Annotated in this window: 56 protein-coding genes (2 of these 56 only partly in view); 28 read left to right on the forward strand and 28 right to left on the reverse strand. The window is 54.6% G+C overall.

Annotation, left to right across the window (positions count from 1 at the left end; all coding sequences use genetic code 11):
* From pgi to dksA, 11 genes are all read right to left on the reverse strand, one after another.
* A protein-coding gene (gene pgi / locus MT343_RS03530; protein WP_145469849.1) for a glucose-6-phosphate isomerase crosses the window boundary here: on the reverse strand, window positions 1–1028 show its 5' portion. Its footprint begins 631 nt before the window's first position; 1028 of the gene's 1659 nt are visible here — the first part of the coding sequence; its start codon is at window positions 1026–1028; the stop codon falls past the left edge of the window.
* A 164-nt stretch (window positions 1029–1192) separates the two neighbouring features.
* Window positions 1193–1573, reverse strand: coding sequence for an aspartate 1-decarboxylase (panD, locus tag MT343_RS03535; protein WP_145469848.1), 381 nt, complete (start codon window positions 1571–1573; stop codon window positions 1193–1195).
* 110 nt (window positions 1574–1683) lie between these two features.
* The gene (panC, locus tag MT343_RS03540) at window positions 1684–2544 is read right to left on the reverse strand and encodes a pantoate--beta-alanine ligase (protein ID WP_145469847.1); all 861 of its coding nucleotides are present in this window, start codon (window positions 2542–2544) and stop codon (window positions 1684–1686) included.
* Window positions 2541–3350: a 3-methyl-2-oxobutanoate hydroxymethyltransferase gene (gene panB, locus MT343_RS03545; RefSeq protein WP_145469846.1), complete on the reverse strand. Its 810-nt coding sequence runs from the start codon at window positions 3348–3350 to the stop codon at window positions 2541–2543. The genes panC and panB overlap by 4 nt, the downstream gene beginning before the upstream one ends.
* Before the next feature lie 88 nt (window positions 3351–3438).
* A complete protein-coding gene (folK, locus tag MT343_RS03550) occupies window positions 3439–3933 on the reverse strand; it encodes a 2-amino-4-hydroxy-6-hydroxymethyldihydropteridine diphosphokinase (protein ID WP_145469845.1) in 495 nt (164 codons plus the stop codon).
* 18 nt (window positions 3934–3951) lie between these two features.
* Complete coding sequence (gene pcnB, locus MT343_RS03555; protein ID WP_243989497.1) at window positions 3952–5325, reverse strand: polynucleotide adenylyltransferase PcnB; 1374 nt, start codon at window positions 5323–5325, stop codon at window positions 3952–3954.
* Window positions 5326–6497: 1172 nt separating this feature from the next.
* Window positions 6498–7895, reverse strand: coding sequence for a sigma-54-dependent transcriptional regulator (locus tag MT343_RS03560; protein ID WP_145469843.1), 1398 nt, complete (start codon window positions 7893–7895; stop codon window positions 6498–6500).
* Window positions 7892–10822 carry a sensor histidine kinase gene (locus MT343_RS03565; protein WP_145469842.1) on the reverse strand — a complete coding sequence of 977 codons (2931 nt, stop codon included), beginning with the start codon at window positions 10820–10822 and terminating at the stop codon, window positions 7892–7894. The genes MT343_RS03560 and MT343_RS03565 overlap by 4 nt, the downstream gene beginning before the upstream one ends.
* Window positions 10812–10988 carry a hypothetical protein gene (locus tag MT343_RS03570; protein WP_186435975.1) on the reverse strand — a complete coding sequence of 59 codons (177 nt, stop codon included), beginning with the start codon at window positions 10986–10988 and terminating at the stop codon, window positions 10812–10814. Before MT343_RS03570 ends, MT343_RS03565 begins: the two co-directional genes overlap by 11 nt.
* 45 nt (window positions 10989–11033) lie before the next feature.
* Complete coding sequence (gene gluQRS, locus MT343_RS03575; protein ID WP_145469841.1) at window positions 11034–11942, reverse strand: tRNA glutamyl-Q(34) synthetase GluQRS; 909 nt, start codon at window positions 11940–11942, stop codon at window positions 11034–11036.
* A gap of 84 nt (window positions 11943–12026) precedes the next feature.
* A complete protein-coding gene (dksA, locus tag MT343_RS03580) occupies window positions 12027–12461 on the reverse strand; it encodes an RNA polymerase-binding protein DksA (protein ID WP_145469840.1) in 435 nt (144 codons plus the stop codon).
* A gap of 254 nt (window positions 12462–12715) precedes the next feature.
* On the opposite strand from dksA, the gene MT343_RS03585 reads away from it, so the two are divergent.
* The 3 genes from MT343_RS03585 to MT343_RS03595 are packed head-to-tail and all read left to right on the forward strand — an operon-like array spanning window position 12716 to window position 14928.
* Window positions 12716–13924: a pyridoxal phosphate-dependent aminotransferase gene (locus MT343_RS03585; RefSeq protein ID WP_145469839.1), complete on the forward strand. Its 1209-nt coding sequence runs from the start codon at window positions 12716–12718 to the stop codon at window positions 13922–13924.
* Entirely contained in the window at window positions 13924–14682 is a 759-nt protein-coding gene (gene sfsA, locus MT343_RS03590; RefSeq protein ID WP_145469838.1) for a DNA/RNA nuclease SfsA, read from the forward strand. The genes MT343_RS03585 and sfsA overlap by 1 nt, the downstream gene beginning before the upstream one ends.
* A gap of 45 nt (window positions 14683–14727) precedes the next feature.
* A complete protein-coding gene (locus tag MT343_RS03595; RefSeq protein ID WP_145469837.1) occupies window positions 14728–14928 on the forward strand; it encodes a hypothetical protein in 201 nt (66 codons plus the stop codon).
* A gap of 15 nt (window positions 14929–14943) precedes the next feature.
* Here the strand turns inward: MT343_RS03595 and MT343_RS03600 are convergent, their stop codons facing one another.
* Window positions 14944–15261, reverse strand: coding sequence for a Rieske (2Fe-2S) protein (locus MT343_RS03600; RefSeq protein WP_145469836.1), 318 nt, complete (start codon window positions 15259–15261; stop codon window positions 14944–14946).
* A 32-nt stretch (window positions 15262–15293) separates the two neighbouring features.
* Between MT343_RS03600 and MT343_RS03605 the strand changes: the two genes are divergently transcribed.
* Window positions 15294–16289 (forward strand): FecCD family ABC transporter permease, encoded by a 996-nt coding sequence (locus tag MT343_RS03605; protein ID WP_186435974.1) that lies wholly within the window; start codon window positions 15294–15296, stop codon window positions 16287–16289.
* Complete coding sequence (locus MT343_RS03610; RefSeq protein WP_145469834.1) at window positions 16283–17047, forward strand: heme ABC transporter ATP-binding protein; 765 nt, start codon at window positions 16283–16285, stop codon at window positions 17045–17047. The genes MT343_RS03605 and MT343_RS03610 overlap by 7 nt, the downstream gene beginning before the upstream one ends.
* A 289-nt stretch (window positions 17048–17336) precedes the next feature.
* Here MT343_RS03610 and MT343_RS03615 read toward each other — a convergent pair whose 3' ends face one another.
* Window positions 17337–18131, reverse strand: a complete 795-nt coding sequence (locus MT343_RS03615) for a Crp/Fnr family transcriptional regulator (protein WP_145469833.1) — start codon at window positions 18129–18131, stop codon at window positions 17337–17339.
* Between the two features lie 162 nt (window positions 18132–18293).
* The gene (locus tag MT343_RS03620) at window positions 18294–18638 is read right to left on the reverse strand and encodes a pentapeptide repeat-containing protein (protein WP_145469832.1); all 345 of its coding nucleotides are present in this window, start codon (window positions 18636–18638) and stop codon (window positions 18294–18296) included.
* A 52-nt stretch (window positions 18639–18690) separates the two neighbouring features.
* Between MT343_RS03620 and MT343_RS03625 the strand changes: the two genes are divergently transcribed.
* Together MT343_RS03625 and MT343_RS03630 are read left to right on the forward strand one after the other, a co-directional pair.
* Window positions 18691–21132: a DNA polymerase II gene (locus MT343_RS03625; RefSeq protein WP_145469831.1), complete on the forward strand. Its 2442-nt coding sequence runs from the start codon at window positions 18691–18693 to the stop codon at window positions 21130–21132.
* A gap of 95 nt (window positions 21133–21227) precedes the next feature.
* On the forward strand, window positions 21228–22193 hold the full coding sequence (locus tag MT343_RS03630; RefSeq protein WP_145469830.1) for a magnesium transporter CorA family protein: 966 nt from the start codon (window positions 21228–21230) through the stop codon (window positions 22191–22193).
* Window positions 22194–22303: 110 nt separating this feature from the next.
* On the opposite strand, the gene MT343_RS03635 is transcribed toward MT343_RS03630, so the two are convergent.
* The 5 genes from MT343_RS03635 to MT343_RS03655 are packed head-to-tail and all read right to left on the reverse strand — an operon-like array spanning window position 22304 to window position 28855.
* The gene (locus MT343_RS03635) at window positions 22304–23482 is read right to left on the reverse strand and encodes a porin (protein ID WP_145469829.1); all 1179 of its coding nucleotides are present in this window, start codon (window positions 23480–23482) and stop codon (window positions 22304–22306) included.
* 32 nt (window positions 23483–23514) lie between these two features.
* Entirely contained in the window at window positions 23515–24597 is a 1083-nt protein-coding gene (locus MT343_RS03640) for an imelysin family protein (protein WP_145469828.1), read from the reverse strand.
* Window positions 24598–24604: 7 nt separating this feature from the next.
* Complete coding sequence (locus tag MT343_RS03645; protein WP_186435972.1) at window positions 24605–25819, reverse strand: DUF1513 domain-containing protein; 1215 nt, start codon at window positions 25817–25819, stop codon at window positions 24605–24607.
* A gap of 11 nt (window positions 25820–25830) precedes the next feature.
* Window positions 25831–27381, reverse strand: a complete 1551-nt coding sequence (locus MT343_RS03650) for a di-heme oxidoreductase family protein (RefSeq protein WP_222428583.1) — start codon at window positions 27379–27381, stop codon at window positions 25831–25833.
* Window positions 27371–28855, reverse strand: coding sequence for an imelysin family protein (locus tag MT343_RS03655; RefSeq protein WP_145469826.1), 1485 nt, complete (start codon window positions 28853–28855; stop codon window positions 27371–27373). The genes MT343_RS03650 and MT343_RS03655 overlap by 11 nt, the downstream gene beginning before the upstream one ends.
* Window positions 28856–29082: 227 nt before the next feature.
* Between MT343_RS03655 and MT343_RS03660 the strand changes: the two genes are divergently transcribed.
* From MT343_RS03660 to MT343_RS03670, 3 genes are all read left to right on the forward strand, one after another.
* Window positions 29083–30330 (forward strand): cytochrome-c peroxidase, encoded by a 1248-nt coding sequence (locus MT343_RS03660; RefSeq protein WP_145469825.1) that lies wholly within the window; start codon window positions 29083–29085, stop codon window positions 30328–30330.
* Window positions 30331–30462: 132 nt separating this feature from the next.
* Complete coding sequence (locus tag MT343_RS03665; RefSeq protein WP_145469824.1) at window positions 30463–31242, forward strand: TIGR01458 family HAD-type hydrolase; 780 nt, start codon at window positions 30463–30465, stop codon at window positions 31240–31242.
* 73 nt (window positions 31243–31315) lie between these two features.
* Window positions 31316–32047 (forward strand): tRNA-uridine aminocarboxypropyltransferase, encoded by a 732-nt coding sequence (locus MT343_RS03670; protein WP_145469823.1) that lies wholly within the window; start codon window positions 31316–31318, stop codon window positions 32045–32047.
* Window positions 32048–32063: 16 nt separating this feature from the next.
* Here the strand turns inward: MT343_RS03670 and MT343_RS03675 are convergent, their stop codons facing one another.
* From MT343_RS03675 to gpmI, 7 genes are all read right to left on the reverse strand, one after another.
* Complete coding sequence (locus tag MT343_RS03675) at window positions 32064–32777, reverse strand: substrate-binding periplasmic protein (RefSeq protein WP_186435971.1); 714 nt, start codon at window positions 32775–32777, stop codon at window positions 32064–32066.
* Between the two features lie 332 nt (window positions 32778–33109).
* Window positions 33110–34531, reverse strand: coding sequence for a D-arabinono-1,4-lactone oxidase (locus MT343_RS03680; protein WP_186435970.1), 1422 nt, complete (start codon window positions 34529–34531; stop codon window positions 33110–33112).
* Window positions 34532–34533: 2 nt separating this feature from the next.
* A complete protein-coding gene (locus MT343_RS03685) occupies window positions 34534–34830 on the reverse strand; it encodes a c-type cytochrome (protein WP_145469820.1) in 297 nt (98 codons plus the stop codon).
* Between the two features lie 125 nt (window positions 34831–34955).
* A complete protein-coding gene (locus tag MT343_RS03690; protein WP_225692150.1) occupies window positions 34956–35792 on the reverse strand; it encodes a divergent polysaccharide deacetylase family protein in 837 nt (278 codons plus the stop codon).
* Window positions 35793–37172 (reverse strand): S41 family peptidase, encoded by a 1380-nt coding sequence (locus MT343_RS03695; RefSeq protein WP_145469819.1) that lies wholly within the window; start codon window positions 37170–37172, stop codon window positions 35793–35795.
* A gap of 81 nt (window positions 37173–37253) precedes the next feature.
* Window positions 37254–38378: a murein hydrolase activator EnvC family protein gene (locus tag MT343_RS03700; protein ID WP_186435969.1), complete on the reverse strand. Its 1125-nt coding sequence runs from the start codon at window positions 38376–38378 to the stop codon at window positions 37254–37256.
* A 1-nt stretch (window position 38379) separates the two neighbouring features.
* A complete protein-coding gene (gene gpmI, locus MT343_RS03705) occupies window positions 38380–39924 on the reverse strand; it encodes a 2,3-bisphosphoglycerate-independent phosphoglycerate mutase (RefSeq protein WP_145469818.1) in 1545 nt (514 codons plus the stop codon).
* A gap of 356 nt (window positions 39925–40280) precedes the next feature.
* On the opposite strand from gpmI, the gene MT343_RS03710 reads away from it, so the two are divergent.
* A complete protein-coding gene (locus tag MT343_RS03710; protein WP_145469817.1) occupies window positions 40281–40694 on the forward strand; it encodes a rhodanese-like domain-containing protein in 414 nt (137 codons plus the stop codon).
* A 39-nt stretch (window positions 40695–40733) separates the two neighbouring features.
* Window positions 40734–41207, forward strand: coding sequence for a protein-export chaperone SecB (gene secB, locus MT343_RS03715; protein WP_145469816.1), 474 nt, complete (start codon window positions 40734–40736; stop codon window positions 41205–41207).
* A 108-nt stretch (window positions 41208–41315) separates the two neighbouring features.
* On the opposite strand, the gene MT343_RS03720 is transcribed toward secB, so the two are convergent.
* Together MT343_RS03720 and trmL are read right to left on the reverse strand one after the other, a co-directional pair.
* Window positions 41316–42404, reverse strand: a complete 1089-nt coding sequence (locus tag MT343_RS03720) for a PQQ-dependent sugar dehydrogenase (protein ID WP_145469815.1) — start codon at window positions 42402–42404, stop codon at window positions 41316–41318.
* Between the two features lie 15 nt (window positions 42405–42419).
* Entirely contained in the window at window positions 42420–42884 is a 465-nt protein-coding gene (gene trmL / locus MT343_RS03725) for a tRNA (uridine(34)/cytosine(34)/5-carboxymethylaminomethyluridine(34)-2'-O)-methyltransferase TrmL (RefSeq protein WP_145469814.1), read from the reverse strand.
* Between the two features lie 129 nt (window positions 42885–43013).
* Here trmL and MT343_RS03730 point away from each other — a divergent pair, with 129 nt between their 5' ends.
* From MT343_RS03730 to MT343_RS03805, 16 genes are all read left to right on the forward strand, one after another.
* Window positions 43014–43979, forward strand: coding sequence for a hypothetical protein (locus MT343_RS03730; protein WP_145469813.1), 966 nt, complete (start codon window positions 43014–43016; stop codon window positions 43977–43979).
* Window positions 43979–44665 (forward strand): hypothetical protein, encoded by a 687-nt coding sequence (locus tag MT343_RS03735; RefSeq protein ID WP_145469812.1) that lies wholly within the window; start codon window positions 43979–43981, stop codon window positions 44663–44665. The genes MT343_RS03730 and MT343_RS03735 overlap by 1 nt, the downstream gene beginning before the upstream one ends.
* Complete coding sequence (gspM, locus tag MT343_RS03740; RefSeq protein ID WP_145469811.1) at window positions 44662–45339, forward strand: type II secretion system protein GspM; 678 nt, start codon at window positions 44662–44664, stop codon at window positions 45337–45339. The genes MT343_RS03735 and gspM overlap by 4 nt, the downstream gene beginning before the upstream one ends.
* Window positions 45332–45676, forward strand: coding sequence for a hypothetical protein (locus MT343_RS03745; protein ID WP_145469810.1), 345 nt, complete (start codon window positions 45332–45334; stop codon window positions 45674–45676). Before gspM ends, MT343_RS03745 begins: the two co-directional genes overlap by 8 nt.
* 9 nt (window positions 45677–45685) lie before the next feature.
* Window positions 45686–47308, forward strand: coding sequence for a pilus (MSHA type) biogenesis protein MshL (gene mshL, locus MT343_RS03750; RefSeq protein ID WP_145469809.1), 1623 nt, complete (start codon window positions 45686–45688; stop codon window positions 47306–47308).
* 2 nt (window positions 47309–47310) lie between these two features.
* Entirely contained in the window at window positions 47311–48219 is a 909-nt protein-coding gene (locus tag MT343_RS03755) for an ExeA family protein (RefSeq protein ID WP_243989459.1), read from the forward strand.
* The gene (locus MT343_RS03760) at window positions 48216–49172 is read left to right on the forward strand and encodes a tetratricopeptide repeat protein (RefSeq protein ID WP_186435968.1); all 957 of its coding nucleotides are present in this window, start codon (window positions 48216–48218) and stop codon (window positions 49170–49172) included. Before MT343_RS03755 ends, MT343_RS03760 begins: the two co-directional genes overlap by 4 nt.
* Window positions 49173–49175: 3 nt before the next feature.
* Entirely contained in the window at window positions 49176–50897 is a 1722-nt protein-coding gene (locus MT343_RS03765) for a GspE/PulE family protein (RefSeq protein ID WP_145469807.1), read from the forward strand.
* Entirely contained in the window at window positions 50890–52116 is a 1227-nt protein-coding gene (locus MT343_RS03770; protein WP_145469806.1) for a type II secretion system F family protein, read from the forward strand. The genes MT343_RS03765 and MT343_RS03770 overlap by 8 nt, the downstream gene beginning before the upstream one ends.
* A 108-nt stretch (window positions 52117–52224) precedes the next feature.
* Window positions 52225–52839 carry a hypothetical protein gene (locus MT343_RS03775; protein WP_145469805.1) on the forward strand — a complete coding sequence of 205 codons (615 nt, stop codon included), beginning with the start codon at window positions 52225–52227 and terminating at the stop codon, window positions 52837–52839.
* 18 nt (window positions 52840–52857) lie between these two features.
* Window positions 52858–53352, forward strand: a complete 495-nt coding sequence (locus tag MT343_RS03780; protein ID WP_145469804.1) for a type II secretion system protein — start codon at window positions 52858–52860, stop codon at window positions 53350–53352.
* Window positions 53353–53364: 12 nt separating this feature from the next.
* Complete coding sequence (locus tag MT343_RS03785) at window positions 53365–53871, forward strand: prepilin-type N-terminal cleavage/methylation domain-containing protein (protein WP_145469803.1); 507 nt, start codon at window positions 53365–53367, stop codon at window positions 53869–53871.
* An 18-nt stretch (window positions 53872–53889) separates the two neighbouring features.
* Window positions 53890–54375, forward strand: a complete 486-nt coding sequence (locus MT343_RS03790; protein ID WP_145469802.1) for a type IV pilus modification PilV family protein — start codon at window positions 53890–53892, stop codon at window positions 54373–54375.
* Window positions 54375–55187 (forward strand): type II secretion system protein, encoded by an 813-nt coding sequence (locus tag MT343_RS03795; protein ID WP_145469801.1) that lies wholly within the window; start codon window positions 54375–54377, stop codon window positions 55185–55187. The genes MT343_RS03790 and MT343_RS03795 overlap by 1 nt, the downstream gene beginning before the upstream one ends.
* Window positions 55188–55239: 52 nt before the next feature.
* On the forward strand, window positions 55240–55617 hold the full coding sequence (locus MT343_RS03800) for a hypothetical protein (RefSeq protein WP_222428582.1): 378 nt from the start codon (window positions 55240–55242) through the stop codon (window positions 55615–55617).
* Window positions 55617–57261: the beginning of a DUF6701 domain-containing protein gene (locus MT343_RS03805; RefSeq protein ID WP_145469799.1), read on the forward strand. The gene runs 2198 nt beyond the window's last position; 1645 of the gene's 3843 nt are visible here — the first part of the coding sequence; its start codon is at window positions 55617–55619; its stop codon lies beyond the right edge, outside the window. Before MT343_RS03800 ends, MT343_RS03805 begins: the two co-directional genes overlap by 1 nt.

Here is a 57261-nt window from a genome sequence, read left to right on the forward strand (position 1 = left end):
AGATAGTGGTCGTACGGCAGAATGGCGTGGGAATTTACCCCGAAGAAGTTCACATACCAGATTCCCAGTAATGCCATGATCACCGGCATATTCTGCTCCAGCGGCGCGGTGCGGAAGTGCTCGTCCATTTCAAAGGCGCCGCGCAACAGGTCGCGGAAGTTGTCGATACCAATCGCCAGTGCCAGCGGTAAACCAATGGCTGACCAGAGCGAATAACGGCCGCCCACCCAGTCCCACATCGGGAAAATATTCTCTTCGGCAATGCCAAACTCAACCGCTTTCTCAATATTGGAAGACACCGCGGTGAAGTGCTTGGCCAGGTCACTTTCGTTACCACCGTTATCCAGGAACCACTGGCGGCAGGCCATGGCATTCTTCAGGGTTTCCTGAGTACTGAATGACTTCGACTGGATGATAAACAGCGTGGTGGCCGGGTCGAGGCGCTTCAGGATCTCGGTGATATGAGAGCCATCGATATTGGCCAGATAGTGAATGGTCAGGCGGCTGTCCCAGTAGGGTTTTAACGCACCGGATGCCAGCTTGGGGCCCAGAAAAGAACCGCCGATGCCGATGGAGACCACATCAGTAAAGGCTTTGTTGGTATAACCGCGCCATTGGTTGCGGCGGATTTTCCAGCAGAACTCTTCCATGCGGCGTACGGTGTCTTTGATTTCCGGCATGATGTCCTGGCCGTTAACCAGCACCGGGCGATCGCTGAAGTTACGCAGGGCGGTGTGCAGGGCAGGACGCTTTTCACTGCGGTTAATGGCTTCTCCGCTGAACATGCTGTCGATATGCAGAGGCAGTTCCCGCTCATTGGCGAGCTGCAGCAGCAGGCGCATGGTTTCTTCGGTGATACGGTTTTTGGAGTAATCCAGGCTCAGACCAGCGGCCTGAATATGGAAGCGCTCAAAGCGGTAAGGGTCTGCTGCAAACCAGTCACGCATATGCTGGTCTTTGATTCCGGCATGATGCTGTTGTAACGATTTCCAGATTTCAGACTGGGTCAGGCTTCCTGTTACGGCCATGAACTTTCCTTAAATACGGTCGGATGACAACGACAAGTCAGATGCGGCGAGTATACGGAAGGCGGCAACAACGGGCAAAAAACTTGCGCTGAGGGCTGGGTTGGCAATGGCCATAAAAAAACGCCGCATAAAGCGGCGTTTATTGGTCTGGCAGTGAGCTGGGCTCAGGCCACCTGGACCGGAATATCGAAGCTGGTATGGCTGACGCTGTTATCGGCGTTCAGGTACACCATCTTAGGCTTGAACGTGGCCAGCTCTTTTTCGTCATAGTTAGCGTAAGCACAGATAATAATGCGGTCGCCCACATCAGCCATATGCGCTGCAGCACCATTTACGGAAATGATACCTGAACCATCTTCGCCACGAATAATATAGGTGGTGAAGCGTTTGCCATTATTGATGTTATAGATCTGGATCTGTTCAAACTCACGCATACCCGCGAGATCCAGCAATTTGCCGTCAATGGCACAAGAGCCTTCATAGTTCAGCACCGAGTGCGTAACCCGAGCCTGATGAAGCTTGGCTTTGAGCATGATGGATTGCATGGTAAACCCTTTCTTTACTATTCGGACGATTCTTCACTGTGGGAGCAGGTCCTGCAGCGCCGGAATTGTTCACTTATCACCCATATGGGCGCAAGGCGGCGAAGTATGCCTCAATCATTCGCCTGATTCAATGTCACCTGAAGATTATCAATTAAGCGTGCTGAGCCAAGGAAAGCCGCGCCTAAAACGACTACAGAGTGGTCATTGAGTGTTGCCGGAGCCAGGTCTGAAGTACGGCGGATTTCCAGATAATCGGTACGGAAACCACGTTGATTCAGGCGTTCTTCTGCATTTTTCAGGCTATCGGAAAGGTCTTTTCCGGCTTTGAAGTCGTCAGCGATCTCGCTCAGGGTCTGATACAGGCCCGGGGCCAGCGCCCGTTCTTCAGCGCTCAGATAACCGTTACGGGAGCTTAAGGCGAGGCCATCAGCTGCGCGTTTGGTTGGTACCGGGATGATTTCCACCGGCATGCACAGGTCGTTCACCATCTTGCGGATTACCGCCACCTGCTGAAAATCTTTTTCACCGAAAAAGGCCATATCCGGCAGCACCTGATTGAACAGTTTGCTGACCACCGTCGATACGCCATCAAAGTGGCCGGGGCGACTGCCGCCGCACAGCCCCTCAGATACGACCGGTACATGCACGATGCTCTGTGCGTCCTGGCCGTTGGGGTACATTTCATCGACATCGGGCGCAAACAGCAGGTCACAGCCGGCGGCGGCGAGCTTTTCCTGATCGGCAGGCAGGGTGCGCGGGTAGCGTGCCAGATCGCTCTTATCATTGAACTGCAGCGGGTTGACGAATACTGATGAAACGGTAAAGCAGTCTGCCGCCAGAGAGCATTCAATCAGGCTGATATGGCCTTCGTGCAGATTGCCCATGGTCGGTACAAAACCGATACGGCGGCCGCTGTTGCGGGCATTGCGCACATGTTCGCGCAGTTCGCGGATGGTATGAACGGTAATCATGCGCTGAATCCGTGTTCGGCGGCCGGGAACTGACCGGATTTAACTTCTTCAACATAAGCGGCAAAGGCCTGCTGCACGTTGCGGCCATCGGTGAGGAAGTTTTTCACAAATTTAGGAGTAAAACCGGAATTCAGACCCAGCATATCGTGCATCACCAGAACCTGTGCATCGGTGCCAGCACCGGCGCCGATGCCGATCACCGGAATGGATACCGCGGCGCTGATACGGGCGGCAAGGGCGCTGGGTACACATTCGAGCAGCAGCAGGTCGGTACCGGCTTTTTCCAGCGCTATGCAGTGGGCCAGCATGGCTTCGGCTTTATCGTCTTCACGGCCCTGTACGCGGTAACCGCCGAATTTGTTGACCGATTGCGGTGTCAGGCCGAGGTGTACGCACACCGGCACGCCTTGGCGACCCAGAGACTCAACCAGCGGGATCAGCCAGTCATCACCTTCCAGCTTGACCATATGCGCACCGGCCTGCATCACTTTACGGGCGCTTTCCAGCCCCTGTTCCAGCGTGCCGTAACTCATAAACGGCAGATCGGTCATGATGAATGCCGGGCGCTTGGCGCGACGGTTACCACGCACAACGGCTTCGGTGTGATAGACCATATGCTCAACCGTAACCGGCAGTGTGCTGTCCTGGCCCTGAATCACATTGCCGAGGGAATCGCCGACCAGCAGCACTTCGACACCGGCATCGGCTGCCAGTTGGGCAAAGGTCGCGTCGTAGGCGGTCAGGACCGAAAATTTTTCCTGCCCGGCTTTCATTGCCTGCAGTGAGCGGATACTGATGGGACTCATGGTCATTCTCCGGTTACAGCGTTTCGTTTAGAAACAAATCTGGGGCGTATGGTGCGGATTGGCGCTTATAAGTCAACTGTCAGAGCAGTCAACAAACCTGTGGCGGTGGCCCGATGCGTTGCAGATCACCACCGAATTCCGGCGTCAGCCCAGCAATGGCGCGGCCATCGGGCAGGTGCAGATCGGCGGCAATTTCAGTCAGCGGCAACAGTACAAAACTGCGCTTATGCATCTCGTGATGGGGAATATTCAGGCGTTCGCTGCGCATGGTCAGATCACCATACAGCAGCAGATCGAGATCGATACAGCGCTCTCCCCAGTGGCGGCGTTTGATGCGGCCCTGCTCGCGTTCCTGAGCCTGCAGGGCATCCAGCAGGGCCAGAGGTTCGAGACTGGTTTCCAGCTCAGCAACGGCATTCACGTAATCCGGCTGATCCTGCGGCCCTAATGGTTTGCTGCCGTACAGTGAGGAGCAGCGCAGCAGGCGGCTGTGCGGTAATGCAGCCAGCGCGCGCAGAGCGATAGTGATCTGCGCGGCAGGATCGTCAAGGTTGGCACCGAGGCCAATAAAGCAGCGAATCATAAGGATGAACGGCCGTCGTCAGTTCGCCTGGGGAGGACGGCGGTTGCGGTTACGCGGTGAACGGCGGCGGCGTTTTTTGTACTCGCCCTGACCGTCAGCGTCGCCCGTGCGTTCGAAATCGCGTGGTGGGCGGCTCTGTACCAGATCAGGATGTTCCTGCTGCAGGCGTGTCCAGAAACCACCGATACCATTCAGGTTTTCGCCGGACTGCTCGCGCAGCAGTACAAAATCGTAAGCGGCACGGAAGCGCGGGTGGGTCAGCAGGTCTTCGGCCTTGCGGCTCTGGGTACGTGCCAGACGTAACTGCATCTCCCAGATTTCACGCATCGGGATAGAAAAGCGCTTGGGAATGGCGGTGCTCTGAATTTGTTGTGCGAGAACCCGGTCAGCCGCTTTCTGCAGTGCCGGATGCGGTGGCATGCCTTTGGCCTCGAATTCTTTCTGGATACGTACCAGTGGTGGCCAGAGCAGGGCAGCGAGGAAGAAGTAAGGTGTTACCGATTTACCCGCACGGATGCGCTCATCGGTGTTACGCATGGTGTTCTCTGCCATGATCAGTGCCTGCGGATCATCGCGCAGGCATTGCTCTGTGGCCGGGAACAGCGGCCCAAACAGCTGGTACTCACGCAGCAGGCGCAGGGTATCCAGCGCCTTGCCGTGCAGAAACAGTTTGAGAATTTCTTCAAATAAACGCGCGGCCGGAATCTGTTCCAGCAGTGGCGCCATCACCGGGATTGGCTCGGCGGTATGCGCCTCAATGCTGAAATCCAGTTTGGCGGCAAAACGGATGGCGCGCAGCATGCGCACCGGATCTTCGCGGTAACGGGTTTCCGGATCGCCGATCAGGCGCAGACGACGGTTTTGCAGGTCATCCCAACCGCCGGCATAAGCATGCACGCTGTAGTCGGCAATATCGTAATAGAGAGCGTTGATGGTGAAATCGCGGCGTACGGCGTCTTCGTCTTTGTTGCCGTAAACGTTATCACGCAGAATCATGCCCTGATCGCCCTTGGCGGCAATCTTACTGGAGTGTTCCTCCGTGGGCGGGGCGCGGAATGTGGCTACTTCAATCACGTCGCGGCCAAAGACCACGTGCACCAGCTTGAAACGACGGCCGATCAGACGGGAATTACGGAACAGCTGATTAACCTGCTCGGGGGTGGCATCGGTTGCTACGTCGAAATCTTTTGGATGCAGGCCCAGTAGGGTGTCACGAACGCCACCGCCAACCAGCAATGCCTGGTGTCCGGCTTTGTTCAGCCGGTACAGTACTTTGAGGGCATTTTCGCTGATGTTGCTGCGACTGATGCTGTGCTCGTCACGTGGCACGATGGTCAGCTGCACATCGGTACGTGGTTTCTTTTTGCCGAACAGGCGGATAACAGATTTGATCAAATTGGTTGGCCGTTTCACGGATTGAGAAGTCTTAGTCTTGCAAAGAAGCAGGCGAGTGTAACGGTTCACCTGAATTTAAGGAACCTCTGAATAGTCTCGTCTGCCAGCAATGGCCGCGAAGTCTGTTTGCGGGGGGCAGATAAACAAAAAGCCGCATTGGCGGCTTTGTGAGTCTTCTCTTTTTATTATTGTTATTTTTCAACCAGGCGAACCGACTGTTTTGAATGGACAGGTTCCTGCCCTTTATTTTTCTTATTCTTCACAGCCAAGAGCTGTGCATTCAAAACAGCGTGTTCATAACACCGGTCTTTTATTGTTGTTGTTATCGAAGACCGTTTTGCCCGGCGCTTTGTTATTTTTATAAGTCGCCGGTTTTGCACTCAGGACGTTTGTTATTTTTATTGTTCGCCTCAGTGTTCTGATATCTATATAGCATTCGCCATGCCAGTTTTAAAAAGCCCTTTAATATCAATACCTTATGAATTTTACGTGACGTTTGTTACCCGAGACTTCGACTAAAGTGTTACTTGGAGCGAGGCCTGAGGTAACAAAAGATGTTTCTGGGTAACAGTGTGTAACCTTATTTGGGATGACGTCGCTTCTGGTCGTGGCTGACGCTTTTTAAGTCAGGGGAAAGTATTGGTTTTTACGGTTTATTGCTGGTTGCGCTGAAAATACTGACGAGAGCTGAGGACGGGCGGGATTGTCCGGGTCTGTTACAGAATTTTGTTACCGGGGCTGTTTCAGAGGGGAGTTGGCAGAAGTACTGGGGTCTTGCAGATAAGAGAGATGATTGCTTTGCCGGCTGCGTCGCGGGCAAAGCAATCGTCTTTCAGTGAGTCGGGGCTTGTTATTATTGTTTTTAACTCAGCGGCCGTTTTTATTTTTATTGTCTGGCCTGTCGCGCTCGTTTTTTTATTTTTATTTTATGAGGCGCATTTTTTATTGCTTTGCTCACTATATAGCGAATGCCGTGCCAATTAATTGGTCTCTTTAAAAACCCTTTAAAATCAGTAGCTTATGGATTTTTAAGAACGTTGGCCCGAATTGCGTTCCACTAAAGTGTTACCAATGGTGGCGGTAAATGACTGATTTTTGAGAGGAGTGTAACCCGAAGGTTACACTTTGTGATACAGATGACATCGTGGTGATGCTGGCGGAAGCAGTGTTTATTTCCCGCTCTTCTTGCGTGGAATGCCCAGACGCTGGCGGCGCTCCCAAAGGCTTTTGCGTGAGATGCCCAGCTTACGCGCCAGGTCGGTCTCGGTCATGTTGTGTTCGTTTTCCAGCACAAAGTGCACAAAGTAGTCGTCCAAAGATAGATCGCCCTGCTGGGGTTGACCATCAACTGGCCCATATTGTTCATTCTGCAGCAGATTTTCACGCATCGCCGGGCTGACATAACGATCCGGTGACAGATCAATACCCAACAGATCAGCCTGAATGCTGTCATCATCGGCAAGGATCACAGCACGTTCGACGGCGTTTTCCAGCTCGCGCACGTTACCCGGCCAGTTGTACTGGCGGATAGCCTGGGTGGCTTCGGCGGTAAAATGCATCGGCGGTTGCTGCATTTTCTCGCAGGCACGGGTCAGCATGGCATTGGCAATTTCGACCACATCGTCGCCACGCTCGCGCAGTGGCGGCAGATGCAGCTCAACAACATTCAGACGGTAGTAAAGGTCTTCACGGAACTCGCCGCGACTGGCCAGATCTTTCAGATTGCGGTGGGTCGCAGCAACCAGGCGAACATCGACCTTTCTGCTTTGTACTGAACCCACGCGGCGGATTTCACCTTCCTGCAATACGCGCAGCAGGCGCGCCTGAGCTTCGAGTGGCAGTTCACCGATCTCATCAAGAAACAGGGTGCCGCCGTCGGCAGCTTCGACCAGACCCTGACGCATGGCGTTGGCGCCGGTAAAGGCGCCTTTTTCATGGCCAAACAGTTCCGATTCAATCAGGGTTTCAGGAATGGCAGCACAGTTAACCGAAATCATCTCCGCGTTATGGCGACGGCTCTGATTATGCAGCGCCCGTGCGACCAGCTCTTTACCGGTACCGGATTCGCCCTGAATAAGGACGGTGGCGTCGGTGGGGGCTACCTTGCTGATTTTTTTGAACAGCAGCAGCATAGGCTCGCAGCTGCCGATAATGCCGCTGACCGGATATTCTTTGCTGACTTCTTTGCGCAGATCGGTGTTGGTTGGCTTATGGCTGAGGCTGGATTCTTTCAGAATGCGCTGTACCGCCTGAATCATTTCGTCGTGGTCGAAGGGTTTGGCGATGTAATCCACGGCCCCCATCTTCATAGCATCAACCGCCGAGCGCAGGCTGGCGTAGCTGGTCATGATCAGTACCGGAGTGTCTCCGGCCAGCTCGACCAGTTCGGTGCCCATGCCGCCGGGCAGGCGCAGATCGCTGATGATCAGGCTGTAGCGGCTCAGGTCTTCATTTTTGGCGGCATCAAGGGAATCCACATCGGTGACTTCGTAGTCGTGGCGCTGCAACAGGCGGCGCACGGACTGACGGATAATGGCTTCGTCTTCAACAACCAGGATGTGACTCATGCAACGGGTTCCGATTCTTCAATGTGATGATAACGTGGCAGGCTGACTTTAACACAAGTGCCGCGGCCGTCGGCGACCGGACTTTCAATGGCGATGTGGCCATAGTGTTCTTCGATGATGGAATACACCAGTGACAACCCCAGTCCAGTGCCTTTACCGACGTCTTTGGTGGTGAAAAAAGGCTCAAAAATACGGTCGACTTTATCGGCGGGAATGCCGTGCCCCTGGTCGATAATTCTTAATATCACCTGATGTTCGTCGGTATCGGCGGTAACGCGGATGTTCTGACCGGGACCGCTGGCATCGCGTGCGTTGCTTAACAGGTTCACAAATACCTGAACCAGGCGCTGATCATCGCCAAGCACCATCACGTCACCGGCACACTCATTAATAAAGGCAATGTCCTGGCTGCGTTTGCTTAAACGCAACAGCTGCATGGCTTCGTCAATAACATGCGCCAGGCTGACCGGTTCATGTTCGGTGGAGTGGTGGCCGGCGTGGGCAAAGTTCATCAGCGATTGCACGATACGGGTAACCCGCTTGGTCTGCTCCTGAATCTGGTTAGCCATTTCCAGCAGTTCGGGGTTGTCGGTTTCGTAGCGGATCGTCTGCGCCAGACAGTCGATACCGGTAATGGGGTTGCCGATCTCGTGTGCCACACCGGCCGCCAGACGGCCAATGGATGCCAGACGCTCGCTGTGCATCAGCTCGTCTTCCAGCAATTGGGTTTCAGTCTGATCTTCCATCAGCACGACAATACCGCCGGGCTGGCCGCCACTGGGCTTGATTACCGATTTATGTAGACTGTACCAGCGCGGACGGGCGCCGATATCGACACGCTTTTTGTGTTCGTGCATGGGTTCGTTAAGAACGAAATCCTGTAGCAGCGTATTCCACGGTGGTGGCAGACGGCTGAGATGTGAGCCGGTGACCTGAGCAGCATCGATCTGGGTCAGCTCAGTCATCGCCTGATTCCACATCAGAATCTCACCATCGTCAGCCAGTGAGCATACCCCCATCGGCAGACGCTCCAGTGTCTGGCGATGGTAGCGGCGCAGGTTATCCAGTTCGCCGGCGAGGCCGCTGAGGCGGTCATGGAAGCCTTCCAGACGCTGTTCAATCTGATAAATGTCTTCGCTGAGTTCGGCATTTTCCTGAAACGGCAGGTAACGGCTGACGATATCGTGCGCCACGGTTGGTCCCATCAGGCCGGAAATATTCGCCTCTAAGCGTGCGCGCAGGCGGCGCAGGGCGTAGGGACGGTCTTCGTAAGAAGGCAGGTCGAGATCGGTCAGGGCCTGATAGACCTCGCGCTCGGCGACGTAGCGCCCAAGCGGTTTGCTCAGCGACATAATCACATCGTTGGAGTTGCCGGCAATCAAAGGGCGGCGGCTGGGGCGTGAGACGGTGTCAATGGAACAGGCTTCGGCAGCCGACATTTCCGAGGCCTTCTGTTTGCTGCTGAGACTCACCAAAACAAACAGCAACAGGTTGATGGCAAAGGCTGACAGCGCGGCCAGATGCCAGTTGCTTTCATCAATGGCCGCCAGTGGCAGCGGTACGTTCCAGCCCAGCGCCAGCTCAGAAAACGGCAGCAGCATGCCGTAGATCCATACCAGAATACCGGCGATCAGACCGGCGAGAAAACCTTTGCGGTTGGACTTGGGCCAGTACAGCAATCCCAGTACGCCGGGTAAAAACTGCAGCGCGGCGACAAAAGCAAGAATACCGAGGCGGTTAAGATCCAGATCAGCGCCGACGGAACGGTAGAAGCCGTAAGCCAGCAGCAGAATGCCGGCGATCAGCGAGCGCCGCATCCACAGCAGCCAGCGATAAAAATCATGGCGCGGACTGGGCTTGTGGAAAGGCAGCACCAGATGGTTGAGGAACATGGCGGCGGTGGCCAGGGTTATCACAATCATGATGCCTGAAGCGGCGGCCAGACCGCCGACAAAGGTCAGGATGACCAGAAACGGCGATTCCAGTTTCAGGCCGATACCTATGGCAAAGTACTCGGCCGGTGTTTGTACATTCAGGTAAATACCGGCCCACAGAATCGGCGGCACGGCCATGCTCATGGCCAGCAGAAACAGCGGGAACCCCCAGCTTGCCGGTTTTAGCGCATCGCTGTTGACGTTTTCGGTAAAGGTCACATGGAACATGTGTGGCATGACGATGGCCGCGGCAAAAAACACCAGCAACAGCGTGCGCCACGGCCCTTCCTGCAGGGTAATCTGCTGGTTGGACAGGCGGTCCTGATTATCGATCAGCCACTGCTCCAGACCACCGACCTGATCGAAAATACCAAACAACGCCACACCGGCCAGCACCAGAATGGCAGTCAGTTTGAGCAGCGATTCAAAGGCCAGGGCAAAGACCAGCCCCTCGTGTTTTTCCCGCGGTGAAACATGACGCGCGCCGAACAGTACGGCAAAGATAATCATGGTGACACAGAAGCCGAATGCCAGCGTGGTCACCGGCCACTCACTGTTGAGCAGGTGCAGGGTATCGGCGATGGCACTGATCTGCAGCGTCAGCATCGGAATAACGACGGCGAGGGTAAACACTGATACCAGCATACCGGCCAGACGCGAGCGGTAACGGAAGGCGAGCAGGTCGGCGAGAGATCCCAGCTGATAAATACGGGCAATATGCAGAATGGGACGCAGCAGGATTGGCGACATGACAAAGGCGCCGGAGATGCCCAGGTAATAAGCCAGGAAACCATAGCCGTATTGGTTGGCCATGCCCACCGAACCATAAAACGCCCAGGCGCTGGCATACACGCCGAGCGAGAAAATATACACCAGTGGGTGACGTACCCAGCGGCGCGGGACCCAGCCGCGTTCAACCGCATAAGCGGTGGTAAACAGTGCGCCGAGGTAGCCTAAAACGATCAGCCCCAGCTGACCCAGACTAAAGCTCATCGTCACCCCGCTTATGATTCAGCCAGATATAAAAGCCGATCAGTAACAACCAGATTGCAAAGGGGCGATACCAGGCGCCGCGGTCATCGAGCCACCAGTCCATCATGATGGGGGAAAACAGATAAATCCCCACCAACAGTGCCAATCCAAGGCGGTAATCGTACATAACCAGGCCGTCGTAAATGAAAGCGGCAAGCGTACCACAAAGTTCTCAGCCGGCAGACGCTTCGCGCTGAAAGCCCTCGGGGGCCGGGCGCTCGCGCTGGCCGGCCAGCGCCTGTGGTTGCCAGTGTTGTGTTGCCCAGTGCAGCAGTTCGCCGGGCGAGCATGACTGCAGTTGCGGCGGGGGTTGCTGGCCGAGCCAGCTCAGCGCCATCCACAGGGTTTGGCTGATATTTTCTGTGGTCAGCGGCTGTGCCAGATTCTGTTTGCTCAGCTTCTGTCCATTAGCCTCCAGCGCCACCGGTATATGGCTGTAGCAGGGCAGGGGGTGCTGCAGCGCGTGGTAGAGCAGGATCTGGCGTGCGGTGGAGTCGATCAGGTCGATGCCGCGCACGATATGGCTAATGCCCTGATCAATATCATCGGTGACCACCGCCAGCTGATACGACCAGGGACCATCGCGGCGTTTGATAACAAAATCGCCAATCTCCTGTGTCAGATCGCTGCACCAGCGGCCCTGTAAACCATCGTCAAAGCACAGCTCACCTGCCGGGCACAGAAAACGCCAGGCGATATCCGTTGTTGCCTGACAGTGGCAATTCCCCTGATGCGGCAGGCCGCCAAGTTGCTTGCGCGAACACTGGCAGGGAAACGCCAGACCGTTGCTGATCAGTTGCTGCAGTACCTGTTGATAGGCCTCATGGCGTTCGCTCTGATAGCGTACCTCGCCATCCCAGTGCAGGCCGTAGGCATCGAGAATATGCAGAATCGCACTGGCGGCAGAGGGGTCTTCGCGTGGCGGGTCGAGATCTTCGATGCGTACCAGCCAGCGGCCGTTATTAGCACGGGCATCGACATAGCTGGCCACAGCGGCAAGCAGTGAGCCGAAGTGCAATGGTCCGGTGGGAGAAGGCGCAAAGCGGCCGGTATAAGAAACAGAAGAAAGGGGATTGGCCATGACGGCAGTGTCTGACATGAAAGGGTCAGTCATCAGAGGAAAAAGAAAGCGCGACCGCCGCTGGCGGTCGCGCATTCAGCCGGATCAGACGCCCAGCTGTTTTTCTTTGATTTCAGCCAGCGTCTTACAGTCGATGCACAGATCGGCGGTCGGGCGGGCTTCAAGACGGCGAATACCAATTTCCACGCCACAGGCGCTGCAGTAGCCGTAGTCACCTTTGCCGATCAGGTCGATGGTTTTCTCAATCTTTTTGATCAGCTTACGCTCACGGTCACGGGTGCGCAGTTCCAGGTTGAACTCTTCTTCCTGGCTGGCACGATCGTTAGGATCGGCGTAGTTATTCAGCTCGGTTTGCATGTGCTCTTTGGTGCGATCCACTTCTTCCATCAGCTCCTGTTTCCAGTTGCGCAGGATAGTTGCGAAGTGCTCCAGCTGAGCATCACTCATGTATTCTTCATCTTTGCCAATTTCGTAAGGAGTGAAATCGGACAGGGCAAATTCTTTTTTATCTTGCGGCATTGCGTTACTGCCTCACCTGGTAAACCGGTTTAACCGGACATCGGGTCCATGCGCCCCGGGAAAACAACACTTTTCTTCCCTGGGCTCCAAATGATAAGGCGGGGAAACTATCAGATAACCTGCCAAGCGCCAACTATTTCCGCAGGGTTTTGTTGGCTTTGGTTGCTGCCAGTCAGTCATCTGGCACAATAGGCCGGTTATTTTGTTGTCTTCTTTAGCCGTTTTTATCTGTATTTATTGATAGTTGAGTTGTTATGTCCCCCGAACAGGCCCCGGCCACCCCTGATTTCTCTTCGTCTGCCCGCCGTTGTGCGGATATCAAACCCTTTCAGGTAATGGCCATTCTGGCCGAAGCTCAGGCGCTGCAGGCGCAGGGGAAAGATATTATTCATCTGGAAGTCGGCGAGCCCGACTTCCCGACGCCACAGCCGATGATTGATGCCGCGATCAAAGCGATGAACGCCGGCAAAACCGGCTACACCCCGGCGCTGGGATTGCCCGAATTACGCCAGAAACTGGCGGATTATTACTACAGCCGTTTTGGTGTCAGCATCAGCCCAAAGCGTATTGTGCTGGCACCGGGGGCCTCCGGCGCCTTACTGCTGTTAACGGCGGCACGGTTGAATCCGGGGCAGAAGATGTTGCTGGCCGATCCGGGTTATCCCTGTAACCGTCATTTTGCCCGGGTGTTTGAAGGCCGCGGGCAACTGCTGCCCTGTGGTGCGGCGCAGAAGTTTCAGCTGACGGCGGCCGATATTCGTCAGCACTGGTCGGCAGATACCAAAGTGGCGTTGGTGGCGTCACCGGCCAACCCGACCGGCACCGTGTTGTCGCTGGATGAACTCAGCGCTCTGGCGGCGGCTGTACGTGAGCAGCAGGGCGAACTCTGGGTGGATGAAATCTATCAGGGGCTGAATTACACCAGTGCGCCGCAGACGGTCCTGTCGGTGGCGGAGGATGCGGTGGTGCTGAACAGCTTCTCCAAATTTTTCGGTATGACCGGCTGGCGCCTGGGCTGGGCGGTGGTGCCGGAGTCCTGGGTGACGGACCTGGATACCCTGGCGCAGAACCTTTTTCTGGCACCGCCGACGCCGGCGCAATATGCCGCGCTGGCGGCTTTTGAGCCGGAGACGATGGCGATTCTTGAGGAGCGCCGGGCGGAACTGGCCGAACGCCGTGATTATCTGCTTGAAGCTTTGCCGCAACTGGGTTTTGGCGTGCCGGTCGCACCCGACGGCGCGTTTTATATCTATGCCGATGCCAGCCGTTTTACCAGCGACAGTCTGAGCTTCTGTTCACAGGTGTTGCGTGAAACCGGCGTGGCCATTACGCCGGGCGTCGACTTTGGCGAACACGAAGCCGGCAGTCATGTGCGCTTTGCTTTTACCACCCGCCTTGAGCGTTTACAGGAAGCGATCGCCCGCCTGCAGAACTGGCTCACTCAAGCCGGCGGAGTACGCTGATGCGTTACGATTCAGCGCTGGTCGGCGGGCGTTTAATCAAACGCTATAAACGTTTTCTGGCCGATATCGTGCTCGACAGTGGTGAGGAAATTACCGCCCACTGCCCCAATACCGGCTCGATGAAACACTGTGCCGAACCCGGCAGTCGCGTATGGTTGTGGGACTCTCTGCCATCCGGCGCGGCGGCCAAACGCAAATACCGTTACAGCTGGGAATGGGTGGAAGTTGCCGGGCGTTATAAAGCCTGTATCAACACCGCCCGCCCGAACCAGCTGGTGGCCGAGGCTCTGGCCGCCGGGCGCATTGCTGAGCTGGCGGGGGATTATCAGATTCTGCCGGAGCCTAAAGTTGAAGACGGGCGGCTGGATTTTCTGCTGCAGCCACAGCAGCCGCAAGAACCCCCGGTGTATGTTGAGGTTAAGAGTGTTACTTTGCTTGATTACCCTCAGCCAGATCAGCCGCAGGCCAGTGATGGCTGGGGCAGTTTTCCGGATGCGGTGACCACCCGTGGTTTGAAGCATCTGCGCCGTCTGGCTGAGTTACGTCAGCAGGGGTATCGTACCCTGCTGTTATTCTGCGTACCGCACGAGGGCATTAAGCGGGTACGCCCGGCGCGGGTCATTGATCCGGCTTATGCCGCGGCGCTGGCCGAGGTGGTGGCACAGGGCGTTGAGGTACTGGCTTATCAGGCGCAGTTTTATGCGGATGCCAGCGGCCTGGAGCTGGGGCAGTGTTTGCCGGTCGATATTGCTGGCTGATGCTGCAGCAATGGCACAACTGATTACAAAAACAAGGTAAGTACGATGAAACGCACTCTTATTATTCTCATTATTGGTCTTTTGCTGGGCGCCTGGATTGGTTCCAATCTGATCCGTGACCGTGATCCGTTCGCCAACCCGTTTAAATCCGATGCGCTGATGGATCGCCTGAAAGACGGTGGCTCTGACTTACTGGAAGGCGGTAAGGATGTACTGCAGGACGGTATCGATAAACTGAAAAAGTAACGGCCGCTTGCGGCGTTACAGATCGGCCCAGATCCGTCCATCGCGGATCTCGTGCGCAACGGCTCTTAAACGCTGGCCCTGACAGGGGCCGGCGATGCACTGACCATCTTCAATCAGAAACAACGCACCGTGCATGGCACACTGAATCAGGCAGCCATCACTGTCGAGAAACTGGTCCGGTAACCATTCCAGATTAATGCCCAGATGTGGGCACTGATTGTGATATACGAAGAACTGTCCCTGTTTGTGCACAACAAAGACCGACTGGCCTTCGAGTTCAAAACCTTTACTCTGTCCTTCCGCAATTGTGTCTGTGTGGCACAATGCCCGCATATTCTTTCCTGCAGCCTGAGTTAATTCCTGCGATGAACACCGCCCTGAAGCGGCGCAAGCATATCCTGCTGTTATGCCTGCTGCTACCACTGATCTTTATTCTGCTTGGCCTGGCCAGCGGCAGCCAGAGTCTGGACTGGCTGCTGTATACCGATGTTGGCCAGACCATTCTCTGGCAGATCCGCCTGCCACGGGTGCTGATGGCCTTTCTGGTGGGGGCTTTGCTGGCCTGGGCCGGGGTACTGATTCAGGGCATGGTGCGCAATCCGCTGGCTGATCCGGGGCTGATCGGTGTATCCGGTGGTGCGGCGGTGGCGGCAGCCGTGTTTGTGGTGCTGCAGGCCGCGGGTCTGGCGCTGCCTTACTGGGCGCAGCCCATCGCCGCCTTTGCCGGTGGTGTGGTGGCACTGCTGCTGGTGTTGCGTCTCGGCCTGCAGGGCAATTCCCTGCACGCCATGAGCTTTCTGATTCTGGCCGGGATAGCGGTTAATGTTCTTGCCGGAGCTTTGATTGGTTTGTTGTCGTATATGGCCAGCGATGATGCGCTGCGCCAGATTACCTTCTGGTCGCTGGGCAGTTTATCCGGCGCCAACTGGGGTTGGGTCGGGGCGATGAGCGCGGTGCTGCTGGGCGCGGTGATCTTCTGGCCAAAACGTTTACGCAATCTGGATGCGCTGTTGCTGGGCGAAGTGGAAGCCCGCTCGCTGGGCGTTTCGGTCAGTCGTCTGCAGTGGCAGGTCGTCATCTGGGTTGCGCTCTGTGTGGCACTGGCGGTATCGGCCAGTGGTGTGATCGGCTTTATTGGCCTGATCAGCCCGCATATTGCCCGCCTGTTAACCGGTGCTGCGCACCAGCGGGTATTGCCGCTGGCGGTGGTGCTGGGTGGCTGTTTGCTGGTGGCGGCGGATATGTTGTCACGGGTGATTGTGGCGCCGGCGGAACTGCCGATCGGTATCGTCACCACATTGCTGGGGGCGCCGTTGTTTATTGCGCTGATGATCCGCGAGAAGAAGAGGTTGGCATGGTGAACCCTGACATTCTGATTCAGGCGTCCGGGCTGGGCTTAAGCCGCGCTGGTGCCGCCATTGTGGATGATGTCGGTTTTCAGCTGGCCTGCGGTGAGCTGGTGATGCTGGTGGGCCCCAACGGCGCGGGTAAATCGACGCTGATGAACATGCTGGCCGGTATGCTGCAGCCCGATCGTGGTACGCTGCAGTTTAATCAGCAGGATACCTGTAACTGGCAGCGTCGTGACTGGGCGCAACGGGTCACACTGGTGCCGCAGCTGAGCCCGATGAATTTTCCGCTGTCGGTGAGTGAGGTGGTGCAGTTGGGTGGTCTGGCACACAGCGACTCGGTGGTAGCGCTGCGTACTCAGGTGCAGGACGCCTTACGGGCCTGGGATATCGCTTATCTGGCCGGGCGCGATGTACGTCTGTTATCCGGTGGAGAACAACAGCGTTGTCAGCTGGCGCGCAGCTGGATTCAGGTGAATCAGGCCGACAGTCAGCTGTGGCTGCTGGATGAGCCTTTGAGTGCGCTCGATCTGCGCCATCAGCAGCAGTGTATGAGCCATATCCGCCAGCTGACGGCCGCCGGTAAGAGCGTGCTGATGGTGGTGCATGATCTTAATCTGGCGCGGCGCTATGCCGATCGTGTGCTGCTGCTCTGTTGTGGTCGTCTGGTGGCGGACGGGCCGGCACGGGAAGTATTAACGGCGGAGCAGGTCAGTGACACCTTCCGCGTTGAGACGGTGCTTGAGGGTGATTACCTGCATTGGGTGTGAATAAGCAGGCGTGGACAGCAGATAAAAAAACGCCCCTCGGCTCTTAAAGAGAGAGGGGCAAAGCAACCGTGATTAGCTTGATGAGAGAGATCTTCACCCCGACAACAGAATGAGGTGTAGAACACCGGCGCCATCTCTGACGCCGATGGTCAAACAATAATGATTCTCAAAAACATTGTCAATAATAATTCTCATTTATATTTGAAAATATTTCATGAGCATATGCAGGGCACAAAAAAGCCGTGGCAGAAACTGTCACGGCTTTTTTGTTTCCCGCTGAGCGTGGTGCTTATTCTTTGTCGATCAGCTGCTGATTCATCAGTGTGATGCGGCGCGCCAGGTTTTCAATCAGATTCACCGCGGCTTTAGGCTGAGCTTCGATCAGCAGAATAAAGTCATGCTGTGGAACCGCCATAATGGTGCAGGGTGTGCGGGCGATGACGGTGGCGCTGCGTGGCTCGCCGGTAAATACCGCCATGGCACCAAAGACTTCTTCTTCGCCGATATCGCCGACTTTGACGCCATCAACAAACACATCCGCTTCACCGCTGATGATGGTGTAGACATGCTCAGCGGGATCACCCTGCTGAATAATGACATCGCCGGGCTGAATATTCTGAAAACCGGCGGTTGGCCTTACCTGGGTTTTGAAGGTATCGGCCAGATAGTTCAGCAGCAGGGCATTCTGGCACACCAGAAAGTGGCTCCAGTAATGCTGGCGGCGTTTATCGGAATAGACGTGGCGCAGGAAGCGGTCGCGGTCAATCGGGATCAGTTCAACGTATTCGTCGGTACGCAGTACTGGTAAAGGCAGATCAAAGGAGTGGATGATGCCAATCAGGTCACCTTCGTCAAAGCTGACCAGATTCTGGCCGTTTTTACTCAGATGCAGCATGCCGTCCTGAATCAGAAAAAACTGGTCGCGGTCGAAATGCTCATAAAGATCGTCGACACCCTCCAGTGTGATGGGCGTATTACTCAGTTCAAACCCTTCCAGCAGCAGTCGTACCAGATGTGAAATCCGGTTAATTAACTGTTCGATGGTGTCTGATGGTTTGCCGACCAGAAACATGCTATCCCCCACATTTTGCCTCTTCGGGCAATCCTGTCATTGATCTCAGGAATGTACAGCAAAACCCCGCGGGCTTGAACCTGCGGCTGCGGAATTTGCGCAAAAGGTACGATCAGATCAACCTCCGGTTTATAACTGGCTGAATTGTCGGCAGGAGGCCGGGCGGCAATGCGTTTATTGTGCCTGATCGCGCAGCCGGGTGCCGTGGCTGACTGACAGCAGAATTTCCTCGGCCGGAATGCTGGGCGGAAAATAACAGCCACTGATTTTGGCATTGGCGAGGCTGACACCATCCATACGGCAGCCGCGGAAATCAATGCCGCGCAGGTCGGCGCCGCGGAAGTAGGCGTCGGTAAGATCGATGCCTTTCAGGTTGATATTGCGCAGATCCAGGCCGCGCAGATCACAGCCCCGCAGGTCACAGGTTTTGCCACTTTCCCGCGCTTTATTAAAGCCCTGCACATCGTCGTTGCGCAGCAGCTGGTACATGGGATCCTGACTTATGATGGGAGTAGGCATAGGTTATTCCTTAATTACGGTAAACTCCGTTCTTTCAAGTATAGATCGCCCTATGAACAACGCTTTTCTGCTGACCAGCAGCTGGACCGACCTGCAGCAAGACGATGGCCTGCACACCGTACTGACGTTCTGGTGGCATACCGCGCGCGGACCTGTGTGTCAGCAGATCCGTCAGCCGGCGGTGTGTTTTATTGACCGTGAACATGCGGCACGTGCTGCCGATATTGCCCGTACCCTCAACTGGCCGGTGCGCATTGCCGATGTGCCGCTGCACAGTTTTGCCGCACAGCCGGCCAGCGCCTGTTATCTGCCGTCGTCTTATACCTACCGCTGGCGTGATGTTTTACTTGAGCAGGGCATTATTTGCCGCGAGGTGGATATCCGCCCCACCGACCGTTATCTGATGGAACGCTTTATTTATGGCGCAGCACAGCTGCCAGACAGACTGGTCGCGGATGAACAACGATCGTTTTCACATGAGCAGAGCGGACGTTTACGGGCATTGCCGGCCGGGCAGTCGGCGTTTGCCACGCTGCCACCTTTCCGCTGCGTATCACTGGATATAGAAACCTCTTTTCCGCGCCGCGGAGAGCCTGACCGGCTGTTTTCCATCGGCTTTTATGCCGATGACTGGCAACAGGTGGTAATGGTTGGCGATTCAGATGCTGCCGCCACTACTGACGACAGTGGTTCTCCTGAATTAGTGGCCGATGAGGCGGCGCTGCTGCGGCGTTTTCTGCAATTAATTGCCGACTACGATCCGGACGTGATTATGGGCTGGAACGTTATTCAGTTCGATTTTGATTTTTTACGGCGCAAATGCGCCGAGCACAACATTCCATTCACTATTGGCCGCGACGGCAGCGAGTTAAGCTGGCGGGTCAGTGCCAATAACCCTGACCGGATTTTTCTGCATATTGCCGGCCGGGTTGTGCTTGATGGCATCGACCTGCTGCGTAATGCCACCTGGCAGTTTGAGAGTTTTGCCCTGAATGATGTTGCCCAGTATTTTCTCGGTGACAGCAAGCTGCTGCAGAGCGATGACCGCGGCGGTGATATCGAATATTTATTTATTCATGATAAAGCCGCTCTGGCGGCTTATAACCTGAAAGACTGCGAACTGGTCTGGCGGATTTTTGAAAAGGCCGATCTGCTGAATTTTACCATCGAACGTGCCCATATGACCGGCCTCAGCATGGACCGTATGGGGGGCTCGGTCGCAGCGTTTGAAAATATGTATCTGCCGCGTCTGCACCGCGCAGGTTTTGTGGCGCCTAATATTGGCGAAGGTTACCACGCGCAGAAAAGCCCCGGTGGTTACGTGATGGATTCACGCCCCGGATTATTTGAGCATGTGCTGGTACTGGATTTTAAGAGTCTGTACCCGTCGATTATCCGCACCTTTAAAATTGATCCTATGGGCCTGGCTGAAGGCCTGCGCCTGGCGGAAAAAAGCACCGAAGCCCGCGATATTGTGCCCGGTTTTTTTGGTGCGCAGTTTCATCAAGAGCAACATATTCTGCCGGAACTTATCCGGGTACTGGGTGATAAGCGCGAACAGGCGAAAAAAGCCGGTAATAAAGCCCTGAGTCAGGCTATTAAAGTGATTATGGCTTCCTGTTATGGCGTACTGGGTTCCGATGGCTGCCGGTTTTACGATACCCGTCTGGCCAGTTCCATTACCCTGCGCGGCCATCAGATTATTCAGCAGAGCTCAGCCTGGATTGAAGAACAGGGCTTTGATGTGATTTATGGCGATACCGATTCGGTCTTTGTCTGGCTCAAGCGCAGTGTCAGCGATGCTGAAGCGGACGTTATTGGCCAGCGTCTGGTACGCGAACTGAACCAGTGGTGGGCTGAACGTTTGCCGCAGGAATTTGGTATCGACAGCTTTCTGGAAATGGAATACGAAACCCATTACCGGCGCTTTTTTATGCCCTCTATCCGCGGGGAAGAAACCGGCAGCAAAAAGCGCTATGCCGGTCTGATAAAAAATAACAGTGGTGAAAGTGAACTGGTGTTTAAAGGACTGGAAGCGGTCCGTTCTGACTGGACACCGCTGGCGCGCCAGTTTCAGACAGAGTTATACCGCCGTATTTTTTTGCAGGAACCTTATCAGGACTGGCTGCGCGAACAGGTGCAGAGCCTGTTAACCGGCAAGCTGGATCATCTGCTGACCTATCGCCGGCGTCTGCGCCGGCCATTACCGGCTTATCAGAAAAATATTCCGCCCCATGCCCAGGCTGCGGCCAAACTGGAGCAATGGCTGGCATTAAAAGGGTTACCTTCGCGTTTTGCCGAACGTGGCGGCTGGATTACCTATCGCTGGACGGTGAACGGCCCGGAACCGGTCTGGCCGGATGGCAGTGCAGGTGCCGCGGCCGATTATCATCATTATCTGGAAAAACAGCTGAAACCCACGGCGGATGCTATTTTTCATTACATCGACGATGATTTTACCGCCCTGGCCGGACAGCAGATGGCTTTGTTCTGACAAGGCATTAGCAGTAACAGCATTGACTGAGCAGTGGTTTTACCCGACCTTTGTCTCTGACGCTTATGTATCGCCCTATCGGCAAGGAGAAACCTGTGATCAGGACAATATTAATTAACGCACAGGGCCAGATCAGCAGTGGCGGTGCCGAGCTGATTGATGCCTGGCGGGCGCAGCCTGAAAGTCGTATCTGGGTTGACAGTCAGCAGGCCGATGCCGAACAGGAACGCGATATATTGCAGACCTTTGGTTGTCATCCACTGGCCATCAAAGACGCCCTGCGTGACCGTCATCCACCGAAACTTGAAGAGTTTTCCGATCATATTTTTATTCTCTACCGTGGTATTGCAGGTTTTGATGCTGGCCTGAATTATACCGGCCAGTCGCTGTCGTTTTTTGTCGGTGAACGTTTTTTGCTGACCCGTCACCCGCAGGCCGCCCAGAGTATTGATCGTCTGCTGGCCGATAATGGCGGTATTTATCTGCAGCGCAGTCCGGCACAGCTGGCATTGAAAATTATGCATACCTCGGCCGGGATCTATCTGGATAATATTCTGGCCTTTGAAGAACGTCTGGGTGAGCTCGAAGATGAACTGTCAGAAGCGGGCAGTGATGAGCATATGCGCGAGCTGATGAATTATAAATCACGGCTGGTGAAATTACGCCGTACCTTTAATTACCATAAAAACATCACCGACGAGTTACGCACCGGGGAATATGCCTTTTTCCCGGACGATGAAAACATGCGTCATGTGATTAACGATCTGCACGATCGTTTTGAGCGCCTGCACAGTCTGACTCAGATGTTTTATGATCTTTGCGGTGATCTGGTGGATGGTTATATTTCCATTACCTCGCATCAGCTGAACAGTACCATGCGCGTACTGACGGTAATTACCGCGATCTTCGTACCACTGAGTTTTCTCGCTGGGCTTTACGGTATGAACTTTGAATATATTCCTGAGCTTAAATTTCAGGATGGCTATTTTATCCTGCTCGGTTTTATGGGATTTCTGGCGGTTGGATTACTCTGGCTGTTCCGGCGTATGCGCTGGCTCTGAGCCCGGTTTCACGTCACAGCAACAGGCAGGCATAAAAAATGCCGGGGCGGAAAACCGCACCGGCATTTTTTATGACAAGTCTCAGAACTCTCTTTAAATAGAAGTCCCGATCAGAACATATAACCCATCCCCAGATTAAAGCCATCGGCGTTACCGGCGTCTTCATTCTGTTGCTGGATATCGGCTTTAAACACAATGCCTTCAACCGGGTAATAATTAACACCGGCATCGCTCTGGCTGGCGTTCATATCATCTTTCTGTGACCAGGCGCTCTGGCGGGCAAAAAATCCCCATTGTTCGTTCAGGCGGTAATTCACTTCAACGTAACCACCATCCTGTACGGCTTTACCGGCAGCGTCAGCGGCATCACCGCCTAAATCCCAGCGGGCGTACAGCGCTTTGGTGGTGATATCACCCAGCTGATAAATCACATGCGCACCGAGCAGGGTTGCATCGTCGGCATAAGAGATTTCTGCGCTCTGATCCAGATCCGGCTGATACTGCGCGTAAGCCGCCAGTTCCAGACCGGCACTGCCGCGATAAACAACGCGTCCAGTCACGGCCAGATCGAAGGCATCGGCAAAGGATGCTTTTTGTTTGCCGGATTTCAGATCAAACGGATCGGCATCGCTGTTGTAGGTTGGATCATCGGTTTTCAGACCTTCAGAAATCATCAGGTCGTAACTGATGCCATTATCCAGCTGGTGGGTAATGCTGATACCGGCGGAATACCAAGTGGTCGGAATAATGGTGGTTTCAATCACCGGTCGCTCAACACCGTAAAACGTCGGTGGCTCGTGGGTTTCATTAATCATGCCTACCGGCATCAGCATCACACCGCTGCGGAACTGCATATTGCTCATCAGGTCGAGTTCAACGTAGGCCTGTTCGATTTCTACTGCACCACGGGCACCATCGCTGACCAGCGTGTGTTCCACTTCAAATTCAGACACAAAGCGGGCGCGGTCGCTGAAGTCGTAGCCAAAAAACAGCACCATGCGGTGTAAATCAATCTGGCGGGTATCGGTGCCATCGACATCCAGATGGTTGTAATGCATTTCGCCATAACCGCCGATATGCATTTTTTTAGCCGCGCCGGACGATTGTTGGGCGCTGTCCATGCTGTCGGCCATCGCATTCAGGCGCTCGTTCATGCTCTGTTCAAGCTGTTCGATACGTTTCTGCAGCTCGATAATGGTTTGCTGATCATCAGCCTGAGCCAGTTGTGTATTGGCCAGTAATACCGCACCGGCTAACAGGGCGGCGTGTTTTTTCAGGTTGGCTTTCATTGACTATCTGCCCTTATAAAATAATTTAATAATTAATCGCCGTCGGTAAAGTTGATGCCCAGATCAACTTCCAGCCCGTCCGGAATTTCACGTTTAAAATTGCCATCCAGCTGTGCTGCCGAGGATTTGAATAACAGGGCATCCTGATTGCTGATGTTGTCCCGTGCGGCTGCAATATTCGAGCGCACAGCACTGACCGCCGCGTCGTAACCGGCAGCACTCATCAGTGAAAACAGGCTCAGGGTACTGGCGCTGTTGCCCTGTAAAATTTCTTCAATGCTGTCGATCGCCGTGGCCATCAGTGGCCAGCTGTAACCACTGCTTTGCGCGGCGACGGTGGCGACATTGCGTTGCTGTAAATAATCGAGAAATTCCTGCGCACTGGTCAGCAGCTGGGTCAGGGCGGGGGTGCCATCATCCAGTTGATTACTGAGAAATAACCCACGGTAAGGTTTGCCGGTGGCTTTGTGACTCTGCGTCCAGCCATTGCGGATGTAATCGGCTTTCACCTGCAGGGCGTTGCTGAGGCCGGTGAGAATGCCGCATTTGCGCGGCTGGGCCTGATATTCCGCAACAATATCGGTGGCGTTTTTGCTGGCATCGGCAGCGCGTTCAAAGACGGAAATTTCCAGAGCCAGTAATCCCACGTACTGAAAATTACGGTTATCAAAGTAGCTGCTGTTTAATTCTGTACTGTTGCCCAGCAGGGTATTGATTTCGCTTCGGACCGTGGCGCTGTAGTTATTGCCGCGCTGGCGCAGGGAGTCGATATAAATATATGGCGGAAATACCAGATCATCGTCGGCCGGGCCGAAATTTAACGGTAATAAGCGATACCAGCTGTCGGCCAGCGTACGCCATTGTTGTTGCACAACCGTCAGTCCGGCAGCATCCGGAGCGCTGCAGAACGCTTCAGCCTGATTGGTTAATGCAGCGCTTTGGCTGGCGAAATCATTAACCGCCGGAATAATGCTGTTGTCGGTCAGTTCCTGCAGCGCTTTATTCAGCGATGATTGTGTGACGGTGACCGGATCATTAACGCGTTCACCACCGCAGGCGGTTAATAACAATCCGGCAGCAGAAAACAGGAGTGAACGAAACAATAAAAAATTCATGGGTTGCTCAACTGATGGTGTTCAGGGTTAAAGAAATCATGTGATTGTCCCAGTGCATTGCAGGAATCTGCAGCCGCAGACCGGGCTGTTCCTGCAGGGTTTTTGCATCGATACGGCGCAGCTGGCCGGCGGAATTGGACAATACAAAACAGCGCTGATCATGGCTTACGGTCAGGCCGCAGACATCGTGAAAGGCGTGATAGCCGAGCAGTTCATAGCGGTCGAGATGCCAGAAAGCGACCAGGTTGCCACGCGGGCTGCTGAAACCGGCAATACGCTCGCCGTTATGCACGGCAACACTGCCCATGTAGTCGTTAAACTGACTGAGCAGCGGCACGGGGGCTGGCAGCGGCTGCAGTGTTTTACCCGGTGTGTGCACGGCTCCGGGGGCGACTATATGGTTGTCTGCCATCGCGGCCCTCTGCACCTGAGTGGCCACGGCGACGGTGCCGTCGGCGGCAATATCCAGATGGCGGATGCTGGCTTTGGGTTCGGTCAGGGTCTGTTCGTCGAGCAATACACCATCGCTGGCGCGCAGGTAGCTCAGGCTGGAACGCATGGTGTCGAGGTTAAGAATTTCACGTCCGCTGTCCGGATGCGTGCGCAGACCGCCGTTGGCGACGACCAGTGTTTTTCCATCGGGCATCAGCTTTAATTCGTGCGGACCAATGCCGTGGCTGTCGAACTCCCCCAGCCATTGGTAGGTGCTGGCATCGCGTACCACGATTTTCCCCCGGCCGGAGACAAAATCAGACTCTGTGGTAAACAGCTGCCGGCCATCGGCGCTGAAGCAGGCATGACCGTGCAGATGGCGTCCGGGCTGACAGGCAAAACGGGCCGTTATATCGCCACTGAGCAGATTAACCTCCACGCACTCGGTGCCGGGCTGGCGCGAGACCATCAGTACGGAATCCGGACGCAACGGATGCTGTACTGCGCCATGGCCGCGGAAACCACTGACTGCGGTATGAGCGCTCTGGCCGGCAGAGCCTGCCGCGGTTTGTACCCAGCCCAGGCCGAACTGGCTGCTATCACGGCCCTGAGCGGATACCCAGAATTCCTGCGCAGCGGCGGATGAGTCGGGTGCCTTATTGCAGGCGCTGAGCAAGCCGGCGGTTGCCGGAGCAAGACCCAGAGCCAGCAGTGTTTTTAAGGTCTGGCGGCGTTGCTGACCCTGTTCATGCAGGTCAGTCGCCGTTGAAGCTGAAAATCTGGATTTCATACACATTCCACTTACAGCGATTGTACAAAGCGGATCAGAGCCTTGCGCTCTTCGGCCGGCAGATTAACAAAGGCCTGGCGTGCACCAAGGGCTTCACCGCCGTGCCACACAATGGCTTCTTCGACTGAACGGGCACGGCCATCGTGCAGCAGAGTGGTGCTGCCATTGACCTGTTGGCTCAGGCCCAGTCCCCACAGCGGTGGCGTCCGCCATTCGCGGCCATCGGCGGTGTAATCCGGGCGCTGATCGGCCAGTTCTTCCCCCATGTCGTGCAACAGCAGGTCGCTGTATGGCCAGATAATCTGCTTACTCAGATGAGGGAATTCGCGGCTTTCGCCGGTGACAAACGATGGCTGATGACAGCCCGCACAGCCGCTCTGATAAAACAGTGAGCGCCCGGCAATAACGTCCTGATGATCGGCATCCCGGCGTTGTGGCACCGCCAGATTGCGGTTGAAATTGATCACCAGCTGCAGCAGTTTTTGCGGCAGCTCGGTCCCCTGTTGATCATTGCCCTGTTTATCGTTGCCAGTGGCTTGCTGTAAACAGATGCTCTGCGCGCTGGTGCAGGGTTGGGCCGGAAACAGCGGGTTACTGATGCCAACGTCGTTGGCAAAGGCACCGGCGACCACCATCGCCATGGTTGGGCGGTTGGCTTTCAGGCCAAAACGACCGGGGACGGTTTTTTGTTGTTCCACATCCCAGACCTGATTGACCCGGCCGGAAATACCATCCTGATTGCGGTCGTGTTCATCGGCCAGGGCATCAATATCGGCCTGATCAATTAACTCCAGCAAACCCATGCCATGAATCGGTGGCGCGACCCTGAGACTGAACAGTGTGTGCTCGTGCAGCGGGCCATAACCCAGATTGCGGATATCGGCTTCGGGCCAGCGCAATTCAATCTGCTGGCCGTCGGGATAGGTGAACCAACGGGTCTGCCAGTTGAGATAAACGTAGGCTTCCGGTGCTACCTCATCGGGCCTGACCAGATCGTTCTGACTGCTGCGCAGCTGATGGGACAGCGCGGTTGACTGGCTTTGCAGCTGATCGCCATACACAGGTTCGGGGATAACACCGGCAACCGGATCAGACCCCGGCAGGCTCAGCCGCAGGAAGGCATTAAACAGCGGACTGTTGTTATCGGCCGGAACCGAACCACGGCCGCCGTTAATGTGGCAGGCCAGGCAGGTGCGGGCGTTATACAGCGGGCCCAGACCATCGCGTGCGGTGGTGGCGGTCGGCGCTTTTACCCAGGGTTGGTGCGCCAGCGCTTTACCGGCAAAAAAGTCGGCTTTGGCACTGAGGGGTAAATTGGTAACGGGTTTTTCGTAGCTGGCAAAAGGCATGATGGCACTGCTGCCAATGCCACCGGGCAGGCGTTCGCTGTCGCTTAATGCAGGTACAGCTGACTGTGTTGCTGCCTTTGCCGTGTTTGCGGATGGCGCAGCAGGCTGGCAGGCACTCAGGCTCAGTACGGCTGAAAAGACAAAAGCCAGCCGGGTAAAACCCGGCTGGCTGAGCATCGATAATGCATTCATTGGCTGGTGATTATTCGTCACAGGATGCCAGTGGATCCTTGGTATCACAGGCGGATGCGTCAGGATCAACAACAGAACCGTTGATACCCAGGGTGGTGGCAATTTCTGCAATCAGTGCCGACTGGGTGTTGAGTGCGGTGATGGTTTTGTAGACCGGGTTATTGGCGGTCTGATTGGCGGCCATAATCAGCACGTCAAAGGGTTCACCGGCACGGGCCTTGGCATCGATGGCCGTGTAGTGGGTTGCGGTGGTGGTCAGCGCTGTTTCGACCCGGTTGGCCAGTTCTGCTTTACCGGCATCGCGCAGGTAATCGTCGATACCATAGCCATTGGTAATGGCACGGGTGGTGACGTTATCGGTACCGTCCAGCGTGCTGTCGTAACCGGCATAGGCACCGTAGTAACTGTTGGCTACGCCTTCTGCATCCAGCCAGATATCACGGTGAGTGTTATCGGAGAAACAGCTGTGTTCGTCTTCCTGAGAGTTGGCGCTGAAGGCAATCTGCATACGCTCACCGGCCAGTTCGCCTTCGGACAGTGTGCCCATACCGGTCAGAATTTCTGCCAGTTTTTGTTTGGCCTGTGCCTCGGTGGTCACCGTGGTGAAGGCTGTACGGTAAGCCGCACCGGCTTTCCAGCCATCGCGTACGGCTTCGAGGTCGGCAATCAGTTTATCCACTGCAACGGCCATAAACTGATGACGACGGTGGGAGAGGGTGTTGGCGTTGTAGTCTGTGGTTGTGCCATCAAAACCCGGGGTGAAATCGCTCAGCGGACGCTGGCCACCGTGGTTAAACACATAAGATTTCACGGCGCTGTCACGGTCTGTACCGTCAGTCGTGTTGCCGGTGGTGTTCAGATCCTGACCCCACAGCATAAATTCAATGGCGTGGTAGCCGGCAATCACATCGTGCTCATCATCGGCGGTGGCGGTATTGGCCAGCAGATCAGCGTTGATCACTACGCTGGTGTTGCCAATGATATTGTCAGCATCGTTGTTGGTGGCGTGGGTCGCATCAATGGCGCCGTTGCCGTTAATGCCGGCGCTGTTAGCGGTGACACCAATCTGGTCGGTACCAAAGTCGCTGCTGTTGGTTTTGACGTAATCGATCAGGGCTTCACCTAATGGCCAGGCGTTGATATCGCCTTCAGGGCCGTCTTCGCTGCTGTAGTCTGTTGAGTCAATCGGGCTGTTACGGAAACGGTAAACTTCGCTCTGGCCGTAAGGTTCGCGTGCAACCAGCCAGGCTTTCTTAGCCGCTTCCAGGTTGGCTTCAGTCGGATCTGCACGGAAGGTTGCCAGTGCAGTTTTCAGGTCGATGGCGGTATCGACGGCATCACTGTAAACGGCCAGGGCGATATCGGCATTGGTATTCAGAACCTTCTGCACATTCGGCAGGTTGATAACGGAGGAGTCTGAGTCGCTGGATGATCCACCGCAAGCGGTCAACAGTGTGGCGGTGGCGATACAGGCTGCAAGCTGTGTCAGTTTCATGATTGGGTCCTGTTTGAGCAGAAATGAATGGCGGTGACAGTTGTAAGCCGGGCAACACACGTTGGGCTGGCTGTCGCGCATCTGTAAAAAAACGTCAGGGGCCGCAATCTAGTGTAAATGCTAATGATTTGCAACTGTGAAATCATATGTGAGTGATTCGTATTTTATATCCACACTCTCTGTAGTAGCATTGCCGTCTGAATTGTTGCTACCTGGCTGATTGGGTTATGAATAAAGCGTTGTTTTTTCCGTTACATGTATCGCTGGCTGTCGTTGTGTTAGCCATTACCGGTTGTGGTGGCAGCAGCAGTGGCGGCTCTGAGAGTCCGGCCTTTGTCAGCAAAGAAGCGCTGGGTGAAAGCCTGTTTCATGACACCCGCCTGTCAGCCAACCGCACTCAGTCCTGTGCGACCTGCCACAACCCCGAGCATGGTTTTGTTGATAACCGCAGTGGCGCAGATGGCAAGGTGAGCCCGGTATCCCGTGGCGATAACGGCACGTCTTTTGGTGATCGCAATGCTCCGACCGCAGCTTATGCGCGCTTCAGTCCGGCGTTCAGTCAGGGCAGCCATACCCGCGCAGCGGAAACTGTGCCGGGCAGTCTGAAGGAATACAGCGGTTATATCGGTGGTCAGTTTCACGATGGCCGCGCCAGTGGTCTGGCACAGCAGGCTGCCGGGCCACCACTGAATCCGATTGAAATGGGCATGGAAAACAAAGCGGCCGTGGTTAACCGGTTGCTGGAAAATAATGACTACACAGAGGCTTTCAGCCAGTTGTACGGGCTGGATCTGACCGCTGATGCTGATGCCGCCTATGCGGCAATGACCGATGCCATTGCGGCTTTTGAGCGCAGTAATACCTTTGCCCCTTTCGATTCGAAATACGACCGCTCGTTATTGCCGCTTGGGGATGCCAATCGCTATGTTTACGATGCGCTGGATAAAGCCACGCAGGGAAAATCGCTGTTTTTCAGTCAGTTCACTAACTGTGGCGCCTGTCATCAGTTAAAAGCCAAGGGGCAGCGCGGGGAAACCTTCAGTAATTACGAGTACCACAACATTGGCGTACCGGTGAATGCCGCTGCCCGTGAGCTGAGCGGAGTGAGCGGCAGCGATGATGGCTTGCTGGCGAATCCGGACGTCACGGATGAGATGCAGCGCGGTAAATTTAAAGTCCCGACGTTGCGTAACGTCGCTGTTACCGGCCCCTATATGCACAACGGCGTGTTTGCTGATCTGACGACGGTGGTACAGTTTTACGATCACTTTAAGACCGGGTCGGATTTTGCGGAAAATCCGGAAACCGGGCTGCCCTGGGCTGAGCCGGAAATCAGTGCCAACATGAGTAACGACGATTTGCAGCAGGCGCGTACCCTGACGGAAACAGAAGTCACTGCACTGGTGTGCTTCCTGCGCACCCTGACCGACGCCCGCTATGAACATTTGTTGCCGGATGATGGCTTGTGTGACTGAGAAGCGCTGAGCAGATAAACGCAGTTTTCTGCCGGCTGCTGCAGCTTGTAGTAGTCTGTTTATTCAGGTGATGATTCTGTCGCAGATGAACGGGCAGACAGAACGCGCAGACAGAACAGCAGAGGAGGCGTTATGCAGGCGGTTCTCTTTGATATCGATGGTGTCCTGTTATTTAAAGGCGCAGCACTGCCCGGTGCTGCGCAAACCCTGAGTTGGGTGCAGCAGCAGGGCATTCCTTACCGGTTTTTAACCAATACCACCTCCAAACCCGCCAGCCGTATTGCAGCCGATCTGCGGGCCGCCGGTATTGCTGCGCACGAAGCCGATATTCTTACCCCGCCGATTGCCGCGCGGCTGTGGCTGCAGCAACAGCGTAAGCAGCGTTTGCATGTGCTGTTACCGCAGGCGGTGTACAGTGAGTTCGGTATGTTTGATCTGAGCGGTGGTGACGATACCGAGGCGCTGGTGATCGGTGATATGGGTACCGGTTTTACCTTTGAGGTGCTGAATCAGGCGTTCCGGGTGCTGATGGCTGATCCTGATATTCCCTTGCTGGCATTAGGAATGACGCGCTATTTCGCTGCCGCCGATGGGCTGCAGCTGGATGTCGGCCCCTTTGTTAAGGCGCTGGAATACGCCACTGGGCGGCAGGCGCTGGTGATGGGGAAACCGGCGGCCTCGTTTTTTCAGCAGGCACTGGCGGCGCTTAATGTTACGGCAGAGCACACCCTGATGATCGGTGATGACCGCCTCGGTGATGTGCTGGGCGCTCAGGCCTGTGGCATTCACGGCGCACTGGTGCGTACCGGCAAATACCGGCCGGGTGATGAAGACGCCGACAGTGCCGGATTGCAGCCGCAACACCTGCTGGATTCTGTAGCCGGTTTACCCGAGCTCTGGCGCAGCCTGTAGCCATCTTCGCGTTAGCCCCTGTGCAGGGTAGAATGCGCGCCTTTTCTTTATTTGCCTGTGGGTAACAACGCCAATGCATCGTAACTCTGTCGCTGACCTGCGCCTGCAGGAACTGGCGAAATCCCGCCGTGCTTTCCTGGCACGCGGCAGCAAAACCGTGCGTTGTCCGCAGTGTCTGCTGGGTGTCAGCAATTGCATCTGTGCCGAGCGGCCGGAAGTCAGCAGCCGCAGCGCGTTTGTTTTTATCATGTATCACGGTGAAGTCTTTAAACCGAGTAATACCGGGCGGCTGATTGCCGATGTGGTGGCCGATAATTACGCCTACCAGTGGCAGCGGACGGTGCATGACCCTGAGTTACTGGCGCTGCTGCAGGATGAGCGTTATGCCCCGATTGTGGTGTTTCCGCATCAGTATGCGCAGCCCGAACGCTGTATTCATTCTCCGGCGCAATTACCAGCCGTGCAGCAGGGCAAAATTCCGTTGTTTGTGATGCTCGACGGCACCTGGCGTGAAGCGAAAAAAATGTTCCGCAGCCCCTATCTGCAGACTCTGCCGGTGCTCGGCATTCAGCCGGAAAAAGGTTCGGAATATCAGCTGCGCGAAGCGGCACACCTGCATCAGTTATGCACGGCTGAGGTCGGTGTGGAGATATTAACACTGGCCGAAGACCACGCTGCCGCGCAGGCGCTGGCAGAGTATTTTGCAGTTTTCCGTGAGCGTTATTTAGCCGGTAAAGCCAATATTAATGAGAAACCACAGCGGCAGATGAGCACGTTGTTTGGTGCGGAGTACGACGGCCGCTGAAAGGCTGGCGGGCGTTTCAGTCGCCACTGACCTGATGGCCGCTGAGGCAGTCACCGCCGCTGAAACAGTAGCTGTCGTAAGGCCAGTATTTATGCTGATACAGCGCTTTTGTCAGACTGCCATCACGGCGCATCGCCTCCAGTGTCTGCCGCAATGGCTTGACCCACTCTGCCTGCAGCGCATGATGGGCGACATAGAGGTCGGCGCGGGCGGTAAATAATGGCAACGCCAGCTGAACGGCGGCGGCATCGATACCGGCGCTGTACATGGCAAACAGCAGCGAATGTTCAGTGCTGGCCATGGCATCCAGACGCCCGGCCAGCAGCATTTTTAATCCCTGTTCAACATCGGTCAGAGCGACCCGGGTAATGCCCGGATGAGTATCAAAGGCCTGGCCATATTTTGAGCCGCGTACCTGACCAATGTTCTGGCCATTAAAATCATCCAGCGAGCGGTATTTTTTACTGCCGGCTTTTACCACGATAACGATGCGTTCGTTGAGCACGAACCCCAGTGAGTGAGCAATACGCTCAGCCTGTGGACTGACAAACATAACAGCAATGTCGGCGTCGCCTTTTTCAATATCCTGAATTACCCGAGGGTAGGGCTCCAGCTGGTTGTTGAACTTAATATTGGCGCGGGCAAACAGCGAGTTCTGAAAATCCACCAGAATGCCTTTATTGGCTTTCTCTGTATCAGAAAATCCCCAGGGCTGAACCGTTGACGTCACGACCAGCGGAATGGCTTGCCCTGTCTCCTGATTAACTTCAGCCGCAACCGTTAACGATGAAAAGGTGAGTAAAAGCGCAACAGGGCATAACAGCCTGAACGCTGGTAAAAAGATTTTTGATAATAAACGGAATAGCACGGATTTCATCGGCCAAGCTTACCAGAAGTGTGCCGGAGATAAGAAGTGGCGAGCCTGTATAGCAGCCCTGGGGTGATTGATGAATATAAATCCGCATTCGGCTGGGGATTATCTGTTTCTGATGGGATAAACAATAAAGCCGGCAGTTGCCGGCTTTATTTGTTATCGGGTGATTAATTACTGCAATTATTAAATCAACTGATACCCAGCGTTGAACGCAGATGGTCGTTCAGGAACAGGCCCTGTGGGTCCATTTCTTTACGTATGCGCAGGAAGTCATTGAAACGTTCATAACGGGCGGCAAATTCAGCGGCTTTCAGCGTATGAATCTTACCCCAGTGTGGACGGCCATCGTACTTCCAGAAAATCGGTTCGATCGCGGCAAAGTACTTTTTGTAGTCCTTGTCGTGGAAATTATGGCAGCTGATGGCAAAACCATCGCGCTTATAAAACGGGCTCAGCCAGACATCGTCGCCTTTAATGTAGCGGGCTTCGATCGGGAAAATCACCGGAATATTCTGCTTTTTAATGGTCTGCAGAATTTCGCGCAGACACTGTGGCCCCACTTCAGCCGGTACGGTGTATTCCATTTCGTTAAAACGGATATCGCGCAGGTTGCCGAAAATCTCGTGCGATTTACCGTAACGGGTTTCAGGTTCCACGCCACCGGCGCCAAAGTTCACCAGCCAGCTGCGGGCGAATGGCATATAGTCGATCAGGTTCGACATCATGCGGAAGGCTTCATAAGCATCGCCGCTGGGTTCAGGCTGATCGGCCGGAATTTCGGACGGATCAATTTTATCGATGGCAATACCGAGCATATAGTCGCTGTGCGGCAGCGCATACATTTCGTAATGGCGGTGAGCATCACGCAATTCTTCGGCGCGTTCCAGACCTTCGTCTTCCGACATCATCCAGCTGTGTTCTTTCAGATAATAGGCTTTGTCGGCATGAATACGGGCTTTGGTTACAACGCCCAGAGCACCCAGGTTGTTACGGGCGGCATTAAACAGGTCAGCATTCTGGCTGGCGCTGCATTCCAGCATTTCACCGGCGGCATTGGCAATGCGCAGGGTTTTAACATGGGTCGACAGGGTGCCGAGTTCTTTACCCGTACCGTGAGTCGAGGTTGCCAGTGCACCACCAAAGGCCTGGGTGTCGATGTCAGACATATTGATGGTGGATAAGCCGTGTTCCCACAGCTTGTCGCCGATCTGCGACAAGCGCGTACCGGCCCAGACGTCGGCTTCCATCGCGTCGCTGTCGATGTTTTCGACACCACGCAGACGTGCCAGAGACAGCAGGGTCTGATCGGTTGGTACCAGTGCACTGAAGCTGTGACCAGAACCAACACTGCGGATAGGCTGGGTGGCATTACGCAGAATGTTCAGCAGTTCGTCTTCGTTGCGTGGTACCAGGCGCTCGTTCGGCTGGCAGTGCTGATTACCGGACCAGTTGCTCCATGGCAGCACCCGCTTGCCGTCTTTGCCGATGATGCCCGGGTTTTCCTGAGGTTTTACGCTGGAGCTGCAGCCAGCAGTACCGGCGGCAACCAGACCTGCGCCGGCGGCTTTCAGCAGGTTGCGACGGTTAAGTTGAATACGGTCAAAATTCACGGCTATTGCTCCTGTGCCATATAACGGATGATGTCTTCCAGATCTTCGGCACTGCACTCTGCACAGGTCCCCATGGGTGGCATATTGCCGATACCATTAATGGCGTTATTGACCAGGGTGGTGATGCCCTTGTCGAGCCGGTCGTCCCATTCGGAGGTAAATGCTTGTGGTGCGCCGGAGGCGGCGACGGCATGACAGGCCGTGCAATAAATATCATACAGCTCTTTGCTGTAGTCATCGGTGGCATTGGCACTGCAGGCGATTACAAGCAGCAGGCCGGTGCTGAGTTTTTTTATCATTATTTGCCCCTCACAAAATCCTGCCCAGATTATCCAAAACAAAACTAACGTACAAGTATCGTGGCGTACCAAAACACGGCTATTTACAGTCTTTTACGGTCGGAAGTCTTGCCGGGAGAAGATTATCAGGGCTGCAGGCTGCTGCCGTTGGTACGCAGCAGGTAGCGTGACGGAGCCAGAGCCGGGCTTTCCAGTGGTTGCCACAGACGCTGCTGCAAAAACTCGTCAATACGGGTCAGGCGTATATTCCGGATGCCCAGAGCCGGCAGCTCGCGGGCAAGAAAGTCGAGTGTCTCGGGATAAGGGTGGCCGATCAGAACGGCATAACCGCGACGCTTGGCGAGATGCAGAGCTTGCCCGAACTGACGCTGCAGTGCCTGTGGGCGGATGTCATTATCGAGAAAAACGTCGCGCTCCAGAGCGGGAATGCCAGCCGCTTTGGCCTGTTCCAGAGCCACACTTTTCGGACTGGTCAGACTGTCGACAAAAAAAAGTCCCTGTTGCTGGGCGATCTGCATCACCCAGCGCATAGCATCGGGCTGCTGGGTGAGCAGACTGCCCATATGGTTATTCATCCCCTGGACATGGGGGATGGCCGCCAGATTGTCGGTCAGGGTTTGTTGCAGACTGGCCTGATCCATACCGCTGGTCAGGGCACCAGGGCCAAGGCGGGCGCCTTTTTCATTGGCCATCGGCGCATGCAGCAGAATGCCATGGCCCGCACTGAAGGCATCCTCGGCCAGTGCTGCGGCATAAGGCGTATGCGGCAGAAACGCGAGATTCAGCGGTCCGGGTAGTCCGACCGTGCGCTTACCCAGGCGGTGGTTATTGCCGATATCGTCGATAATCAGCAATAACTCGGCGCTGGCCTGTGGGGGAGCGGCCATAGTTGCAGAGGCTGAAATCAGGCTGAGCAGGGTGAACAGGCTGGCCGTAGCCAGCCGGGAGCAGCGTTGCAGCAATCAGGCCTCCGGACGGGGACTGAGAATGGTAACGCCGCGCAGCAGGGTGTGAGCTTCGTACAGCTGGAAATCTTTTTTCAGCAACTCGCCGCTGGCGTCTGCACTGGTTGCTGTATCGGCGGTTTTAGCGTTTTTATCCTGAGTTTTTTCTTCTTTACGTGTCGGGTTGCTCAGGTGGCCGGGAAGATCAGCCTCTTTATAAAAGCGCTGTTCGTAAGGTGTTACCTCGCTTTGTTCCACCCAGATATCCGGTTTGATGCCCTGTGCCTGAATAGAGCGGCCATTGGGGGTGAAATAACGCGCGGTAGTGAGCTTAACGGCACGGTCTTCGGTGATTGGCAGCACACTCTGTACTGAGCCCTTACCAAACGACTGAGTACCGACGATCACGGCACGCTGATGGTCCTGCAGTGCACCGGCAACAATTTCTGAAGCGGATGCCGAACCACCGTTAATCAGTACCACCACCGGCACGTCGCCTGCGGCTGTGTGATTGGTGGCGGAATAGCTGACTTCGGCGCTTGGCGTGCGGCCTTTGGTGTACACAATCAGACCTTTGCTGACGAAGCTGTCGACCACTTCTACGGCAGCATCGAGAACACCACCCGGGTTATTGCGCAGGTCGAGAATAATGCCGTTCAGATTGCCTTTGGCGCGCCAGTCTTCGATAGCGGCGGCCAGCTCACTGCCGGTGTGTTCCTGAAACTGAGTAATACGCACATAGCCGACGTTACCGCTGAGCATATCGGTGCGTACGCTGGCGACTTTGATTTCGGCACGGGCGAGGGTAAAGGTCAGCAGTTCTTTTTCATTTTTACGGCGGATTTCAAGAGTAATCTCAGAACCCGGTGCGCCGCGCATACGTTCCACAGCATCGTTCAGACTCATGCCCATAACGGCTTCGCCATCCAGCGAAACAATTAAATCACCGGCACGGATGCCGGCTTTTTGTGCGGGGGTGTCGTCAATCGGGGTGACTACCAGAATCAGGCCATCTTCAAGGCCCACCTCGATACCGAGGCCACCGAATTTACCTGAGGTATTCTCCTGCAGATCCGAAAAAGCCTCAGGCTGCAGATAGGCCGAATGCGGATCAAGGGAGGTAAGCATGCCGTTGATGGCGTACTCGAGCAGGGTTTTATCATCCACCTCTTCAACATAGGCGGTGCGGATGCGCTCAAAAATCTCGGTGAAATTACGCAGTTCCTGCAATGGCAGCTGGCCCTGTGGACGCTGTACCTGCTCGCTGCCAGCAGGCGTGGCGGCGCTGTCTTCGGCGGGTTGAGCATTAACCGGCGTCAGCCCCAGTGCGAGTACGCAGACCGCAGTACAACCAAACCAGGGAAAAATACGGCGGGGCAGAACAGAAGATAACGACATGGGGATACTCAATTCAGGTCAATGCGTTGAAGAATGGCACAAAAGTCAGAACCTGTTAAGGCGGCTGCAGCGCCGCTGACATCATCGTTTCAGCCAGGCAGCCGGGTCTTGCGGGCGGCCCTTATAACGGATCTCAAAATACAGATTCGGTTCCGTACTGCCACCACTGCGGCCGATGGTGGCAATGTTGTCACCCTGATTGACCCAGGCACCGACATCGCGCAGCAGTGTCTGGTTATGGGCATACAGGCTCAGGTAGCCCTGGCCGTGATCAATAATGGTGATTAAACCAAAACCGCGCAGCCAGTCGGAATACACCACCCGGCCATGATGAATGGCACGCACCGGCAGTCCTTCCGGGGCACTCATCACCCAGCCTTCCCAGCGCGTCATGCTGTCATTGTTGCGGTTGCCAAAGGCATGCAGTACGCGGCCATCAACCGGGCGCGGCAGCTTGCCTTTAAGAGCGGTAATCGGCCGGGCATCTTCTTTACGCGGGCTGTTGACCAGCAGGGTCTGAACTTCGTTAAGCAGGGCTTCCAGACGTTTGCGGTCGGCCTGTTTCTGGCTCAGACGTTGTTGTTCGGTTTTCATCTGCCCGGCGAGTTTAGCCAGTAATTGTTGCTGTTCCTGCTTGCTGGCTGCCATTTCGCGGTTTTTATCCAGCAGCTTTTTTTCGGTGCTCAGCAGTTGCTGTTCCTGCTGTGCAATCAGCTCGGCGAGGTTATCCAGCCGTTCAAGTTCGGCCAGAATCTGGTTGATATGCTCAATGCGGGCGTTATTGAAATAACTGAAGTAGCGCAGCATACGCTGCGCCTGTTGCGGATCATCCTGATTAAGCAGGAGTTTGAGCGGCCCTTCTGAACCGATACGCTGGGCGGCGCGCAGCTGCTCAGCGAGGTGCAGACGGTGTTTGTCCTGTAGCTGACGGAGCTGTCCCTGCTCCTGTCTGAGCTTTTTTAGGCGGTCTTTCTCCTCCTGCAGGCGGGCACGGGTCTGCTCGATCTGCTTGCTCAGCTCAGCAATGTCTTTATCCGATTTACGCAGCGCATCGTTCAGCTGGCTGTACTCATCTTTTGCTGAGTTCAGCCATTGTTCGAGTTTGGCAATTTCGGTTTTCAGCGCATCCAGTTTCGCTTCGTCGTCGGCCTGCGCCGGCAGACACAACAGCGCCAGGCAGAAGCCGCTCAGCAACAGTGATTTCATATCAGTTGCCGTAGCTGACCAGACTGTTGCCGTCCATTTCTGCCGGCTGCTCCAGACCCATCATGCTCAGCAGGGTTGGCGACACGTCACACAGACGACCCGGATTCAGCTGTACGGCTTCGGCACGGTCATGTACGTAGATCAGGTTAACCGGACCTGTGGTGTGCTGGGTCATGGCTTCGCCATTGTCATCCAGCATCTGTTCGGCGTTGCCGTGGTCGGCGGTGATCAGGCATTCGCCACCCACTTCCAGCAGGGCGTCGGTCACGCGTCTGATGCATTCATCGATGCACTCGGCGGCTTTTACCGCTGCATCGTAAACGCCGGTATGACCAACCATATCGCCGTTGGCGTAGTTGCAGACGATCAGGTCGAATTCGCGGTTTTTAATCGCGGCGACCAGTTTGTCGGTCACTTCCGGGGCACTCATCTCAGGCTGCAGATCATAGGTGGCTACATCCGGGGATTTCACCAGAATGCGGGTTTCGCCGGCGTATTCTTCTTCGCGGCCACCGGAGAAGAAGAAGGTAACGTGGGCGTATTTTTCGGTTTCGGCAATGCGCAGCTGGGTCAGGCCCAGATTGGATACGTATTCGCCAATGCCGTTGCTCAGCGTGGCCGGCGGGAAGGCACAGCTGGCTTTAATATCGGCGGCGTATTCGGTCAGCATGACAAAGTCGGTTAACTGCGGACGGGCAGCGCGTTCAAAGCCTTTGAATTCATCGCCGGAGACAAAGGCGCGGGTCAGTTCGCGTGCACGGTCAGGGCGGAAGTTAAAGAAGATCACCGCGTCGTTATCCTGTACACGGCCGTCGGCACCCTCAATAACGGTGGCTTTCACGAACTCGTCGTTTTCGTCACGGGCATAAGCATTGCTCAGAGCTTCGCTGGCGGAGGCGGCGCGGAATTCGGCGCTGCCCAGGGTCATAGCATCGTAGCCGGCCTGTACCCGTTCCCAGCGGTTATCGCGGTCCATCGAGAAAAAGCGGCCGATCACCGTTGCGATCTGGCCATTACCCAGACGGGCAAAGGTGTCTTCAATCTTTTTAATGGAAGGCGCAGCAGAGCGTGGTGGCATATCACGGCCATCGAGAATGGCGTGCACATAAGCGCACTCAGCGCCACGGGCTTTGGCCATTTCCAGCAGGGCTACCAGATGGTCTTCATGACTGTGCACACCGCCCGGTGACAGCAGGCCGGTAAAATGTACGGCACCACCTTTGGCAACGGCTTTATCGATGGCGGCACAGAGCGCTTCGTTCTGCGCCAGTTCGTTGTCTTTGATGGCTTTGTTGATGCGGGTGAAATTCTGATAAACGATGCGTCCGGCACCCAGATTCATATGGCCCACTTCGGAGTTACCCATCTGGCCGTCGGGCAGGCCCACGGCTTCACCGGAGGTCTGGATCAGTACGTTAGGGTACTGCTTGAGCAGACGGTCCCAGGTTGGGGTATTGGCGTTGGCAATGGCGTTGTTGGCGGTTTCTTCACGATAGCCCCAGCCATCGAGAATGATCAGAGCAGTAGGTACAGGACGCGATTTCATTAAAACAGACTCGGTTACGTTGCCACGAAAGTCCGCCATTGTACCTAAAAAACACGGCGCTCGTCGCCCTGCTGAGCAGGCAAAAATCGTGCTCAGCCATTGATTTTATCTCTCGCTGCGATAGTGCCGGCGGCAGGCAGAGCCGGTCTGTGTGCAATGGCCGGTCTGGGCGGTGGTTCCACGGGCGGGCAGAGGCTATGTTCTGACCTTCTTTACTTACCTGAACAGTCCGGTGGTTCCGCAGGCGGGCAGAGGCTATGTTCTGACCTTCTTTACTTACCTGAACAGTCCGGTGGTTCCGCGGGCAGGCAGACGCTATACTGCCGCCTTCTTTTTTCGGGTGATGATGAGTAGTTATGGATCGTCTATTTGAATTTGTGGGCAACCACATCGAGCTGGTGGCTATCTGGGGCGCATTTCTGGCGGCTCTGCTGTGGGACAACAGCCGGCGCAGCGGCCAGACGGTATCGACCGCTCAGGCCACATTAATGATCAATAAAGAAAACGCCGTCGTGCTGGATATCCGCGACAAGAAAGACTTCAGTGCTGGTCACCTGGCCAATGCCATGAATATTCCGTACAGCAATCTGGCCAGCCGCCTGAATGAACTGGATGCTCATAAAGAGCGCCCGATCATTCTGGTGTGCAAGACCGGCCAGACTGTCGGTGTGGCGGGCAAGATGCTGCGCGAAAAGGGCTTCAACGCTGTGCGCCTGAGTGGCGGCATGATGGAGTGGACTAATCAGAACCTGCCGGTGGTACGCAGCTGAGGCTGCTCCGGCGCATAATAATCAGAAGGACGTTACGACATGGCCGACAATCAACAGCCGCAGTTCGCTCTGCAACGTATTTACATCAAAGATGCTTCTTTCGAGGCTCCTAATGCACCACAGGCCTTCACCAAAGAGTGGAAGCCGGAGATCAAACTGGATCTGAACAGCGGTGCGCGTAAGCTCGATGATAACCACTACGAAGTGTCTGTTAAGGTCACCGTTACCGCGACCAATGATGGCGAAACCGCTTTCCTGGTAGAGCTGGTACAGGCCGGTCTGTTTGCCATGGTGAACATTCCTGAGCAACAGCTGAAGCCGATGCTGGGTGCCATGTGCCCGAACATTCTGTTCCCTTACCTGCGTGAAAGCATCGACAGCCTGGTGGTGAAAGGTGGCTTCCCGGCACTGATGCTGGCACCGATTAACTTCGATGCCCTGTTCCAGCAGCGTATGCAGCAGGAAGCTCAGCAGGCTCAGGCAGAGTCTGCCGAGCAGGAAACGACTCACTGAGCTGAGTGGTTGCCGTTACGCAGATAATTCTGCGCAGCAGAAATAAAGGCCGCAACCCGTCAGGGTGCGGCCTTTATTGTTTATGGTGGTGCTGGATTACCGCTGCTATTAATAGCGCAGCAGGCGGCCGCTGTCGGTGGCGATATAGAGCTTGCCGCTGCTGTCGGTTGCCAGCGCTCTCAGGCGTTCGTTCAGATCGGTCAGCAGCCGCTCTTCGGCCACGGCCTGTGGCTTATTCTGAGTGTCGGCCAGTGTGATGCGGTTCAGGTGAGTTAATTTAAGCGCGCCGGCTAACAGGTTGCCCTGCCATTGCGGGTGAGCTTTTCCCTGATAAAACAGCAACGAACCGGGCGCGATCGACGGGTCATACATCTTGACCGGGTCGGTCATATCCGGGCGGCTGCGGGCCTCGCCGACATACATTGGGTTCCAGTATTCCTTTCCCCACGACACAACCGGCCAGCCGTAGTTGTGGCCTTTTATGATGAGATTGATTTCATCCCCGCCGCGCGGCCCGTGTTCAATCGCCCACAGACGCTGGTTGGCAGCATCGTATGTCAGGCCCTGCGGATTGCGGTGTCCGTAACTCCAGATCTCTGCCAGGGCTCCGGGTTTATTGATGAAGGGATTGTCGGCGGGGATATTGCCGTTACGGGTCAGGCGCAGAATTTTTCCGGCGTGTGTGTCCAGGTGCTGGCCGTTATCGCGCTCGCCTCTGTCGCCGATGCTGAAAAATACGTGTTGTTCATCGAAGGCAATGCGGCTGCCAAAATGCTGGCCGCTACTGCTCGCCGACTGGCTGATCAGCAGTGTCTGCCAGTCTTTAAGGTGCAGGGGCTGCTGGCTGACATCAAGACGGGCCCTGCCCAGAGCGGTGGCGGCCCGATTCTCTGGCAGCGGGGCACTCCAGGTGAAATAAATCCAGCCGCCGGGCTGATAGTCGGCGGCAGTGGCAACGTCCAAAAGCCCTCCCTGACCATCGAACCACACCTCAGGGGCCCCCTGTACTGCCTGCAGTTGCCGCTGTCCGGTATCGAATAATTTAAGCTGGCCGCTGCGTTCACTGATTAACAGCTGGCCGGGTGCGACAAAGGCCATGCCCCAGGGGCGGCTGAGCTTGTCGGTGAGTACTTCGTGGGTGCTTGCTGCATGCAGCGGCGGGGTAAGGAGGGTAGCGATCAGCAGCAGGAATTTCATGGCGGTACTCCCGGATCAGGAGCCGCCAGTATACCCAAGTTGCCGCCAGGCTTCATAAACCATCACCGCTACCGCGTTGGACAGGTTCATGCTGCGGCTGTCGGGCATCATCGGCAGTCGCAGCCAGTGTTCAAACGGCAGGCTCATGCGCACATCTTCCGGTAAGCCGCGGGTTTCCGGGCCAAACATCAGGTAGTCGCCAGCGCTGAAGGCGACATCGGAATGGGTGCGGCGGCCTTTGGTGGTCAGGGCAAACAGGCGCTGTGGCTGTTCGGCTTCGAGAAAGGCGTCATAGTTGGGGTGGATTTTTACACTGGCCCACTCGCTGTAATCCAGTCCGGCACGGCGCAGGCTCTTTTCTTCCATATTGAAGCCCAGAGGCTCAATCAGATGCAGGCGGCAGCCTGTGTTGGCACACAGGCGGATGATATTGCCGGTATTGGGCGGAATTTCGGGTTCGAACAGAACGATATTAAACATAGTGCCTGGCCTTAAAAACAGTCGGGCATTATAGATTCCCCGGCTCTGACTGAATACAGACATTGGCCATCCTGCGCCAGAATCATGGTCTACACTCTCTTTAGATTATTTTGTTTTAAAGAGGTGGCGATGCGCTGGCCCTGGCAGAAAAAAAGTCTTCAGGATTCACGCTGTCTGGGCATCGAATTGCATCAGGGCAGAGGCTTTGCTGTGTTGCGTGAAGCGGATGTCGTGCGGGAGTGTTACCGTCCTGCAGATACAGAGCAGGGGCTGGATGGTCTGGCAGCCTGGGTTGGCCGTCAGCAGTTGCAGGGGGTTCCGGTGGTGTTGTCATTGGATGCTCTGGATTATGAACTGCATCTGGTCGAGGCGCCGGCAGTGAGCGATGACGAGCTCGGCGATGCTCTGCGTTTCCGCATGCGTGATCTTCTGCCGCAAGGCTCAGAACAAAAAATCATTCAGGGTTTCCGTATGCCCGCTGATGCTTATCGCCGGCGGCTGGAGATGGCCTTTGCGGTGGTGGTCGATCATCGCCGGATTAAAGAACTTGTGCGTTGGTGCAAACATCAGCAGTTACAGTTGCACAGCATTATCATTCCGGAGCTCAGTCTGCTGCATCTGGTGGCTGAAATGGAGCCGGAAACCGCCGTTGGTGTACTGCGTCTGGATGCTGACGACGGCATGATTTATCTCTACCGCGATGGCGGACTGTATCTTTCCCGGAGGCTGAATACCGGCACCCGCGCGCTGGGTTTAGCCTCTGCTGGTGAAGGTGAACTCAGCCTGGAAACCGACAGCCGGGTTGATGCTCTGGCACTGGATATTCAACGCTCTCTGGATTATTTCGACAGCCAGCTGGGCATGGGTATCGTTGGTCAGCTTTGGGTTCTGGTGCCTGATAATGCTGATGTCAGTGAATTATTACCGGAGCTGGAGCGCAGCGTGAATATTCCGGTACGCAGCCTGTTGCTGGAGTCGGCATTCAGTAACAGCGGCCAGGAAACACTGACCGCTTCACTCGCTATTGCTCTGGGTAATGCTCTTTCTTTTGAACAGAACGACGCGGCATTGCCTGTTGCCGGAAAGGTGGCCTGATGACCTGGCAGATTCGGCAGCGGGTTAATTTTTACCTTGAAGAATTCCGTCCACCGGCTTTGCCGCGTGATATCAGGCAGCTGTTACTGCAGCTCGGGCTGACTGCTGTACTGCTGCTGGTGGCTGCACTTGTGCTGCTGGGGTACTCCCGGTGGCTGCAGCACGAACAGCAGCAGATAAACCAGTTTACGCAGAATCTGACCCGGCAGCTGGAAGACGAAATGGCACGTCACCCGCCACTGGTGGTCGATAACGGTTTGCAGCAGCAGCTTGAACAGGCAAGGCGACAGCTGGCTGACAGTCAGAAAATTTTGCTTTATCTGGGGCGCGAGCAATTGCAGCAAAGCCAGTCGTTTACCCCGTTGATTGCTCAGCTGGGAGAGCAGCAGGTTCGCGGTGTCTGGCTGCAGGGCTTCAGCGTGCGCGGAGGCGGTCAGCAGGTACAGCTGCGGGGGTTTGTTGATGAACCAGAGAAACTGTCCCGTTATGTGGTTGAGCTGCTTCAGCGCAGCGCCTACGCGGGTAAATCATTCAGTCAGATTGATATACAGCGCAGCGAACAGCGCTGGCTCAGCTTTGTGCTGGATACGGAAGCTCCCGCAGCAGAGCAGGGCTCTACAGAGTTAACAGCCAGACAGAATCTCACTCGCAATCAGCAACAGATAAGTAGCGGGGGGCGTTTATGAGTTCCCGCAACAAAGTGTACTGGTGGCGTCATCCGCTCGCGCAAAAGCTTATTACTGCTTATAAAAAACTGCTCCCGCGTGAGCAGCTGTTGCTGCAGATTATTCTGCATGCCGTCATTCTTGCTCTGTTTTCCTTATTCCTGCTGCAACCTTTGTGGCAGCGCAGCGAAGTGCTGCAGCAAACAACCGCCAGCCAGCAGCAACAGAATCAACAATTACAGGAGCAGCTGGCACAGCAGCAGCTGCAGGTGATGACCGATCCCAACCAGCCTTTACGGGATGAGCTTGCCCGTTTGCAGGTGCAGCAGGCTGATATGAACCGGCGTATCGCTACCCTGACCGATGCCCTGGTATCTCCGGCGCAGATGGTGCCTCTGCTGGAGCAAATGCTGAAGCAGGACAAGCGCCTGCAACTGAAAAGTCTGGTGAATCTGCCGCGTGAGCGTCTGGGGCTGGGGGAAGAATTTGCCGATGTGCAGCTCTACCGTCATGGCCTGCGCCTGACGCTTGATGCCAGCTACGATGGCTTGCTGGCGTATCTGCAACGGCTGGATGCCATGCCCTGGCGATTGTTCTGGCAAGAGCTGAATTTTACCGTTGATCAGCATCCCCGTGGCGAACTGACGCTTGAGGTATATACCCTGAGTATGCGTGAGGAGGTACTGGGTGGCTGAATATTCTTTCATGCTGAAAAAGCAGTTTCGTCTGTTACCGATGCTTTGGCTGGGGCTTGCTGCTGCCGTCTTTGCCGCCGATCCGACGCAGCCACCGTCCTGGCTGCAGCAGGCGCCGGTTTCGGCAGCAGCAGCGGATGTACCTCTGCGGGTACAGCAGATCCTGATCCGTAAAGGCGATAACCGCGCCGTTATTAATAACCGTCTGGTGCAAGCCGGCGATGTTGTTGACGGAGCTCAGGTTATGGCGATTTATGCGGATAAGGTTGTGGTGAAAATCCGGCAGAAACGGCATGAACTGTCTTTACTTGTTAATACACGACGTATTTCTGAATAGGTATTTATTTTGTCTGTTGTCATTGCCAGTCGTTCTGCACCATTGCGCATTCTTTCTCTGCTGACTCTGGCTTTATTTATGCCGTGGCTGAGTGGCTGCGCTGCGTCTGCGCCTAAAACCCAACAGGATAAAGAAACGGCTGATAATCTGCTGCTGCAGACTGAAGCGGAACCTGTGCAGGCTGATCTCGATCTGCAGCAGCTGCTGCCACCGCTGAATCAGCAGCCGTCTTCGCCACCGCAGCGTTTTGACGTATTGGCCGACCGTACACCGGCCACCGCCTTTTTTAACAGCCTGGTGGATGGAACGGGTTATAACCTGGTGGTTCATCCCGAAGTCAGCGGCGATATCAGTCTGAATTTAAAAAGCGTAACCCTGCTGGAAACTCTGCAGGCCGTGCGTGATATCTACGGCTTTGATTTTGTGCAGTCAGCCTATGGGGTGCAGATTTTACCGCGTCAGCAGCAAACGCGTATTTTTCCGATTAATTACCTCAACGTAAAACGTGCCGGACGTTCCGGCATGCATGTCAGCAGCGGCCAGGTGACATCGACCGACTCGCGTCAAAGCAGTACCCAGACCAATACCACTACCTCTGGCAGCAGTTCGCAGACCATTAACAGCAGTGAAGTTAATACCGAGTCCAATACTGATTTCTGGCAGGGATTAAAAAATACCCTGCAACTGATGCTGGCTCAGGAAACCGATGCACAGGTGGTGGTTGATGCTCATGCCGGTATCGTGGTGGTAAAAGCCATGCCGGGAACGTTAAATCATATTGCCAGCTATCTGGAAAAAGCGGAGTTAAGCGTACAGAAACAGGTACTGATTGAAGCAAAAATTGTTGAAGTGACACTGAGTGATGGCTTTCAGTCGGGTATTGACTGGGGAGCCTTTGGTAAGCAGGGAAGCCGCTATACCTACAATGCGACTCAGTCTGCGACCGCATTAACCAACCCCGATTTAATTGATGGTATTTTCTCGCTCAATATTACTGCAACCGACTTTACTGCAGCGCTGCAGTTATTAAAAACACAGGGTGATGTGAAAGTTTTGTCCAGCCCGCGCATTGCTACCGTTAATAATCAGAAAGCGGTCATTAAAGTAGGATCAGACGAGTTTTTTGTTACCAATGTCAGCAACACAACAACGTCAACAACAACCGGCAGTTCCAATACACCGGATATTGAGTTGACGCCATTCTTCTCCGGTATTGCTCTGGACGTTACACCGCAGATCGGTTCTGATCAGGAAGTGACTCTGCACGTGCACCCCACCGTGACCGAGGTAGAAGAAAAAGTAAAAACGGTGCAGCTGAATAACGACGATTACACACTGCCTCTGGCGTACAGTACCGTGCGCGAAACCGATTCAATTGTCCGTGCCCGCTCCGGTCAGGTGGTGGTTATTGGTGGCCTGATGCAGAACCGCAAAGTGCGTACAGATGCCAGCGTTCCCTGGTTGGGGAGCATTCCTGTTCTGGGTTGGTTCTTCCGTCAGACCCGGGAAGAAATTGTGCAGAGCGAACTGGTCATCCTGATTCAGCCCAAGGTCATTGATTCCGCACTGAGTCGTGAGCAGGTGGATGAGCTTAACCGGCGCTATTCACGGCTGATGCCCGCCCGGAGGTGAGTATGGATATGACCCGGCTGACCCAGGCCTGTGAGCAATTTTATGGCCTTAAACAGCCACCCTTTGGCTTGACGCCCAATACCGAATTTTATGTGGAATTGCCCAGTCAGAAGCAGGCCTTCGAACTGCTGTTGTTTGCATTGTCGTCTGGTGAAGGGTTTATAAAAGTTACCGGTGAAGTCGGAACCGGCAAAACATTATTGTGCCGCCGTCTGCTCAATGCTCTCAGTGTTGATGGCGTGCGCACTGCTTATGTTCCCAATCCGGCATTAGGCGCAGAAGGGTTATGGCGCGCCATTGCCCGTGAGCTTGGATTAAACACGGAAAATAAAAGCGATCTTAAGGTGCAGGAAGATATTCAGCAGTGTCTGCTGCAGTTTGCACTGAATGCTCAGCCGGTCGTGCTGATTATCGATGAAGCTCAGTGCATGCCGGAGGATACGCTGGAAGCACTGCGGCTGATCTCCAATCTGGAAACCGAACGGCAGAAGCTGGTTCAGATTGTTTTATTCGGCCAGCCTGAGCTTAATCTGACGCTTGCTCAACCCCGCTTTCGCCAATTATTACAGCGTATTACTTACAGTGCAGATTTGCGGCCGTTAAATACCAGCGAAGCTCTGGCGGTGTATCTGCAACAACGCCTGAGTATTGCCGGGTATCGTGGCATGCCGCTGTTTCAGGCATCGGCGCTTAAGCATCTGTGGCAGGCCAGCCGCGGAATTCCGCGACTGGTTAATATTCTTGCGGCAAAAACATTGCTGGTGGGGTATGGCAATGGCAGCCATCAGCTGGAATCCCGTCATGTGGCAAAAGCGGTGGCCGATACCGAAGGTGCTTACCCATCTGCGCCGGACTGGTCATGGCTGCGTCTTTCTACTCTGTTTGCCGCTGTGGTTCTGGTGCTTATATGAGCTTGCTGCATCAGGTTCTGCAGGATATCGATAAACGTGACGCCGTACAGCCGGTGTTACCACCTTCTTTGCAGCTGGATCATGAAACGCCAGCTGCAGCCTATTTCCCGGCGCAATTACGTTTTCGCCGTTATCAGCCTGTGTTCTGGCTGTTGCTGATTTTAATTCCGGTCTTTTTTTATCTGTCTGAGCGGTTAACAGAAAACGGCCCTGAAAAGGTTATAACAGAGGCTGCAGCGCCTGCTGCAATACAAAGCGCAGATATTCCGGAAAATGCAGATATTCCGGCGGATTCCAATACTGAAAATACTCAGCCAGCCGCAGCAGAAGAGATTACGGCTGTCATTACTTCAAATAATGAGATTCGGGCCGGAGCGCAGAATACTTTTGCAGAGGAAACTCAGCCTCAGCTGTCAGTCCTCACTGCTGCAGAAAAACCTGTAAAAGAGAAAGCAAAACCGGCTGCGTCAGCAGGTGCTGCCTCGGTGGTGCGCAGCGATCAGGAAGCGCAACAACATTATTTGCAGGCGCTGGATGATCTCGCCAGTCAGCAGTTTTCCATGGCACTGGAGCATATAAATCAGGCACTGGCTCTGGTCGGGCGGGAAGACTATCTCGCCATCAAGCTGCGTATTTACCTTGAACAAAAGGAACGGGAGCAATTTCTGCAGTTTTATGCGCAGCATGCCTCTGTTCTCCATTCTTACTGGCTGGCTGTTGCAGCACCGGGTCTGCATTTATTTGGCCGTTATGACGATGCTGTCCGGGTTTACCAGCAGCTGATCCTTGCGCAGCCGGATGTTGTTAACTGGCCACTGGCGTTAGCTCAGGCTTTGCATTCTGCCGGGCGAAATCAGCAGGCACGTAGCGTGCTGGAGAGTCTTTATGAGCAGAATCGTCTGACCCCTGATCAGCAGCGCTGGGTTGAGCAAAGATTAAAGAGTTTAAGGTGAGTTATGGAAACACCGAGTCGTAAACGTGTCCGTGTCGGAGATCTGTTGCTGGAAAAGAGCCTGATCAGCGAAGATCAGTTGCATCAGGCTCTGGCAGAGCAGAAAAAAACCGGGAAAAAGCTGGGCCGGGCGATTACTGATCTGGGTTTTGTTAAAGAAGATGAACTGCTTAGAACACTGGCCGATTTTTTTAATTATCCGTTTATCGATCTGGCCCGTTTCCGTATTCATAATCATCTGGTGCAGCGTCTGCCGGAAACCCATGCCCGGCGTTATCGCTGTCTGGTTTTGTCTGAGGAAAATAATGGCTTACTGATCGGTATGGCAGACCCTACCGATCTGATGGTGATTGATGATCTGCAGCGAATCCTTAAGACAGCGATCTTCCCTGCGTTTATCCGTGAGCAGGAGCTCCTCTCTATTCTGGATACGGTTTACCGCCGTCAGGAGCAGATGGCGACCATCGCCGGTGAGCTGGAAGGCGAGCTGCGTGGCAGTGAATTTGATATTGATCAGATGGCACAGTCATCCGATGTTAATGAAGCGCCGGTTGTACGCTTACTGCAAAGCCTGTTTGAAGATGCGGTACAGATTAAAGCATCGGATATTCATATCGAACCGGAAGAAAACCAGCTGCGTATTCGTCTGCGCGTCGATGGTGAACTTCAGGAACAGGTTATGAAAGAAAAGCGTGTTGCTTCGGCATTAGTATCACGCCTGAAAATTATGTCTGGTCTTGATATTTCTGAGAAACGTTTACCACAGGATGGGCGTTTTAATATCCGCGTGTCGAATAAAAATATTGATGTACGGGTCTCGACCATGCCTGTGCAGTTCGGTGAATCGGTGGTGATGCGTTTGCTGGATCAGAGTGCCGGAATTCTCAGCATGGAAACACTGGGGATGCCGGAAAAACTACAGAAGCGTTTTGAATATCTGATTCACAGGCCTCATGGCCTGATACTGGTCACAGGTCCGACCGGTAGTGGTAAAACCACTACCCTCTATGCTGCTCTCAGTGTGCTGAATCAGCCGGAAAAAAAGATCATTACCGCCGAAGACCCGATTGAATACCGCTTGCCGCGGGTAAATCAGGTGCAGGTGAACAGTAAAGTCGGCCTGGAGTTTTCTACGGTATTACGTGCCGCATTACGTCAGGACCCGGATATTGTATTGGTCGGGGAGATTCGTGACCACGAAACGGCTGAAATTGGTCTGCGTGCAGCCATGACCGGCCATATGGTGTTATCGACGTTGCATACCAATGATGCGGTATCAACGGTCGCACGCTTAATGGATATGGGGGTTGACCGCTATCTGGTGGCATCATCGCTGCGCGCAGTGGTGGCTCAGCGTCTGGTCAAAAAGCTATGCCGCCATTGCCAGCAGCCGCATGTTATGGACGCCCAGGAAAAGGCCTGGCTGGATGTACTGGAACCGGGATCTTCGGCTCACAATTACCTCAGTGGCCGTGGTTGTCATCACTGTCACAATACCGGTTATCAGGGACGTATCGGTATTTACGAGCTGTTGGAAATGACTCCCGAGCTGGTTGCATCATTGCGTCATGATGATGCGCAGTTGTTTGCTGAACAAGCTGCCGCCCAGAGCGGATTCCGTTCCCTTGCTTTGTGCGCACTGGATTATGCCCGTGCCGGAGTCACTTCGCTGGAAGAGGTGTTCAGGGTGTCGGCAACTCTGGAAGAGGATCTGGCCAATGGCTGAATTTATTTACCGTGGCCGTGATAACCGTGGCCAGGCGGTGAATGGAATTATTGCCGCCGGCAGCAGCCAGTCGGCGCTGGATCAGCTGCAGCAACAGCAGATCATTGTACTTGCGCTGGATGAGGCCGAAGAGGTCCGGGAATCATCCGGCTTAAACATGAAGCTGTGGTCGCGCGAGCGTATCAGTGCGGACGAATTAATTCTGCTGACACGGCAGCTTTATTCGCTGACTAAAGCAGGTGTTCCTATTATCCGTGCCTTAACCGGACTGGCGGAATCATCGGCAAATCCGGCTATAAAAAATACACTGAATGGCATCAATCGTTCTCTGGTATCCGGGTCGGATCTGGTGACTGCTTTCCGCCAATACCCGCAGTACTTCTCTCCCATTTTTATCAGCATGGTGCATATCGGTGAAACTACGGGGCATTTGGCGGATGCATTACTGAAACTGATTTCGCACCTGGAAATGGAGCGTGAAACCCGTAAGCGGATTAAAGCCGCATTACGCTACCCAACCATGGTTGTTGGCAGTATCAGTATTGCGATGGTCGTGATCACGATGTTTGTGATACCCAGCTTCAGTGGGGTGTTTAATAATCTTGGCGCCCAGCTTCCCTGGGCTACCCGCGTGTTAATGGGCACATCACAATTTATGCAGGATTACTGGTTGTTCTTACTGGTGATGCTGAGCGTTTCCTTTTGGGCATTCCGGGGCTACGTAAGAACACCGCAGGGTGCCCTGTTCTGGGATGAGAAAAAGCTGAAAATTCCGATATTGGGCGGCATCTTCGAGCGTATTGCTCTGGCGCGGTTTTCCCGCTCTTTCGCCATGCTGATGGCGGCGGGGGTGCCAATTCTGCAGGGACTTTCCATTGTTGCCGAGAGTGTCGGTAATCGCTTTATCGGTGCAGCGGTTAAGAGTATGCAGCATGGTATTGAGCGCGGCGATCGCCTGACGAATACAGCAATTGCGACCGGGCTGTTTACCCCTCTGGTTTTACAGATGATGTCGGTGGGAGAAGAAACCGGTTCGGTTGATAGTTTGCTCGATGAGGTTGCGGATTTTTATGAGCAGGAAATTGATTACGATCTGAAGCGCCTGGCTGATGCGATTGAGCCGGTTCTGCTGGTTTTTCTCGGCTTAATGGTACTGGTCCTGGCGTTGGGGGTTTTCCTGCCTATCTGGGATCTCAGCCGTGTGGCGACAGGGCGTTAGGATTCTTTGATCCGGCGCATTAAATCACTGAAAACAGGCGGATTTATGTTTTGTTTCGTAAATATAAACGGCAAAAAAAAATCACTGAGCTAAGGTTTCAGTAGGCTTATGAATGATGGCCGCATCTGTTCTTTACATGCTTATACCAAACTGGAATTTGCGGCGGCGGTCGCTCTGTTGGCACTACTGCCTGCGCTGTTGTTACCGCGGTATAACCGTTTGCTGGATGATGCCAGAAGGGCAGAAGTTATTGCCCAGGGAAGTAGCTTAAAAGCCGCCGTCATGAAAGTGCATGAACGTTGGTTTCTGGATGGGCAGCCCGGAGCTGTCGAACGGCTGAGCGGTTTTGGACGTAATGATATTGCCGTATCGGTTTCCGGATGGCCGGTTGATGCAGCAATAGTGTCAGCGGATGCTGGCTTTAATGAACAGCAAAGTATGCCGGGATCGCCAGATGTGGTGGCCGCAACAGCACCTTGTATCCGTCTTTGGCGGGCATTGCTGCAGGACCCGGTACCACCGTTGTATACCGCTTATGAGCACGCGCCGGCAGACAGCTATCGTGTGTATTGGATCTCCGGTGTTTGTCGCTACGTAAAAGTAACGGCGGCAAACAGTGGAAAAACCGCAGGCAAAGACGCCGGCGGGCAGGAAGAAAACGGAAGTCAGTCTTACATTGAATATAACGCGGCCAATGGCCGGGTCACTTGGTTTATCCGATAAGCAAGCAGGAGTCGGAATATGAAGAAACAAGCAGGTTTTACACTGATCGAACTGATCATGGTAATTGTGATTCTCGGCGTGCTGTCGGCTTTTGCTTTGCCCCGCTTCGCAGATTTTGGCGGTGACGCGCGTACGGCCAGTGTTAATGCGCTGGCAGGTGCACTGCGCTCGGCAGCAAATATTGCCCACGCTCAGCAACTGGCGAATGGGGCAGCACTGGGCGCCAGCGTTACACTGGAAGGTAGTGCCATTACTATGGTGAACGGTTATCCGACTGCCGATGCCGCCGGTATTACGGTAGCTGCTCAGGTTTCGGCGGGTCTTCAGGCTGCTTTTGATGCTGGCACTGTGGATTATGTGGTCAGCGGTGGTGGTGCAACAGGTGGCAGTACCCTGACATATACTTTGCGTGCAAACTGCACCGCTGCCTATACCGCAGCAACTGCAGCAACCGATAATACCGCCCCTATTACCGCCTCTCCGGTAGTCGTGGTTACTGCCAGTGGTTGCTAATCCGCTTCTGCAATGAAGCCGTATGTCTCGGGCTTTACCCTGGTAGAACTGGTGATGGTACTGGTTCTGCTGGGGGTGCTCAGTGCGATTGGCAGCAGTCTTTTTGCCCGCCCGGATAGTTTTTCTGCGTTAAGTGCGCGTGATCAATTACAGGCTATGATTTTACTGGCCCAGCAGCGTGCACTGGCCAATACCAGTAATTCTGCGGTTGTTCTTAGCGTGATGCAGGACAATGCGAACTGGCGGTTTAATCTCAGTCAGGGAACGGTGTCATTTAAGGAGCGTCAGGCTCCCCGTCATAACGCTACTCTCAGCCTTAATGGCTCGGCCTTCAGCAATGGTCAGACCAGCAGCTTTACCTTTGCCAGCGATACCTCTGTAGGCAGCAACTATCAGTTTGTCTTCTCCTCCGAAACGACTCATCCATTGTGCCTGGCTGCCAGTGGTTTTGCTTATCCGGCAACCTGTCAGCCTGATCAGCTAAACTTAGAAGGTAGTTTCAGTGTTAACAGGCCCTAATATTTCAGGCGCGATAATATGAACAGGCAACAGGGACTGACATTGGTCGAGCTGGTGGTCATGCTGATTATTATCAGCGTGGCACTGGTGGGTAGCTTGCGGGTATTTTCGCTGCTATCCGGCCGTAGTGCTGATGCGCTGTTGCAAAGCCGTGTAACCAATCTGGCGCAAATTTATCTGGACGAAATACTCGCCCGCCAGTTTGACGAAACAACCGGGCCTGCTGGTGTACCACCTTATAATGGAGTATGTCGTATCACCGATGACGGCGAAAGCCGTGCTCAATACGATGATGTGGATGACTACAACGGTATTAATGCCGAAGATCCGGCATTAATGGATCAGAGCCTGGCAGGTTTGTATAACGGCTATAGCGTCAGCATTGAGGTACATTGCGATAATTCGTTGGGCATTAATGCTGAAGGCGCAAAAAGAATTGATCTGAGTATTATGGCGCCCAATGGGCAGGTAAGCCGTTTTACCGCTTATAAAGGTAATTTCTGATGCTGCTTCCGGCCAGATCAAGATTACAGGCGTTTACTCTGATTGAATTGCTGATTGTACTTGTTGTCGGCAGTGTTCTGGCCATTATTTCTGTACGTTTTATCAGCGAGAGTGGTCGCATGCTGCTCGACAGTGGCGCGCGCCAGCAGTTGGCTGCAACAGGCAGTGTCATCAATGAAAAGATCAGCCGGTTATTACGCCCGGCGTTGCCCGGGAGTATCCGGGTAACAGCTAATGGCCGCTGTATTGAGTTTATTCCGGTAAAGGTTGCCTCCGTTTACACAAGTCTTGCCCTGAATATGGCAATTACCGATTTTTCTGCCGTGCCGGTTTCGGCATCAGAAGTTAACAGTGGCTACGCAGTTATTTATCCTATCAATCAGAACGAACTTTACAGCCCGTCTGCCAGTGGCGCATTAACGCAGGCCATTGCTACCTTGCCGGCTGGCACTGCTGCGGTAACGGTAAGCCTGTCGTCAGCTCACGAATTTTTATCGGATTCGCCTGTCAGGCGCTTTTATCTGGTTACTACGCCGGAAGCGGTTTGTCAGCAGGGCAGCTTTCTTTATCATTTCCGGAATTACGGTTTTATTGCCAATATCGCCTCGCTGGAGTCGTCGCTGCCAGCATCACAGGCCGCCGGGCGGGATGTTCTGGCCTATCCCTTGCAAAATAACTCGCTGAATTTCCGTTATTTACCCCCGACACTGCGGCGCAATGGTCTGGTTACCTTTTCTTATATTCTGGAAAACCCATCCTCTGATGACCAGTTGCAACAGACACAGGAGGTACAGCTCCGTAATGTGCCCTGAGCGAATATTAAATGCCCGAATAACGACCAGGCAGTCGGGTTTTGGTTTACCAATGGCTGTGTTTGTAATCACGGTGCTGGCATTGGTTATCGCTGCTATGGCGCAATTACAGCAAAGCAGCAGTGAGGGCAGCAGCCTGCAGTTACAGTCGCAGCGTGCGTTTTATGCGGCCGAATCCGGGTTACAGCTCAGCCTTAATTTACTTCTGCCTCCGGATGGGAGTGCAGGCAGAAGCTGTGCATCAGTACCGTTCTATGCTCATGATTTTTCTTCAACGAATTCTTTGTACGGATTGAGCAACTGCAATGTTCGTGTTGTATGCCAGCCGGTTACGGTTGACAGTGAGGTATATTTTACGCTGACCTCGACGGGAACCTGTGGCAGTGGCACTGACAGCGCACAACGTACCACTGAAGTGAGAGTGAAATAATGCAGATTATTTTACGGCTGTTTTTTTTACTGTGCAGTGCCGGGGTTTATGCTGCTCCCGGCGATGTTATTTTCAGTGATGATTTTGAACGTACCACTTTGGGTGGCAATTGGGCTGCCAGCAGCGGCACGAATACCGGCATCAGTAATGCAACAGCAAACTCACCTTCCCGCAGTTTATTCCTGCGTTGGGATACGGTAACGGTCGATACGCTGGCGTTTGATTTGGCGGGTAAAGCCGGTGCTACGTTATCCTTCTGGTGGCGGCGTGGCGATGACAGTTTCAGTGAAGACCCTGATAGTAATGAAGATCTGACAGTGCAGATTTTATTAAATAATACTAACTGGGTAGAGCTGGAGCGCTTTGACGGTAGTGGTACGCCCGGAGAATCAGGGCTGGCTGAATACGAATTACCCGAAGCGGCTATGTATACCGGTTTACGCGTCCGCTTTCAGCTTGACCGGGGAAATGGTCCGGATAACGACTATTGGCATATCGATGACGTTAAACTGACGGAGACTGCAGGTTATTGTGGTGGCAGTAATATTATTTTCTGCGACGATTTTGAGCGCAATTTTCTTGGTAGCGACTGGAGTGTGACGACGTCTTCTGGTGGTGATGCCGGAATTTCTTCTGCGACAGCCAGTAGTCCGACGCGCTCACTCTATACCAGCAGTGGTGTGGTCAATGTACAGCTAAAAACCCTGGATTTAAGTGTGTACAGCGGCGTTACTCTTGAATACTGGTGGCGGCGGGGAGCTGATTCTTTCAGCGAAGATCCTGATATCGGCGAGGATCTGGTTGCAGAATTCCGTACCGGTTCCGGAGGCTGGACGCCACTGGAAACTATTAGCGGAAATGGTACCGCGGGTGCGAGCGGTAACAGTATTTTTGCTCTCCCTTCCGGGGCACTGAGCAGTAATTTTCAGTTCCGTTTTCGCCAGACCGGCGGCAACAGCGGAGGAAATGATTACTTCCATCTGGATGACCTGCGTATCACCTCAGACAGTGCTGCTTTAACCTGTTTTAATGATGATTTTGATCGCACCGGCAATGGCAGCGACTGGATCACATCAGCGGTGGCCGGTGGTTTTACACCCTCATTAGTGAATAACCGTCTGCGTCTGACGCAGGATGTTACCTACCAATCCACAGCATCGACATTACAGCGTTTATTTCCGGCGGCAGATAATATAGTGGTGATTGAATTTACCCATTACGCCTGGTCAACTTCCTTTTTTGGTACCGGTGCTGACGGTATTTCGGTGGTCTTCTCCGATGCCACCATTACCCCGCAGTCCGGTAGTTTTGGTGGTTCTTTGGGGTATGCCCAGCGGGATAATGGTGACCCCGGTTTTGCCGGTGGCTGGCTGGGGATTGGTCTGGATGAGTACGGAAACTTTTCCAATCCGACCGAAGGCCGGATTGGGGGGCCGGGTGCCAGACCCGACAGCGTAACCATTCGTGGTTCGGGCAGTGGCAGCAGTGGCTATCGTTATCTGACCGGCACCAGCAGCTTATCTCCGGGAGTGGATCAACGGCCAACATCCTCAGCTGGTGGCCCGGCTCACCGTTATCGTTTTGTTATTGATTCCCGTATCGCCGGGCAGTCCATCGTCAGTGTCGAGCGCGACAGTGGTGCTG

Source organism: Venatorbacter sp. C2-1 (assembly GCF_022832715.1).
In the GTDB taxonomy this organism is placed as follows: Bacteria; Pseudomonadota; Gammaproteobacteria; order Pseudomonadales; family Oceanobacteraceae; genus Venatoribacter; species Venatoribacter alkanivorans.

What these genes read in the sequence shown, in the direction of transcription:
- panD (WP_145469848.1), bottom strand. Translation starts at nt 1,573, where the DNA reads ATGCAATCCATCATGCTCAAAGCCAAGCTTCATCAGGCTCGGGTTACG.
- panC (WP_145469847.1), bottom strand. Translation starts at nt 2,544, where the DNA reads ATGATTACCGTTCATACCATCCGCGAACTGCGCGAACATGTGCGCAAT.
- panB (WP_145469846.1), bottom strand. Translation starts at nt 3,350, where the DNA reads ATGAGTCCCATCAGTATCCGCTCACTGCAGGCAATGAAAGCCGGGCAG.
- folK (WP_145469845.1), bottom strand. Translation starts at nt 3,933, where the DNA reads ATGATTCGCTGCTTTATTGGCCTCGGTGCCAACCTTGACGATCCTGCC.
- MT343_RS03560 (WP_145469843.1), bottom strand. Translation starts at nt 7,895, where the DNA reads ATGAGTCACATCCTGGTTGTTGAAGACGAAGCCATTATCCGTCAGTCC.
- MT343_RS03565 (WP_145469842.1), bottom strand. Translation starts at nt 10,822, where the DNA reads ATGAGCTTTAGTCTGGGTCAGCTGGGGCTGATCGTTTTAGGCTACCTC.
- MT343_RS03570 (WP_186435975.1), bottom strand. Translation starts at nt 10,988, where the DNA reads ATGTACGATTACCGCCTTGGATTGGCACTGTTGGTGGGGATTTATCTG.
- gluQRS (WP_145469841.1), bottom strand. Translation starts at nt 11,942, where the DNA reads ATGGCCAATCCCCTTTCTTCTGTTTCTTATACCGGCCGCTTTGCGCCT.
- dksA (WP_145469840.1), bottom strand. Translation starts at nt 12,461, where the DNA reads ATGCCGCAAGATAAAAAAGAATTTGCCCTGTCCGATTTCACTCCTTAC.
- MT343_RS03585 (WP_145469839.1), top strand. Translation starts at nt 12,716, where the DNA reads ATGTCCCCCGAACAGGCCCCGGCCACCCCTGATTTCTCTTCGTCTGCC.
- sfsA (WP_145469838.1), top strand. Translation starts at nt 13,924, where the DNA reads ATGCGTTACGATTCAGCGCTGGTCGGCGGGCGTTTAATCAAACGCTAT.
- MT343_RS03595 (WP_145469837.1), top strand. Translation starts at nt 14,728, where the DNA reads ATGAAACGCACTCTTATTATTCTCATTATTGGTCTTTTGCTGGGCGCC.
- MT343_RS03600 (WP_145469836.1), bottom strand. Translation starts at nt 15,261, where the DNA reads ATGCGGGCATTGTGCCACACAGACACAATTGCGGAAGGACAGAGTAAA.
- MT343_RS03605 (WP_186435974.1), top strand. Translation starts at nt 15,294, where the DNA reads ATGAACACCGCCCTGAAGCGGCGCAAGCATATCCTGCTGTTATGCCTG.
- MT343_RS03610 (WP_145469834.1), top strand. Translation starts at nt 16,283, where the DNA reads ATGGTGAACCCTGACATTCTGATTCAGGCGTCCGGGCTGGGCTTAAGC.
- MT343_RS03620 (WP_145469832.1), bottom strand. Translation starts at nt 18,638, where the DNA reads ATGCCTACTCCCATCATAAGTCAGGATCCCATGTACCAGCTGCTGCGC.
- MT343_RS03625 (WP_145469831.1), top strand. Translation starts at nt 18,691, where the DNA reads ATGAACAACGCTTTTCTGCTGACCAGCAGCTGGACCGACCTGCAGCAA.
- MT343_RS03635 (WP_145469829.1), bottom strand. Translation starts at nt 23,482, where the DNA reads ATGAAAGCCAACCTGAAAAAACACGCCGCCCTGTTAGCCGGTGCGGTA.
- MT343_RS03640 (WP_145469828.1), bottom strand. Translation starts at nt 24,597, where the DNA reads ATGAATTTTTTATTGTTTCGTTCACTCCTGTTTTCTGCTGCCGGATTG.
- MT343_RS03645 (WP_186435972.1), bottom strand. Translation starts at nt 25,819, where the DNA reads ATGAAATCCAGATTTTCAGCTTCAACGGCGACTGACCTGCATGAACAG.
- MT343_RS03655 (WP_145469826.1), bottom strand. Translation starts at nt 28,855, where the DNA reads ATGAAACTGACACAGCTTGCAGCCTGTATCGCCACCGCCACACTGTTG.
- MT343_RS03660 (WP_145469825.1), top strand. Translation starts at nt 29,083, where the DNA reads ATGAATAAAGCGTTGTTTTTTCCGTTACATGTATCGCTGGCTGTCGTT.
- MT343_RS03665 (WP_145469824.1), top strand. Translation starts at nt 30,463, where the DNA reads ATGCAGGCGGTTCTCTTTGATATCGATGGTGTCCTGTTATTTAAAGGC.
- MT343_RS03670 (WP_145469823.1), top strand. Translation starts at nt 31,316, where the DNA reads ATGCATCGTAACTCTGTCGCTGACCTGCGCCTGCAGGAACTGGCGAAA.
- MT343_RS03685 (WP_145469820.1), bottom strand. Translation starts at nt 34,830, where the DNA reads ATGATAAAAAAACTCAGCACCGGCCTGCTGCTTGTAATCGCCTGCAGT.
- MT343_RS03695 (WP_145469819.1), bottom strand. Translation starts at nt 37,172, where the DNA reads ATGTCGTTATCTTCTGTTCTGCCCCGCCGTATTTTTCCCTGGTTTGGT.
- MT343_RS03700 (WP_186435969.1), bottom strand. Translation starts at nt 38,378, where the DNA reads ATGAAATCACTGTTGCTGAGCGGCTTCTGCCTGGCGCTGTTGTGTCTG.
- gpmI (WP_145469818.1), bottom strand. Translation starts at nt 39,924, where the DNA reads ATGAAATCGCGTCCTGTACCTACTGCTCTGATCATTCTCGATGGCTGG.
- MT343_RS03710 (WP_145469817.1), top strand. Translation starts at nt 40,281, where the DNA reads ATGGATCGTCTATTTGAATTTGTGGGCAACCACATCGAGCTGGTGGCT.
- secB (WP_145469816.1), top strand. Translation starts at nt 40,734, where the DNA reads ATGGCCGACAATCAACAGCCGCAGTTCGCTCTGCAACGTATTTACATC.
- MT343_RS03720 (WP_145469815.1), bottom strand. Translation starts at nt 42,404, where the DNA reads ATGAAATTCCTGCTGCTGATCGCTACCCTCCTTACCCCGCCGCTGCAT.
- trmL (WP_145469814.1), bottom strand. Translation starts at nt 42,884, where the DNA reads ATGTTTAATATCGTTCTGTTCGAACCCGAAATTCCGCCCAATACCGGC.
- MT343_RS03730 (WP_145469813.1), top strand. Translation starts at nt 43,014, where the DNA reads ATGCGCTGGCCCTGGCAGAAAAAAAGTCTTCAGGATTCACGCTGTCTG.
- MT343_RS03735 (WP_145469812.1), top strand. Translation starts at nt 43,979, where the DNA reads ATGACCTGGCAGATTCGGCAGCGGGTTAATTTTTACCTTGAAGAATTC.
- gspM (WP_145469811.1), top strand. Translation starts at nt 44,662, where the DNA reads ATGAGTTCCCGCAACAAAGTGTACTGGTGGCGTCATCCGCTCGCGCAA.
- MT343_RS03755 (WP_243989459.1), top strand. Translation starts at nt 47,311, where the DNA reads ATGGATATGACCCGGCTGACCCAGGCCTGTGAGCAATTTTATGGCCTT.
- MT343_RS03760 (WP_186435968.1), top strand. Translation starts at nt 48,216, where the DNA reads ATGAGCTTGCTGCATCAGGTTCTGCAGGATATCGATAAACGTGACGCC.
- MT343_RS03765 (WP_145469807.1), top strand. Translation starts at nt 49,176, where the DNA reads ATGGAAACACCGAGTCGTAAACGTGTCCGTGTCGGAGATCTGTTGCTG.
- MT343_RS03770 (WP_145469806.1), top strand. Translation starts at nt 50,890, where the DNA reads ATGGCTGAATTTATTTACCGTGGCCGTGATAACCGTGGCCAGGCGGTG.
- MT343_RS03775 (WP_145469805.1), top strand. Translation starts at nt 52,225, where the DNA reads ATGAATGATGGCCGCATCTGTTCTTTACATGCTTATACCAAACTGGAA.
- MT343_RS03780 (WP_145469804.1), top strand. Translation starts at nt 52,858, where the DNA reads ATGAAGAAACAAGCAGGTTTTACACTGATCGAACTGATCATGGTAATT.
- MT343_RS03785 (WP_145469803.1), top strand. Translation starts at nt 53,365, where the DNA reads ATGAAGCCGTATGTCTCGGGCTTTACCCTGGTAGAACTGGTGATGGTA.
- MT343_RS03790 (WP_145469802.1), top strand. Translation starts at nt 53,890, where the DNA reads ATGAACAGGCAACAGGGACTGACATTGGTCGAGCTGGTGGTCATGCTG.
- MT343_RS03795 (WP_145469801.1), top strand. Translation starts at nt 54,375, where the DNA reads ATGCTGCTTCCGGCCAGATCAAGATTACAGGCGTTTACTCTGATTGAA.
- MT343_RS03800 (WP_222428582.1), top strand. Translation starts at nt 55,240, where the DNA reads ATGGCTGTGTTTGTAATCACGGTGCTGGCATTGGTTATCGCTGCTATG.